At 72.7% G+C, this 57,139-nt stretch carries 46 protein-coding genes, 1 tRNA gene and 1 riboswitch (1 of these 48 running past the window's edge); of the genes, 35 read left to right on the top strand and 12 right to left on the bottom strand.

Features of this window, described 5'->3' with window-relative positions; genetic code table 11:
* Positions 1 to 140 precede the first annotated feature (140 nt).
* The 3 genes from FGE12_RS17330 to FGE12_RS17320 all read left to right on the top strand — a co-directional run bounded on the left by FGE12_RS17330 (position 141) and on the right by FGE12_RS17320 (position 2,879).
* Positions 141 to 216, top strand: a tRNA-Thr gene (locus FGE12_RS17330).
* Between the two features lie 101 nt (positions 217 to 317).
* A riboswitch (TPP riboswitch) is annotated at positions 318 to 430 on the top strand.
* Positions 431 to 483: 53 nt separating this feature from the next.
* A complete protein-coding gene (thiC, locus tag FGE12_RS17325) occupies positions 484 to 2,400 on the top strand; it encodes a phosphomethylpyrimidine synthase ThiC (RefSeq protein WP_153867577.1) in 1,917 nt (638 codons plus the stop codon).
* A gap of 113 nt (positions 2,401 to 2,513) precedes the next feature.
* Positions 2,514 to 2,879, top strand: a complete 366-nt coding sequence (locus tag FGE12_RS17320) for a DUF4870 domain-containing protein (protein WP_194797974.1) — start codon at positions 2,514 to 2,516, stop codon at positions 2,877 to 2,879.
* Positions 2,880 to 2,963: 84 nt separating this feature from the next.
* On the opposite strand, the gene moaA is transcribed toward FGE12_RS17320, so the two are convergent.
* From moaA to thiO, 3 genes are all read right to left on the bottom strand, one after another.
* The gene (gene moaA / locus FGE12_RS17315) at positions 2,964 to 3,980 is read right to left on the bottom strand and encodes a GTP 3',8-cyclase MoaA (protein ID WP_153867576.1); all 1,017 of its coding nucleotides are present in this window, start codon (positions 3,978 to 3,980) and stop codon (positions 2,964 to 2,966) included.
* Positions 3,981 to 4,055: 75 nt separating this feature from the next.
* Positions 4,056 to 5,240, bottom strand: coding sequence for an HD domain-containing phosphohydrolase (locus FGE12_RS17310; protein WP_194797973.1), 1,185 nt, complete (start codon positions 5,238 to 5,240; stop codon positions 4,056 to 4,058).
* 106 nt (positions 5,241 to 5,346) lie between these two features.
* Positions 5,347 to 6,537, bottom strand: coding sequence for a glycine oxidase ThiO (gene thiO / locus FGE12_RS17305; protein ID WP_153867575.1), 1,191 nt, complete (start codon positions 6,535 to 6,537; stop codon positions 5,347 to 5,349).
* A gap of 286 nt (positions 6,538 to 6,823) precedes the next feature.
* On the opposite strand from thiO, the gene hisG reads away from it, so the two are divergent.
* The 9 genes from hisG to hisIE are packed head-to-tail and all read left to right on the top strand — an operon-like array spanning position 6,824 to position 13,985.
* Positions 6,824 to 7,681, top strand: a complete 858-nt coding sequence (gene hisG, locus FGE12_RS17300) for an ATP phosphoribosyltransferase (protein ID WP_153867574.1) — start codon at positions 6,824 to 6,826, stop codon at positions 7,679 to 7,681.
* On the top strand, positions 7,678 to 8,979 hold the full coding sequence (gene hisD, locus FGE12_RS17295; protein WP_194797972.1) for a histidinol dehydrogenase: 1,302 nt from the start codon (positions 7,678 to 7,680) through the stop codon (positions 8,977 to 8,979). Before hisG ends, hisD begins: the two co-directional genes overlap by 4 nt.
* Complete coding sequence (locus FGE12_RS17290) at positions 8,976 to 10,016, top strand: histidinol-phosphate transaminase (RefSeq protein ID WP_153867573.1); 1,041 nt, start codon at positions 8,976 to 8,978, stop codon at positions 10,014 to 10,016. Before hisD ends, FGE12_RS17290 begins: the two co-directional genes overlap by 4 nt.
* Positions 10,013 to 10,603 (top strand): imidazole glycerol phosphate synthase subunit HisH, encoded by a 591-nt coding sequence (gene hisH, locus FGE12_RS17285; RefSeq protein ID WP_153867572.1) that lies wholly within the window; start codon positions 10,013 to 10,015, stop codon positions 10,601 to 10,603. The genes FGE12_RS17290 and hisH overlap by 4 nt, the downstream gene beginning before the upstream one ends.
* A complete protein-coding gene (locus tag FGE12_RS17280; RefSeq protein WP_153867571.1) occupies positions 10,600 to 11,310 on the top strand; it encodes a HisA/HisF-related TIM barrel protein in 711 nt (236 codons plus the stop codon). Before hisH ends, FGE12_RS17280 begins: the two co-directional genes overlap by 4 nt.
* Entirely contained in the window at positions 11,307 to 11,843 is a 537-nt protein-coding gene (locus FGE12_RS17275) for an imidazoleglycerol-phosphate dehydratase (protein ID WP_153867570.1), read from the top strand. Before FGE12_RS17280 ends, FGE12_RS17275 begins: the two co-directional genes overlap by 4 nt.
* Positions 11,840 to 12,604 carry an imidazole glycerol phosphate synthase subunit HisF gene (gene hisF / locus FGE12_RS17270; protein ID WP_370459042.1) on the top strand — a complete coding sequence of 255 codons (765 nt, stop codon included), beginning with the start codon at positions 11,840 to 11,842 and terminating at the stop codon, positions 12,602 to 12,604. The genes FGE12_RS17275 and hisF overlap by 4 nt, the downstream gene beginning before the upstream one ends.
* Positions 12,601 to 13,380, top strand: coding sequence for a histidinol-phosphatase (gene hisN, locus FGE12_RS17265; RefSeq protein WP_153867568.1), 780 nt, complete (start codon positions 12,601 to 12,603; stop codon positions 13,378 to 13,380). The genes hisF and hisN overlap by 4 nt, the downstream gene beginning before the upstream one ends.
* On the top strand, positions 13,380 to 13,985 hold the full coding sequence (hisIE, locus tag FGE12_RS17260; protein ID WP_153867567.1) for a bifunctional phosphoribosyl-AMP cyclohydrolase/phosphoribosyl-ATP diphosphatase HisIE: 606 nt from the start codon (positions 13,380 to 13,382) through the stop codon (positions 13,983 to 13,985). Before hisN ends, hisIE begins: the two co-directional genes overlap by 1 nt.
* A 54-nt stretch (positions 13,986 to 14,039) precedes the next feature.
* Here the strand turns inward: hisIE and FGE12_RS17255 are convergent, their stop codons facing one another.
* Complete coding sequence (locus tag FGE12_RS17255) at positions 14,040 to 15,068, bottom strand: hypothetical protein (protein WP_228530868.1); 1,029 nt, start codon at positions 15,066 to 15,068, stop codon at positions 14,040 to 14,042.
* Between the two features lie 230 nt (positions 15,069 to 15,298).
* Here FGE12_RS17255 and lpdA point away from each other — a divergent pair, with 230 nt between their 5' ends.
* Complete coding sequence (gene lpdA, locus FGE12_RS17250; protein ID WP_194797971.1) at positions 15,299 to 16,696, top strand: dihydrolipoyl dehydrogenase; 1,398 nt, start codon at positions 15,299 to 15,301, stop codon at positions 16,694 to 16,696.
* A gap of 81 nt (positions 16,697 to 16,777) precedes the next feature.
* On the opposite strand, the gene FGE12_RS17245 is transcribed toward lpdA, so the two are convergent.
* Entirely contained in the window at positions 16,778 to 17,545 is a 768-nt protein-coding gene (locus tag FGE12_RS17245) for a DUF72 domain-containing protein (protein ID WP_153867565.1), read from the bottom strand.
* A gap of 196 nt (positions 17,546 to 17,741) precedes the next feature.
* Between FGE12_RS17245 and lipA the strand changes: the two genes are divergently transcribed.
* The 4 genes from lipA (at position 17,742) to lipB (ending at position 22,553) form a co-directional block, all read left to right on the top strand.
* The gene (gene lipA, locus FGE12_RS17240; protein WP_153867564.1) at positions 17,742 to 18,671 is read left to right on the top strand and encodes a lipoyl synthase; all 930 of its coding nucleotides are present in this window, start codon (positions 17,742 to 17,744) and stop codon (positions 18,669 to 18,671) included.
* Positions 18,672 to 18,799: 128 nt separating this feature from the next.
* Positions 18,800 to 20,095, top strand: coding sequence for a dihydrolipoamide acetyltransferase family protein (locus tag FGE12_RS17235; protein WP_153867563.1), 1,296 nt, complete (start codon positions 18,800 to 18,802; stop codon positions 20,093 to 20,095).
* 44 nt (positions 20,096 to 20,139) lie between these two features.
* The gene (locus tag FGE12_RS30370) at positions 20,140 to 21,468 is read left to right on the top strand and encodes a ClpX C4-type zinc finger protein (protein ID WP_228530866.1); all 1,329 of its coding nucleotides are present in this window, start codon (positions 20,140 to 20,142) and stop codon (positions 21,466 to 21,468) included.
* Positions 21,465 to 22,553, top strand: coding sequence for a lipoyl(octanoyl) transferase LipB (gene lipB / locus FGE12_RS17225; protein ID WP_194797970.1), 1,089 nt, complete (start codon positions 21,465 to 21,467; stop codon positions 22,551 to 22,553). Before FGE12_RS30370 ends, lipB begins: the two co-directional genes overlap by 4 nt.
* Here the strand turns inward: lipB and ribA are convergent.
* Together ribA and glp are read right to left on the bottom strand one after the other, a co-directional pair.
* Positions 22,550 to 23,233 carry a GTP cyclohydrolase II gene (gene ribA / locus FGE12_RS17220; protein WP_153867561.1) on the bottom strand — a complete coding sequence of 228 codons (684 nt, stop codon included), beginning with the start codon at positions 23,231 to 23,233 and terminating at the stop codon, positions 22,550 to 22,552. The genes lipB and ribA overlap by 4 nt on opposite strands.
* 132 nt (positions 23,234 to 23,365) lie before the next feature.
* Entirely contained in the window at positions 23,366 to 24,601 is a 1,236-nt protein-coding gene (gene glp, locus FGE12_RS17215) for a gephyrin-like molybdotransferase Glp (RefSeq protein ID WP_153867560.1), read from the bottom strand.
* 240 nt (positions 24,602 to 24,841) lie between these two features.
* On the opposite strand from glp, the gene FGE12_RS17210 reads away from it, so the two are divergent.
* Both FGE12_RS17210 and rnr read left to right on the top strand, forming a co-directional pair.
* On the top strand, positions 24,842 to 26,191 hold the full coding sequence (locus FGE12_RS17210) for a protease inhibitor I42 family protein (RefSeq protein WP_153867559.1): 1,350 nt from the start codon (positions 24,842 to 24,844) through the stop codon (positions 26,189 to 26,191).
* 101 nt (positions 26,192 to 26,292) lie between these two features.
* Positions 26,293 to 29,319, top strand: a complete 3,027-nt coding sequence (rnr, locus tag FGE12_RS17205) for a ribonuclease R (protein WP_194797969.1) — start codon at positions 26,293 to 26,295, stop codon at positions 29,317 to 29,319.
* A 14-nt stretch (positions 29,320 to 29,333) separates the two neighbouring features.
* Here rnr and FGE12_RS17200 read toward each other — a convergent pair whose 3' ends face one another.
* Positions 29,334 to 31,682, bottom strand: a complete 2,349-nt coding sequence (locus FGE12_RS17200; protein ID WP_370459041.1) for an endonuclease MutS2 — start codon at positions 31,680 to 31,682, stop codon at positions 29,334 to 29,336.
* A 171-nt stretch (positions 31,683 to 31,853) separates the two neighbouring features.
* Between FGE12_RS17200 and FGE12_RS17195 the strand changes: the two genes are divergently transcribed.
* The 5 genes from FGE12_RS17195 to nadD all read left to right on the top strand — a co-directional run bounded on the left by FGE12_RS17195 (position 31,854) and on the right by nadD (position 36,360).
* On the top strand, positions 31,854 to 32,564 hold the full coding sequence (locus tag FGE12_RS17195; protein ID WP_153867558.1) for a tetratricopeptide repeat protein: 711 nt from the start codon (positions 31,854 to 31,856) through the stop codon (positions 32,562 to 32,564).
* Between the two features lie 99 nt (positions 32,565 to 32,663).
* The gene (locus FGE12_RS17190; RefSeq protein WP_153867557.1) at positions 32,664 to 33,914 is read left to right on the top strand and encodes an adenylate/guanylate cyclase domain-containing protein; all 1,251 of its coding nucleotides are present in this window, start codon (positions 32,664 to 32,666) and stop codon (positions 33,912 to 33,914) included.
* Between the two features lie 43 nt (positions 33,915 to 33,957).
* Positions 33,958 to 35,136, top strand: a complete 1,179-nt coding sequence (locus FGE12_RS17185; RefSeq protein ID WP_153867556.1) for an exo-beta-N-acetylmuramidase NamZ domain-containing protein — start codon at positions 33,958 to 33,960, stop codon at positions 35,134 to 35,136.
* Positions 35,137 to 35,140: 4 nt separating this feature from the next.
* Positions 35,141 to 35,791: a hypothetical protein gene (locus tag FGE12_RS17180; protein ID WP_194797967.1), complete on the top strand. Its 651-nt coding sequence runs from the start codon at positions 35,141 to 35,143 to the stop codon at positions 35,789 to 35,791.
* A gap of 5 nt (positions 35,792 to 35,796) precedes the next feature.
* On the top strand, positions 35,797 to 36,360 hold the full coding sequence (gene nadD / locus FGE12_RS17175; protein ID WP_194797966.1) for a nicotinate (nicotinamide) nucleotide adenylyltransferase: 564 nt from the start codon (positions 35,797 to 35,799) through the stop codon (positions 36,358 to 36,360).
* 4 nt (positions 36,361 to 36,364) lie between these two features.
* On the opposite strand, the gene FGE12_RS17170 is transcribed toward nadD, so the two are convergent.
* Complete coding sequence (locus tag FGE12_RS17170; protein WP_228530865.1) at positions 36,365 to 39,517, bottom strand: hypothetical protein; 3,153 nt, start codon at positions 39,515 to 39,517, stop codon at positions 36,365 to 36,367.
* 101 nt (positions 39,518 to 39,618) lie between these two features.
* Here FGE12_RS17170 and FGE12_RS17165 point away from each other — a divergent pair, with 101 nt between their 5' ends.
* Positions 39,619 to 40,914 carry a hypothetical protein gene (locus FGE12_RS17165; protein WP_153867555.1) on the top strand — a complete coding sequence of 432 codons (1,296 nt, stop codon included), beginning with the start codon at positions 39,619 to 39,621 and terminating at the stop codon, positions 40,912 to 40,914.
* 53 nt (positions 40,915 to 40,967) lie between these two features.
* Here the strand turns inward: FGE12_RS17165 and FGE12_RS17160 are convergent, their stop codons facing one another.
* Together FGE12_RS17160 and FGE12_RS17155 are read right to left on the bottom strand one after the other, a co-directional pair.
* The gene (locus FGE12_RS17160) at positions 40,968 to 41,837 is read right to left on the bottom strand and encodes a DUF2520 domain-containing protein (RefSeq protein ID WP_194797965.1); all 870 of its coding nucleotides are present in this window, start codon (positions 41,835 to 41,837) and stop codon (positions 40,968 to 40,970) included.
* On the bottom strand, positions 41,834 to 44,335 hold the full coding sequence (locus FGE12_RS17155) for an AAA family ATPase (RefSeq protein ID WP_153867554.1): 2,502 nt from the start codon (positions 44,333 to 44,335) through the stop codon (positions 41,834 to 41,836). The genes FGE12_RS17160 and FGE12_RS17155 overlap by 4 nt, the downstream gene beginning before the upstream one ends.
* 257 nt (positions 44,336 to 44,592) lie before the next feature.
* Between FGE12_RS17155 and FGE12_RS17150 the strand changes: the two genes are divergently transcribed.
* From FGE12_RS17150 to FGE12_RS17110, 9 genes are all read left to right on the top strand, one after another.
* On the top strand, positions 44,593 to 45,267 hold the full coding sequence (locus tag FGE12_RS17150; RefSeq protein ID WP_370459040.1) for a YIP1 family protein: 675 nt from the start codon (positions 44,593 to 44,595) through the stop codon (positions 45,265 to 45,267).
* Positions 45,264 to 46,595, top strand: coding sequence for a TolC family protein (locus FGE12_RS17145; RefSeq protein WP_153867552.1), 1,332 nt, complete (start codon positions 45,264 to 45,266; stop codon positions 46,593 to 46,595). Before FGE12_RS17150 ends, FGE12_RS17145 begins: the two co-directional genes overlap by 4 nt.
* Positions 46,595 to 47,866 (top strand): efflux RND transporter periplasmic adaptor subunit, encoded by a 1,272-nt coding sequence (locus FGE12_RS17140; protein WP_153867551.1) that lies wholly within the window; start codon positions 46,595 to 46,597, stop codon positions 47,864 to 47,866. Before FGE12_RS17145 ends, FGE12_RS17140 begins: the two co-directional genes overlap by 1 nt.
* The gene (locus FGE12_RS17135; protein ID WP_370459039.1) at positions 47,863 to 48,630 is read left to right on the top strand and encodes an ABC transporter ATP-binding protein; all 768 of its coding nucleotides are present in this window, start codon (positions 47,863 to 47,865) and stop codon (positions 48,628 to 48,630) included. Before FGE12_RS17140 ends, FGE12_RS17135 begins: the two co-directional genes overlap by 4 nt.
* Positions 48,627 to 49,853 (top strand): ABC transporter permease, encoded by a 1,227-nt coding sequence (locus FGE12_RS17130; RefSeq protein ID WP_153867550.1) that lies wholly within the window; start codon positions 48,627 to 48,629, stop codon positions 49,851 to 49,853. Before FGE12_RS17135 ends, FGE12_RS17130 begins: the two co-directional genes overlap by 4 nt.
* Positions 49,854 to 49,861: 8 nt before the next feature.
* Positions 49,862 to 51,088, top strand: coding sequence for an ABC transporter permease (locus FGE12_RS17125; RefSeq protein ID WP_153867549.1), 1,227 nt, complete (start codon positions 49,862 to 49,864; stop codon positions 51,086 to 51,088).
* A 41-nt stretch (positions 51,089 to 51,129) separates the two neighbouring features.
* Positions 51,130 to 52,836, top strand: a complete 1,707-nt coding sequence (locus tag FGE12_RS17120; protein WP_228530864.1) for a DUF692 family multinuclear iron-containing protein — start codon at positions 51,130 to 51,132, stop codon at positions 52,834 to 52,836.
* A gap of 11 nt (positions 52,837 to 52,847) precedes the next feature.
* Positions 52,848 to 53,471: a uridine kinase gene (udk, locus tag FGE12_RS17115; protein ID WP_153867547.1), complete on the top strand. Its 624-nt coding sequence runs from the start codon at positions 52,848 to 52,850 to the stop codon at positions 53,469 to 53,471.
* Positions 53,472 to 53,708: 237 nt separating this feature from the next.
* Positions 53,709 to 54,620 (top strand): hypothetical protein, encoded by a 912-nt coding sequence (locus FGE12_RS17110; RefSeq protein WP_194797964.1) that lies wholly within the window; start codon positions 53,709 to 53,711, stop codon positions 54,618 to 54,620.
* Here FGE12_RS17110 and FGE12_RS17105 read toward each other — a convergent pair whose 3' ends face one another.
* Positions 54,621 to 56,804, bottom strand: coding sequence for a PQQ-binding-like beta-propeller repeat protein (locus tag FGE12_RS17105; RefSeq protein WP_153867546.1), 2,184 nt, complete (start codon positions 56,802 to 56,804; stop codon positions 54,621 to 54,623).
* Positions 56,805 to 56,913: 109 nt separating this feature from the next.
* On the opposite strand from FGE12_RS17105, the gene FGE12_RS17100 reads away from it, so the two are divergent.
* On the top strand, positions 56,914 to 57,139 hold the start of the coding sequence (locus tag FGE12_RS17100) for an HTH domain-containing protein (protein WP_153867545.1). The gene runs 1,763 nt beyond the window's last position; 226 of the gene's 1,989 nt are visible here — the first part of the coding sequence; the start codon lies at positions 56,914 to 56,916; the stop codon falls past the right edge of the window.

Genomic DNA, 57,139 nt, shown 5'->3' with positions numbered 1-57,139 from the left:
ACCGCAGAACGACCCTCGCTGAACACTTGCGAGCGGCTGCCCACCCGGCCTGGGGGTGAATCCCCAGTGCCTCTGCGGGTGTGCACACATTCCCTTTGAACAAGCGCGGGCCCTGTGCTACTTCGCGCACGCACTTTTTTGCCGCCCTAGCTCAGTCGGTAGAGCAACTGATTCGTAATCAGTAGGTCGCCGGTTCAATTCCGGCGGGCGGCTCCAGAAGGAAATCGAGGCCGCTGGGGGACACCCCAGCGGCCTTTTCCTTTTCCCCTCTCCACGCGCCGATTGTCGCTCCGGGCCACCTGCGGTATGGCGGGACGCAGTGACGCTAGGGGTGCCCTGCAGGCGAGGGGGCTGAGACGGCCGTGGACGCGGCTGACCCTCTGAACCTGAACCGGGTCATTCCGGCGGAGGGAAGCGGCGCGAGGAAGGGCCCTCAACGCCTCCCTGCGCGCGCTCGCCTCCGGAGCTCGAGGAGAGAGTGCGATGAGTGGAGCGACGGGGAACGCAGGGAACAAAGGCGCGAGCCGCAGTCTGCGGGTGGACGGCAGCGTGCTGGAGGGCATCAGCCGCGGGCCGCTGCCCGGCTCGCGCAAGGTGTACGTGCCGGGCGTGCTGCACCCCGAGGTGCGCGTGCCGCTGCGCGAGATCTCCCAGACGCCCACGCGCCATCACGGCCAGGCGCAGGAGGCGGGGACGCCCAACCCGCCCGTCTACGTCTACGACTCGAGCGGGCCGTACACGGACCCCGCGGCGCCCATCGACCTTCGCGCGGGGCTCCCGGCGCTGCGCGAGCCGTGGATCCTCGCGCGAAAGGACACCGAGGCGCTCGCGGGCGTGAGCAGCGAGTACGGGCGCGCACGCGAGGCGGACCCTCGCCTCAATGGCCTGCGCTTCGCGCACCGCCGCGCGCCGCGGGTGGCGCGCGCGGGGAGCAACGTGAGCCAGATGCACTACGCGCGCAAGGGCATCATCACGCCGGAGATGGAGTTCGTGGCGCTGCGCGAGAACCAGCGCCTGGACGCGAGCCTCGCCGCGCAGCACCCGGGCCACTCCTGGGGCGCGAGCATCCCGCGCACCATCACCCCCGAGTTCGTGCGCGACGAGATCGCGCGCGGCCGCGCCATCATCCCCGCGAACATCAACCACCTGGAGCTCGAGCCGATGATCATCGGCCGCAACTTCCTGGTGAAGATCAACGCGAACATCGGCAACTCCGCCGTGACCTCCTCCATCGAGGAGGAGGTCGAGAAGATGGTGTGGAGCATCCGCTGGGGCGCGGACACGGTCATGGACCTGTCCACCGGCCGCAACATCCACGAGACCCGCGAGTGGATCCTGCGCAACGCGCCCGTGCCCATCGGCACCGTGCCCATCTACCAGGCGCTCGAGAAGGTGGGCGGCAAGGCCGAGGAGCTCACCTGGGACATCTTCCGCGACACGCTCATCGAGCAGGCGGAGCAGGGCGTGGACTACTTCACCATCCACGCCGGCGTGCTGCTGCGCTACGTGCCGTGGACGGCCAAGCGGGTGACGGGCATCGTGAGCCGCGGCGGCAGCATCATGGCCAAGTGGTGCCTCGCGCATCACCAGGAGAACTTCCTGTACACGCACTTCGAGGAGATCTGCGAGATCCTCAAGGCGTACGACGTGAGCTTCAGCCTCGGTGACGGCCTGCGCCCCGGCTCCATCGCGGACGCGAACGACCGCGCGCAGTTCGGCGAGCTGGAGACGCTCGGCGAGCTGACCCAGATCGCCTGGAAGCACGACGTGCAGACGATGATCGAGGGCCCCGGTCACGTCCCCATGCACCTCATCCAGGAGAACATGACGAAGCAGCTGCAGCACTGCGACGAGGCGCCCTTCTACACGCTGGGGCCCCTCACCACGGACATCGCCCCGGGCTACGATCACTTCACCAGCGGCATCGGCGCCGCGATGATCGGCTGGTTCGGCTGCGCGATGCTCTGCTACGTGACCCCCAAGGAGCACCTGGGCCTGCCGGACCGCGACGACGTGAAGGAGGGCGTCATCACGTACAAGATCGCCGCCCACGCCGCGGACCTGGCCAAGGGCCACCCCGGCGCCCAGGCGCGCGACAACGCCCTGTCCAAGGCCCGCTTCGAGTTCCGCTGGGAGGACCAGTTCAACCTCTCGCTGGACCCGGAGCGCGCCCGCGCCTTCCACGACGAGACGCTGCCCGCGGAAGGAGCCAAGGTCGCGCACTTCTGCTCCATGTGCGGCCCCCAGTTCTGCTCCATGAAGATCACCCAGGACGTGCGCGACTACGCGGACGGGCTCGAGGCCCAGGCTGTACGCGAGGCCGAGGCCGGCATGGCCAGGAAGAGCGAGGAGTTCAAGCAGGGAGGAGCCCAGCTCTACCGCTCGGGCGAGGGAAGCTGAGGGGTTGCGCCGTCGTCGGCGTGACTTTTGAGCCGCGCCCGATAAAGATGGCCCGTGACGAGGCGGGCCCTCTGGAGCCTGCCCACACACGCTCGTACCAAGGGGGAAGTGCCATGGAGCAGCAGCCGCCGCAGCCGCAGATGGGGACCTACCTGTCGGGGACTCCCGCGCCGACGCAGGACGAGAAGACCTGGGGGCTGCTCTCGCACCTGAGCGGCATCCTCCTCGGCTTCCTCGGGCCGCTCATCGCCATGCTCGTGAAGGGCAAGGAGAGCGCCTGGATCAACACCCAGGCCAAGGAGGCGCTCAACTTCGAGATCACCGCGCTCCTCGCCTACACGGTCATCGGCGCCATCACCTGCGGCTTCGGCCTGCTGCTGCTGTGGCCCCTGGTCACCGTGTTCCACATCATCGCCGCGATGAAGGCGAACAACGGCGAGACCTACCGCTACCCGGCCACCCTGCGCCTGGTGAAGTAGTCACGCAGCCGTAGCACCGCGTGGGGCGGGATGCCGCAGGCCTCGGGGCCCGGCACTCCCGCCCTTCGCACGTCCGGGGTTCCGCTAGCCGCCGATGCCCATCATCGGCAGGAGCGCCTGCGCCGCTCCGGGCTCGGTGAAGCGGTGCCCGTCGGGCTTCTCGCCCAGCGCCGCGCGCACCGCCCGCGCGAGCTCCGCGTCCGAGGCCCCGCCGCGGATGAGCTGGTGCAGGGGCGCCTGGCTGCGGCCGCCGAGGCAGCTGCGCAGATCCCCATTGGAGGCCACGCGCACGCGGTTGCAGCCGCCGCAGAAGTTCTGGGTCATCGGGCTGATGAAGCCCACGCGCGCGCCGCCGGGCGTGAGGTAGTAGCGCGCGGGCCCCTGCAGCTCCTGCGGCGTCTCCGGCTCCGGCGTGAGCGCGAGCCCCTCGGCGCCGAGCCGCGCGACGAGCTCCGCGGTGGGCACGCCCTCGCCCTTGCCGAAGGGCATCAGCTCGATGAAGCGCGGGGTGATGCCGCGCGCGTGGGCGAAGGCGATGAGGGAAGCCGCCTCGTGGTCGTTCACGCCCCGCAGCACCACCACGTTGAGCTTGAGCGAGCGGAAGCCCGCGCCCACCGCCGCGTCGATGCCGCGCAGGATGCTCTGGAAGTCCCCCTGGCGCGAGAGCTGCCGGAAGGTGTCCGCGGAGAGCGTGTCCAGGCTCAGGTTGAGCTCGGTGACGCCCGCCTCGCGCAGGGGCCGGGCGAGCGCCTCGAGGTGGCTCGCGTTGGTGGTGATGGCCACGCGCTCCACGCCGGGCAGCCGGGCGATGCGCCCCGCCACGTCCAGGATGTCCGGGCGCAGCAGCGGCTCGCCGCCCGTGAGCCGCACCCGGCGGATGCCCATGCGGGCGAACACCGAGGCGATGCGCTCGAACTCCGCCGCCGTGAGCAGGTCCTTCTTGCCGCCCCAGCTCGCCGGCGAGCAGTACTGGCAGCGGAAGTTGCAGCGGTCCGTGACCGAGAGCCGCAGGTAGCTCATGCGGCGCCCCTGCGCGTCGAGCAGCGGCGGGGTGAGCGGGTCTCGCTCGGGCTCGGGGGTGGCGGGGGAGGGCAGGGGCATCGGTGGCGGTCCGGCTACAGGCCTAACAGGTGTGCACGCCCGGCGCACCGGGCACCTGCGGGGACCTGTCCGCCGTCAGCCACGTGCGCGCAGCGGGGGGCCGTCGTCCAGCGTGGAGGGCTCGGCGTCGGCCGCCTCCGCCAGCGAGGCCTCGGCCGCCTGGGCCTGGGCCTCGGCGAGCTCCGGGTTCAGCTTGCGCGCGGCCATCTCCTCCTTGATGGAGATGAGCCCCTGCTCGCCGATGTCCAGGAAGGCCCGCACGACCTCCGGGTCGAACTGGGTGTTCGCGCAGCGGGCGATCTCCGAGATGGCGTTCGCGAAGGAGGTGCCCTTGCGGTACGGGCGGTCGCTCGTCATCGCGTCCAGCGTGTCCGCGACGGAGAAGATGCGCGCGCCCACGTGCAGCTCGTGGCGGGCGAGGTTGCGCGGGTAGCCCGCGCCGTCCCAGCGCTCCTGGTGGCTGAGGACGATCTGCGCGGGCGTGGAGAGGAAGGGGATGGCCTGGATCATCTGGAAGCCGATCTCCGGGTGCTTGCGCATCTCCGTCCACTCGGCCGGGGTGAGCTTGCCCGGCTTGAGCAGCACCGCGTCCGGGACGCCGATCTTCCCGATGTCGTGCAGCAGCGCGCCGCGGCCGATCTCGTCCAGCTCCGCGCCCTGGATGCCCATGCGCTGGGCAATGGCCGTGGTGTAGCTGACCACGCGCTGCGAGTGGTCGCTCGTCTCGTGCTCGCGCGCGTCCAGCGCCGCCACCAGCGCGAGCAGCGTGTTCTGGTACGTGTTCGCGATGTCCTTGAGCGCCGCGCGCAGCTCGGTGGTGCGGTCGCGCACCTTGCGCTCGAGCTTCTTCTGGTAGCGCTTGCGCGCCAGGTCGATGCGGCGCTTGGCCAGCGCGCGCTCGATGGCGCGGATGAGGTCCGTGAGCTTCGGTGGCTTGAGCAGGTAGTCCACCGCGCCGCGGCGCAGGCAGTCCACCGCCGCCTCGGTGTCCCCGAAGCCGGTGAGCATGATCACCGAGGTGTCGGGGTAGCGCTCGCGCAGCGTCTCGAGCAGCCAGAGGCCGTCGCGCCCCGGCATCTTCATGTCGCTGATGACGAGGGGCGTGTCCTCCATGCCCACCAGGTCCAGCGCCATCTCCGCTCCGTTCGCGGACGCGCAGTTGTAGCCCTCCTCGCGCAGCAGCACGGAGATGACGTCGCGCACGGAGTCGTCGTCGTCGACGATGAGGATTCGCGGGGGGACCGGTGGCAGGGCTTCCACGGCCGGGGAGTGTAGCGTTTCCGTACACCTTTGCCACTTGGGGCCCCCGCTTTCCTGCGCACTGTCCGCTGACGCTGGACGGGCAGGCGCCCGGGTCGGGGCCGCCTCAGCCCCCCGCACCCTCGGTCGGGCTCCCCGCAGCGGCCGAGCGGGCAGGCGGGCGCACTGCCGGGCGGTCGTAGCGGAAGGGCGCGAGGTCCACGCTGGTCCGCTCGCCCATCACTGCCTGCGCCACGAGCTTCGCGGTGATGGGGGTGAGGAGGATGCCGTTGCGGAAGTGGCCCGTGGCGAGGAAGAGGCCGGGCAGGGGGCCGGGGCCCAGCAGCGGCAGGTGGTCCTCGGTGTAGGGGCGGAAGCCTGCCCAGCTCGAGTCCACCGCGGCGCTCGCGAGCTGCGGGCACAGGCGCAGCGCCAGCGCGAGGATGCGCGCGAGCCCCTCCGCCGTGACCTGCTTGTCGAAGCCCGCGAACTCCATGGTGCTGCCCGCGATGACGCGCCCGTCGGCGCGCGGCACGAGGTAGCCCTCGGGCGAGACGAGGATGTGGCGCATGAGCGGCAAGCGCGTCTGCAGCTGCAGCATCTGCCCGCGCATGGGGCGCACCGTGCGCGGGTCCAGGGGCAGCCCCTGCACGAGCCCCGACCAGGAGCCCGCGGCCACCACCACCGCGTCCGCGCGCAAGGGCTCGCCGTCCAGGTCCACGCCCACCGCGCGGCCGCCCTCCTCGAGGATGCCGCGCACGTAGCCGCTGCGGAACTGCGCCCCGGCGCGCGCGGCCGCCATCGTCAGCGCGCGCACCAGCAGGCGGTTGTCCACCTGGTGATCGTCGGGGAAGTGCGCTGCGGCGAGCACCTCCGGCGCGAGCGCAGGCTCCAGCGCGCGCGCCTCCTCACCCGTGAGCAGCTCCGCGCGCAGGCCGAGCGCGCGCTGCCAGGCCACCGTCGCCTCCAGGTGGTGCAGGCGCCCCTCGTCGAAGGCCGTGTGCAGCACGCCGCTGGGCAGGTACGCCACGTTCACCCCCGTGAGCTCCAGCAGCTCCTGGGCGAAGGCGGGGTAGAGCGCGCGGCTGCGCAGGCACAGCTCGAGGAAGGGGCCGGGCCCCTCGGACTCCATCTGCGGGGCGAGGATGCCGGCCGCCGCGCTCGAGGCCTCCGCGCCGGGGATGGAGCGCTCGAGCACCGTCACCCGCGCGCCCGCCTGGCACAGGCGCAGCGCGATGCCGCAGCCCATCAGGCCTCCGCCGATGACGATGACGTCTGGGCCCTTGTCTTGTCCCTTGCGCGCGCTGGACTCGCTCATATGACCCGGGCTTCTGCTCCGCTGCCGCGTGCATTTCAAGCGCAGGTTGACGGCGGGCCCTGGGCGGCGTTAGGACTGGCTCCGTGCGTCTCTCCACCGCTCATCACCATCATGCGCATCATCGGCACGGCCCCGACGGGTCCGCTCGCCGCGCGCATGCCATGGGTGACTGACGCCACAGACGCACCACCCGGAAAGCCTGCCGCAGTGACCGAGAGCCCGTCCCCCCAGGACGGGCTCTTTTCGTTTTGGCGTTCTCCCCACCCGCCGCACCCGGAAGCCACCCATGCTGAAGATCGCCCTCCCCAACAAAGGCCGGCTCGCCGAAGAGGTCCGCGAGCTGTTCAACGACGCCGGGCTCGAGGTGCGCGCCCGCGGCGAGCGCGCCCTCACCGCGAGCCTCGGCGGCGAGTTCGAAGCCATCTTCGTGCGAGCCCAGGACATCCCCGAGTTCGTGGCGGACGGCGCCGCGGCGGCAGGCGTCACGGGATGGGATCTGGTGAACGAGGCCGGTCGCGAGCTGGACCTGCTCATGGACCTCGAGTTCGGCCGCTGCCGGCTCGTGGTCGCCGCGCGCGAGGAGAGCGGAGTGGAGCAGCTGGACGACGTGCGCGACGGCGTGCGCGTGGCCACCTGCTTCCCCCGCCTCACCGAGCGCTACTTCGCGGCGCAGGGAAAGCGGGTGGTGGTGGTGCCGGTCTCGGGCGCCGCGGAGATTGCCCCCCACCTGGGCATCGCGGACATCGTGGTGGACCTCACCTCCACCGGCTCCACCCTGAAGATGAACGGCCTGCGCGAGGTGGACACCGTCATCCAGTCCAGCGCGCGGCTCATCGCCCGCCCGGGGCGCGACGCCGAGACGGCCCGCCAGCTCGACGAGCTCACCATGGCGCTGGGCTCCGTGCTGCGCGCGCGCGGCAAGCGCTACCTGATGGCCAACTGCACCCGCGACATGCTGCCGCGCGTGCGCGAGGTGCTGCCCGGCCTCAACGGTCCCACGGTGGTGGACATCCTCAACGGCGGAAACCACGTCGCGGTGCACGCCGTGGTCTCGGCGAGCTCCATCTACCGAACCACCACCGCGCTCAAGGCCATCGGCTGCGAGGGCATCCTCGTCACCCGCATCGAGAGGCTCATCCCGTGAGCGCGCCCGTCCTTCGCTACACCGGGCCGCTCTCGGCCCTCGGAAAGGACGAACGCGCGCGCCTGCTCGAGCGCACGGGCGCCCTGGATACCGGGGTGAGCGCCCGCGCCGCCGCCATCATCGCCCGCGTGCGCGCGGAGGGAGATGCGGGCCTCTTCGCGCTCGCGCTCGAGCTGGACCGCGTGCAGCTGAAGGCGCTCGAGGTCCCGCGCGAGGCGTGCCGCCGCGCGCTCGAGTCGCTCGACCCCGGCGTGCGCAGCGCCCTGGAGCGCGCGGCGCGCAACATCGCCCGCGCCCACGCGGCGCAGCGCCCGCAGCCGGTGGAGGTGGAGACCGAGGACGGCGTGCGTGTGGGCCGCCGCCCGGATCCCCTCGGGCGCGTGGGCGTGTATGCGCCCGGCGGCCGCGCCGTGTACCCGAGCAGCGTGCTCATGGGCGTGGTGCCCGCGAAGGTCGCCGGGGTGGGGGAGGTGGTGGTGTGCTCGCCTCCTGGTCCGGACGGGCTCCCGGCGCAGGGCGTGCTCGCGGCCGCGGCGCTCGCAGGCGCGGACCGCGTGTTCGCGCTCGGCGGCGCGGGGGCGGTGGCCGCGCTCGCGTACGGGACCCAGAGCGTGCCGCGGGTGGACCGCATCGTGGGGCCGGGCAACGCCTACGTGGCCGCCGCGAAGCTGCTCGTGGTGGGGGCGGTGGGGATCGATGCTCCGGCCGGCCCCAGCGAGATCCTCGTCGTGGCGGACGGGAGCGCGGACCCTGAGGCCGTGGCGCGCGAGATGCTCGCCCAGGCGGAGCACGATCCAGACGCGTGCTGCGTGACGCTCGCGGTGGGGGCGGATGCGGCCGCGCGCATCGCTCAGGCGCTCGAGCGCGAGGCGCCCCGTGCGCAGCGCCGGGAGATCGTGGCGAGCAGTCTCTCCGAGCGCGGCGCGGTGCTCAGCGTCGCCTCGCTCGAGGAGGCCTGGCCCTTCGTCGCGGACTTCGCGCCCGAGCACCTGCTCATCGCCACGGCCGACCCTCGCGCGCAGCTCGCGCAGGTGCGCAACGCCGGCACCGTGTTCCTCGGCGAGAGCGCCTCGGTGGCCTTCGGCGACTACATGACCGGGGCGAACCACACCCTGCCCACGGCGGGCCTCGCGCGCAGCTACTCCGGGCTCTCGGTGCTCGACTTCTACCGCTGGACCACCTGGCAGCAGGTGGAGCGCTCTGCGGCGGCGCGGCTCTCGGAGGACGTGGGCCGGCTCGCGGACAGCGAGGGCCTGCCCGCGCACGCCGCGGCCGCCCGCGCCTGGAGGATGTCATGACGCTCGCCCGCCCCTCGTACCGGGACATCCCGCTCTACGCCCCCTCCAAGGGCCCCGAGTGTCCCATCGACCTGAGCGACAACACCAACCTGTTCGGGGTGCCCCCGGCCGCGGAGCGCGCGCTGCGCGAGGCGGTCGCGGGCCGCGTCACCCGCTACCCCTCGCTCTACGGCGGCGCGCTCAAGGCGGCCATCGCTGCGTACGCGGGCTGCGCACCGGAGCAGGTGGTGACCGGCTGCGGCTCGGACGACGTCATCGACTGCACCCTGCGCGCCTTCGTGGGGGAGGGCGAGCGGCTCGCCTTCCCGGACCCCACCTTCGTGATGATGCCCATCTTCGCGAAGGTGAACGGCATCCAGGCGGTCCCGGTGCCGCTCACGCGCGAGGGAGACATCGACGCGGAGGGGCTGCTCGCGACGCGCGCGAAGGTCCTCTACCTGTGCACGCCGAACAACCCCACCGGCACCGTCGCCTCGCGCGCGGCCGTGGAGCGCGTGCTGAACGAGGCGCCCGGGATCGTGCTGCTCGACGAGGCCTACGCGGAGTTCGCGCGCGAGAGCTACCTCGAGGCGGCCCGCACGCGGCGCAACGTGCTCGTCACCCGCACGCTCTCCAAGGCCTTCGGGCTCGCGGGGATGCGGGTGGGCTACGCGGTGGGTGCGCCCGAGCTCGTGAGCGAAGTGGAGAAGGCGCGCGGGCCCTACAAGATCTCCAGCGTCGCCGAGCGCATGGCCGAGGCCGCGCTCACCGAGGACCTCGAGTGGGTGCGCGCGCGGGCGGCCGAGGCCGTGGAGGTGCGCGAGCGGCTCGCGGCAGAGCTCGTGCGCCAGGGGCTGCGGCCGCTGCGCTCCGAGGCGAACTTCGCCTTCGTCCCGCTGCCGGGTGCGCCGGAGGTCGCGCGGCGCATGCGTGAGCGGGGCGTGAACGTGAGGGCTTTCCAGGGACTGACCGGCATCGGCGATGCGCTGCGCATCGGGTGCGGGCCCTGGCCACTGATGGAGGCGGCGCTGAAGGCGCTGCAGGAGGCACGGGGATGAGGGTCACGCTCTTCGACTACGGCGCAGGCAACCTGCACTCACTCGCCAAGGCGCTCTCGGCGGACGGCGTGGAGCTGCGGGTGCAGGAGGATCCGCTGCGCGCGCTGGACACGGACTTGCTCGTGCTGCCCGGCGTGGGCGCCTTCGGCGCGGCGGCGGCGCGACTCGCGCCCGGGCGCGAGGCAATGCGCGAGGCCGTGGCGCAGGGGCTGCCCTGCCTCGGCATCTGCCTCGGCATGCAGCTGATGTTCGAGCGCAGCGACGAGGGAGAGGGAGCAGGCCTGGGCCTGTTTCGCGGGCCCGTGACCCGCCTCACCTCGCGGCGGGTGCCGCACATCGGGTGGAACTCGGTGGAGGCGGCGCAGGGCGCAGCGACCACCGGGCTCGAGAGCGTCTACTACGCGAACAGCTACGCCTGCCGGCCCGACGACGAGGGTGAGGTGAGGGCGTGGACCGAGTACGAGGGAGACCGCTTCCCGGCAGTGGTGCGGCGCGGGAAGCTGCTCGGCGTGCAGTTCCACCCGGAGAAGAGCTCGTCCGCGGGCGTGCGCTTCCTGCAGTCCTTCCTGCGCGAGGTGCGCTCATGATCGCCATCCCTGCCATCGACCTGCGCGACGGCGCCTGCGTGCAGCTCGTGGGCGGCGCCTACGACGCCGAGCGCGTGCGCCTACCCGACCCGCTCGCAGCGCTGCAGCAGTGGCGCGACCTGGGCTTCACCACCTTCCACGTCGTGGACCTGGATGCGGCGACCGGCCGCGGCACGAACGCGGGCGTCGTCGCGCAGCTCCTCTCCCAGCCCGGCCTCACCTTCACCGTGGGCGGCGGCGTGCGCGAGGAGGAGCGCATCGAGGCGCTGCTCGCGCAGGGCGCCGGGCGCGTCGTCGTGGGGACGCGCGCCATCGAGGATGCGGCGTGGCTCGCGGACGTGGCGGACCGCTTCCCCAACAAGCTGGTGGTCGCGGCGGACGTGAAGGGGCGCGAGGTGGTGACGCGCGGCTGGGCCAGCGGCAGCGCGCGCGACATCGCGGACGTGCTCGCGGCCCTGGCGCCCCTGCCCATCGCGGGGCTGCTGGTCACGGCGGTGCACAAGGAGGGGCAGCTCGGTGGGGTGGACCTCGCGCTGATGGAGGAGGTGGTGCGCCGCAGCCAGCACCGGCTCTACGCCTCCGGCGGGGTGACCACGCTGGAGGACCTGCGGGCGCTCGCGCGCGTCGGCGCCTACGGCGCGGTGGTGGGCATGGCGCTGTACACGGGAACGCTGGACGCGCGCGCGGTCGCGCAGGAGTTCGCATGAAGACGGTGGTGCGGGAGACGAAGGAGACCCAGGTTCGCGTGGAGCTCGCGCGCGGGGAGGGCCGGGCGAAGGTGGACACCGGGCTCAAGTTCTTCGATCACATGCTCGCGACCTTCGCGCGCTACGCGGGGTTGGATCTCACGCTGCACGCGCGTGGAGACCTCACCCACCACATCATGGAGGACGTGGCCATCACCCTGGGCACGGCCGTGTACGCGGTCATCCCGCCCACGGCCGCGCGCTTCGGCGAGCGCACCCTGCCCATGGACGACGCGCTGGTGCAGGCGGTGGTGGATACCTGCGGCCGCTTCTACTACCGCGGGCCCCTGAAGAACCGGCTCTACGAGCACTGGATGCGCAGCTTCTGCGAGCACGCGAAGCTCACCTGCCACCTGCGCGTGCTGCGCGGCAAGGACAGCCACCACCTCACCGAGGCCGCCTTCAAGGCGCTCGCGCTCGCGCTGCGCGACGCGATGGTGGACTCGGGCACGGTGTTCAGCACCAAGGGTGCGGTCGCCCTGGAGGTGAAGTGATGCTGACGCGGCGGCTCATCGTCTGCCTCGACGTGAAGGGCGGACGCGTGGTGAAGGGCGTGAAGTTCGAGGGCCTGCGAGACGTGGGTGACCCCGTCGCCCTCGCCGCGCGCTACGAGAAGGAAGGGGCGGACGAGATCACCTTCCTGGACATCTCCGCGAGCGAGGAGGAGCGCAGCACGCTGCTGGACCTGGTGCGCCAGACGGCCGAGCGCCTCTTCATCCCGCTCACCGTGGGCGGCGGCGTGCGCACCGTGGACGACGTGGGGCGCGCGCTGCGGGCAGGGGCGGACAAGGTGAGCATCAACTCGGCCGCGGTGACCAACCCCGCGCTGCTCACGGCCTGCGCCGAGCGCTTCGGAAGCCAGTGCGTGGTGGCGAGCATCGACGCGCGCCGCGAGGGAGACCGCTGGCGCGTCTACACCCGCGGTGGCAAGACGCCCACGGACCTGGACGCGGTGGCGTGGGCGCGCGAGTGCGTGCGGCGCGGGGCGGGGGAGGTGCTGCTCACCAGCATCGACCGCGACGGGGCGCGCTCGGGGTATGACCTCGCCCTGACCCAGGCGGTGGCGGACGCGGTGAGCGTGCCGGTCATCGCCTCGGGGGGAGCGGGCAGCGCCGAGCACGTGCGGGCGGCGCTGCAGGAGGGCAGGGCGGACGCGGCGCTGGTGGCGGGCATCCTCCACGACGCCGTGACCACGGTGGATGACATCAAGGGCCTGCTCGTGAAGAGCGGCCTCGCGGTGAGGAGCGGGACATGACGTCGGCACAGGGACTGATGGAGGCCGCGGCCGAGGTGGCGCGCAAGGCCGGTGACGTGGCGCTCGGCTTCTTCCGCGAGCGCATCGAGGTGGAGTCCAAGGGTGACGGCTCGCCGGTGACGGTGGCGGACCGCACCGCGGAGCAGACGGCGCGCGACTGGATCGAGGCGCGCTTCCCCGACGACGGCATCCTCGGCGAGGAGTTCGGCGAGGTGCGCAAGACGGCGCGCCGCCGGTGGATCCTCGACCCCATCGACGGCACCCGCACCTTCGTGCGCGGCGTGCCGCTGTGGGGCACGCTGGTGGCCGTGGCCGAGGGCGAGCGCATCCTCGCCGGCTGCGCCTACTTCCCCGCGGTGGGCGAGCTGCTGGTGGCGGCGCCCGGGCAGGGCTGCTTCTGGAACGACCGGCCCACGCGCGTATCGTCGGAGGCGGACCTCTCGCGCGCCGTCATCCTCGCCACGGACGAGCGCTTCCTCGCGTACCCCGACCGCGGCCGCGCCTGGCGCGCGCTCAGCGCGAAGGTGGGGATGACCCGCACGTGGGGCGACTGCTACGGCTACCTGCTGCTCGCCACGGGGCGCGCTGAGGTGATGGTGGACGAGATCCTCTCCCCCTGGGACGCGGCCGCGCTGCAGCCCATCGTCGAGGAGGCGGGCGGCGTCTTCACCGACTGGACCGGCACGCGCACCTCCTTCGGCGGCAATGCCATCGCCACCAACGGGGCGCTGGACGTGCCGGTGCGCACGCTGCTCGGCGCGGTGAGGGACACGTGATGCTGGATGTCGCCTCGCTGAACTTCGAGAAGGCCAACGGGCTCGTCACGGTGGTGACCCAGGACGCGCAGTCGGGCGAGCTGCTCATGGTCGCGCACGCGGACCGCGAGGCCCTGGAGCGCACGCTCGCGACGGGCGAGATGCACTACCGCTCGCGCACGCGCGGGCTGTGGCACAAGGGAGCGACCAGCGGCAACACCCAGCGCGTGGTCTCGCTCACCCCGGACTGCGACCGCGATGCGGTGCTCGCCCGCGTAGTAAAGGCCGGGCCTGCGTGCCACACGGGCGCCGTCTCCTGCTTCGATGCAGGCCCCACCGAGGCCCTCGCTGCGCTCGACGCCACGATTGCACAGCGCGCGGCGCAGCCGCCCGCGGCCGGAGAGAAGCCGAGCTACACGCGCAGGCTGCTCGACGACCGGAACCTGCGCCTGAAGAAGATCGGCGAGGAGGCCGCCGAGCTCGTCACGGCCTGCGCGGACGGGGACCGCGAGCGCGCGGCGGAGGAGGCGGCGGATCTGCTCTACCACCTGCTCGTCGCGGTGCGCCCGCTGGGCGTAGACTTGAATGCCATCCGTGGCGTTCTCGCCAAGAGAAGCGCGAAGTAGGCCACCGCGTCCTCCCTCTCCCTCTGGGAAAGGGGCGGGGTGAGGGATGTCCGCTCAGCGCACGCCGAGAATCTCCACCTCGTTCAGCGTGATCCGCTCGCGCTCTGGGAACACGCTTACCGCCTCCACGTTGCTCAAGGGCAAGGGCAGCCGGCACTCCTCCCAGCTTCCGTTGCCCTGGAAGCGGCACACCGTGGGGTTTACGAAGCGCGTCTTGCGCTCCGGGTCCTCGAGCCCCACGTCCGAGAGCCGGACGATCGCCCGCAGCGTGCCCGGTCCGCTCGCCCGCACGCGCACGGCGCCGAGCCACTGCAGCGGCTTCGTGAACTGGGCGCGCAACGCGCCGTCCGCCTCCCAGCGCCCGAAGTGACCGTTGCCCAGGTCCACGCCGCTGCGCTCCTTGCCGTCGAAGGCGTGCGCCCCCGCCTCGGCGCCCTTCACCTGGTCCGGTACGATCTTCGTCAGCGCGGGGGGCGCGCCGCTGGCGAGTGCGCGCTCGAAGAGATCTTCCTTCGGAGGTGCCGCGCCCGGCGTGAGGCGGCGGTTGAGCACTGCCGCGTGCAGGAGCGCGGGAGGGATGACGTCGTGGCGGAGGCACACCGGCACCAGCGTCCCGAAGGCGCGCCGCGCCGCGTCGGAAGGCTTCTCGGACGCGCTCGCCGCGGGGACCACGAGGTCGCGCGCGAGCGCCTCGCAGGCGACGCGGCTCGCGGCCCCCGCGTGCTCGAGGTTCCACCGCGTGGCCGCGGGGTCCGAGTCCTCCAGCTGCTGCAGCCCCTTCAGGAAGAGGCCCGCGCAGGGATGCCCCTCGGCAGGGCAGCGCTCGCACAGGGTGGCCAGCACGTCGCGCAGCGGTCCAGGCTCGGCCCCCGCGTGCAGGGGCTCGCGCGCATCGAGTGCGGGGCCCAGCTCGCAGGCGCGGGGAGAGAGGGTGGGGCAGGTCTGCACCACGCTGCGGGCCTGGGCGAGCGCGGCAGCGTCCTGCGGGGCCTTCAGCGCGGCCTCCAGCGCCTGGTCGGCCGTCCGGCAGGCGGTTGCGGTGGCCGGGCCTGCGTCCGCGCTCCGTCCGGGCGGCGGGGGCATCTCACCGGGTGGACTCGCGGCGGACCCGGAAGAGGGCGGGGAGCGCCGGGTCTCTGCGGGCGAGGTGTCCGGAGAATGGGCGACGCACCACAGGCGGCCGAACACGACCAGGGCAGCGAGCATGAGCAGCAACGTTCGGAGCGGGAAACGCCTCAAGTGCAATCTCCTTGATTCCAATCCGGACAGAGGGTTATCAGCCCGCCGCGAATCTTTCCTCACTGGAGGCACTTGTGGCTGAGACTTTCGACGTCGTGATCATCGGCTCCGGCCCCGCCGGCTACGTGGCGGCCATCCGCGCGGGTCAGCTGGGTCTCAAGACCGCGATCGTCGAGCGCGACAAGCGCCTCGGCGGCACCTGCCTCCACCGCGGCTGCATCCCCACCAAGTCGCTGCTCTGGACGGCGGAGCTGTTCCACCACGTGCTCGAGGCCGCCGACTTCGGCATCGACGTGTCCAAGCCCGTGGTGAACTGGACCAACGCGCTCAAGCACAAGGACAAGGTGGTCACCAAGGGTGCCAACGGCATCGACTACCTGATGAAGAAGAACAAGGTCACGGTGGTGAAGGGCCAGGGCCGCATCGCCGGCAAGGGCAAGGTCGAGGTGACCGGCGAGGGCGGCGCCAAGCAGACCCTCGACACCAAGAACATCATCATCGCGACCGGCTCGGTCGTGCGCGCGCTGCCCAACGTGCCGATCGATCACAAGCGCGTGCTCAGCAGCGACTCCATCCTGGAGATCCAGAAGGTCCCCGAGAGCATCATCGTGCTCGGCGCGGGCGCGGTGGGCTGCGAGTTCGCCTCGGTGTTCAACCACGTGGGCAGCAAGACGGCCATCGTGGAGTACATGCCCAACCTGCTGCCCATCGAGGACATCGACGCCTCGAAGGAGCTGGAGAAGGCCTTCAAGAAGCGCAAGATCGACATCCACACCGGCGCGAAGGTGGAGAAGGTCGAGGACACCGGCAAGGGTGTGCGCGTGACCATGACCGTGGGCTCCGAGACCCGCACGCTGGAGGCCGAGATCCTCCTGTCCGCCGTGGGCCGCGCGCCGGTCACCGAGGACATCGGCCTCGAGAAGACCAACATCAAGACCGAGAAGGGCTTCATCAAGACCGACGCGATGATGCGCACCACCGAGCCGAACGTGTACGCGATCGGCGACGTGGTCCCCAGCCCCATGCTCGCCCACGTGGGCAGCGCCGAGGGCGTGGTGGCGGTGGAGCACATCGCGGGCAAGAACCCGCACCCGGTGAACTACGATCTCACCCCGTCCGCGACCTACTGCTACCCCGAGGTCGCGTCCGTGGGCCTCACCGAGAAGAAGGCGAAGGAGCGCGGCTACGACGTGAAGGCCGCCATCTTCCCCTTCAGCGCCATCACCAAGGCCTCCATCTCCAATGAGGCCGCCGGCATGATCAAGGTCGTGTCCGACAAGAAGTACGACGAGGTGCTCGGCGTGCACCTGGTCGGCCCGCACGCCACGGAGCTGCTCGCCGAGGCCTGCGTCGCGCTGCGCCTCGAGATCACCACCGAGGAGCTCGCCAACACCATGCACGCGCACCCCACGCTCTCCGAGATCATCAAGGAGGGCGCCGAGGCGACCCTGGGTCACCCCATCCACATCTGAGCCCCGCGGCTCGCGTGTGAGGGAGAGGCCGTCTGGAGCGCTGCTCCGGGCGGCCTCTGTCATTTCGCAGGGCGCACGGCCTCAGTGCGGCGCCGCGGGCAGCTCGGCCTCGGGCACGTCCACCGCCTCGCCCATGAGGTCCGCGAGCTCCAGCGCATCGCGCGGGGCATGGCCGCCCAGGTCGTTGTTGAAGTACACCCAGGCCTCGCCGCCCGCGTCGCGCCAGGCGGCGAGGTCTCGCGCGTAGGGCGCGAGCATCCGCCGCCCGTAGCCGCTGCGGTACTTCTCGGTGGCGCCGTGGAAGCGCACGTAGCGAAAGCGCCCGGTGGTGCGGGGCGGGCGGACGTCGAGCAGGTCGTGCTCCACCACCGCGGCGCCGTGCGCGTCCAGCAAGCGCAGGATGTCCTCGCGGTACCAGGCCGCGTGGCGGAACTCGAAGGCGGACGCCAGGTCCGGGGGCAGGTGCGCGAGGAAGTTCTCGAGCCTCCCCGGGTCCGGCTTCGTCATCTGCGGCGGCAGCTGCCAGAGCACGGGCCCCAGCGCGGGGCCCAGCCCGCGCACCAGCCCGTAGAAGCGGGAGAGGCCCTCGCCCGTCTCGAGCAGGCGCTTCATGTGCGTGAGGAAGCGGCTGCCCTTCGCGGCGAAGCGGAAGCCGCGCGGCACCTGGCGGCGCCAGCCCTCCACGGCCTCCGGCGTGGGCAGCCGGTAGAATGTCGCGTTGAGCTCCACCGTGTGGAACACCCGCGCGTAGTAGGGGAGCCACCGCCCGGTCGCCAGGTCGGCCGGGTAGAAGTCCCCCCGCCAGTGCCGGTACACGTAGCCGCTCGTCCCCAGGTGAACCACGCCCATGGCCGGAAGGATGGGGATGAGCCGGCCTTCTTGCCGCCGGGAGCGCCCGGGAAATTCGCACCCCGGCGGGCCTGCCAGGCCGCTCCGGCTGCGTTAAAGGGAGAGGGCTCCCCGGGGGAGGCCCGGAGCTGACGCCTTGCGTCAGGGCTTCTCCCTTGACCCCCGTTCCACCCCGCCCCTAGAAGGCCCGCGACTCATGGCGACCCCCGACCGCTTCCCGCTCCCCCAGGTCAGCGACACCACCCGCAAGCCCGAGTGGCTCAAGGTGCGCCTGCCGCACGGCGAGGGCTACGAACGGGTGAAGGGCATCGTGAAGCGCACGAAGCTCGCCACCGTGTGCGAGGAGGCGCGCTGCCCGAACATCGCCGAGTGCTGGGGCGGCGGCACCGCCACCGTGATGCTGATGGGTGAGGTGTGCACGCGCGCCTGCCGCTTCTGCCACGTGAAGGTGGGCGCGCCCCCGCCGCTGGACCCGATGGAGCCCATCCACCTCGCCGAGGCGGTGAAGGAGATGGACCTCGAGTACATCGTGGTCACCTCGGTGAACCGCGACGACCGCCCGGACGGCGGCGCGAGCCACTTCGCGCTCGCCATCACCGAGCTGCGCCGCCAGAGCCCCAAGACGGTGGTCGAGGTGCTCATCCCGGACTTCAAGGGCGTGGAGAAGGACCTGGACACGGTCGCCCACGCGCGCCCCCACGTGGTGGCGCACAACCTGGAAACCGTGGAGCGCCTCACCCCCACGGTGCGCGACCGCCGCGCCACCTACCGCCAGTCGCTGCGCGTGCTGGACTACCTCAAGAAGCGCCCCGAGGGGCTCTACACCAAGAGCTCCATCATGGTGGGCCTGGGCGAGACGGACGCCGAGCTGGAGCAGGCCTTCAAGGACCTGCGCGAGGTGGGCGTGGACGTGCTCACCCTGGGGCAGTACCTGCAGCCCAGCCAGTACCACCTGCGCGTGCAGCGCTTCGTCACGCCGCAGCAGTTCGAGGACTACAAGAAGCTCGCCGAGTCCTTCGGCTTCCTCTACGTGGCGAGTGGCCCGCTGGTGCGCTCGAGCTACCGCGCCGCCGAGTTCTTCATGAAGGGCCTCATGGACCGCGAGCGCGCCGAGCGCAGCGCCTGAGCCCCGCCGCGCGGCTGCCGTCCATCGGGTGACGCGACGCCACTGCAGGGTTCCCTTTGCGCGCCAGCCGCATTATCTGCGGGCCCCAGAATCCAAACCCGAACCTGCCTCAACGGAAAGACCTGAACATGGCGACCTTTGAATTCAAGCTCCCCGACCTCGGCGAAGGCGTGATGGAGGGCGAGATCGTCAAGTGGAACGTCAAGCCGGGTGACCTGGTGAAGGAGGACGACGTCCTCTGCGAGGTGATGACCGACAAGGCCACCGTCACCGTGCCCAGCCCCACCCGCGGCAAGGTCGTCTCCGTGCACGGCAAGGAGGGTGACATGGCCAAGGTGCACCAGCTGCTCGCGGTCTTCGAGACCGAGGGCGCGGTGCCCGCGCAGGCCGCAGGTCACGGCGCGCATGCGGCCCCCGCCGCGGCCGCCGCTCCTGCCGCTGCCGCCGCTCCGGCCATGGCCGCGAAGGGCGAGGCGGGCAACGGCGCCGCCTCGGACACGAAGGTGCTCGCCACCCCCGTCACCCGCCGCATGGCGCGCGAGCACGGGCTGAACCTCGCCGAGATCTCCGGCTCGGGGCCGCAGGGCCGCGTGACGAAGGCGGACGTGATGGCGGCGCTCGAGGGCGGAGGCGGCGCGAACAAGGTCGCCGCGAACCAGGTGGTGGCGCCGGCCGCCGCGAAGCCCGCGGCCCCTGCGCCGCTGGGCCACACCCAGGGCGATCAGCGCATCCCGCTCAAGGGCCTGCGCAAGAAGATCGCCGAGAAGATGGTGCGCTCGAAGACGCTGATGCCGCACTTCACCTTCGTGGAGGAGACGGACGCGACGGAGCTCGTCGCGATGCGCAAGAAGCTCAACGAGATGCTCGCGGCCTCGGGCGACAAGACGAAGCTGTCCTTCCTGCCCTTCATCACCAAGGCCACCATCGCGGCGCTCAAGAAGTTCCCGCACCTCAACGCGAACTTCGACGAGGCCACGCAGGAGCTGGTGGTGCGCGGCCAGTACAACATCGGCTTCGCGGTGAGCACGCCGGACGGCCTCACCGTGGCGGTGGTGCACGACGCGGACCGCAAGAGCATCCGGGAGCTGGCGCAGGAGATCCAGCGCCTCGCGGACGCAGCGCGCGACCGCAAGCTGAAGATGGAGGAGCTCACCGGCGGCACCTTCACCATCACCTCGCTGGGTCAGACCGGCGGCCTCTTCGCCACCCCCATCATCAACCACCCCGAGGTGGGCATCCTCGGCGTGCACCGCATGCGCAAGCGCCCCATGGTGAAGGACGACCAGGTGGTGGTGCGCGAGATGATGAACCTCTCGGTGTCCTTCGATCACCGCGTCATCGACGGCTCGGTGGGCGCGGAGTTCTGCTACGAGGTCATCAAGTACCTGGAGAAGCCCGAGCTGCTCTTCCTCGAGCTGGCCTGAGCAGGGCGCCAGCGGAGGGCCTCGCGCGGAGGTAGGCTGGCACCATGGCCGAAGACGTTCGCGAGACGATCCGCGCCGCCCAGGCGGCAGAGCTCCGGGGCGACGTCCCCGGAGCCATCGAGCTGTTGCAGCTCGCAGCCCGGCAGTACCGCGAGGCGGGCAACCGCCGGCGCGCCCTGCAGATGCTCCGCCAGGCGCTGCGGCTGGACGGCACGCGTGGCGACGTGGCCGAGGCCCTGGAGCGGCTCGAGGCCGAGCCGGACGGCGAGACCCGATTCGAGCCCGGTGAGCCGCCGCAGGCCCGCGTGCACTCCTTGAGCGAGCTGCAGGAGCAGCGCCGCGCGCGCGAGGCGGAGCTGCTGGCGCAGCAGACCCTCGAGGCGCTCTCGCTCGCGGCCGCCGCGGCCGACGAGACGCTGGACGCCGCAGCGCTGGAGCGCGCGGTGGAGAGCGCTGCCACGCTGCTGCCGGATCCCGAGGCCGAGGAGGCCGTGCCCTCGGGGCGTGCGCGCCGGATGGTGGAGCGCGGGCCCACCCGGGCGGACCCTGCGCTCGAGGCCTGGTGCTCCTTCTGCTGCCGTCCGCACACCGAGGTGGGCGCACTGGTGGCCGGTCCCGCCGGGGCCTTCATCTGCGCGGGCTGCACGGGAGAGTCCTCCGGGATGCTCGGGGGGCCCGCGCCCGCGCCGGGCACCGGGCGCGCGCTGGAGCGCAGCGCGCCCACGCTGCAGCTGGTGGGGCAGGAGGGTGCGCAGGCGCTGCTCGAGCGCGCGCTCGCCGGGCCTCCCTCCTGCACGCTGCTGCTGGGGCCCGAGGGCTCGGGCAAGAGTGTCTGGGTGAGCGCGCTCGTGGCGGACGGGCGCGCAGTGCGTGGAGAGCCGGCGCAGCGCACGCTGCCTCCGCTCGGGCGCGCGCTCGTGCTCGAGGACGTGGACCGGCTGCCCGCCGAGGAGCAGGGGGCGCTGGCCTCGTGGCTCGGGTCGCTCTCCGCGCACAGCGTGCTGCTCTCCGCGCGAGCGGACGCGCCGAAGCCGCTGCTCACCCTGTACGAGGAGGGACTGGCGCTCCCGGTCTTCGCAGCGCCCGCGCTCGCGGAGGCCACGGCGCTGGACCCGCGGTTGCTCGCCGCCGTGGGGCCGGTGGTGTGCCTCGCGCGTCCGGATGCGGCGCTGCTCGCGCAAGTCGCGCGCGCGCAGCTCTCCGCCCGGCCCGAGGTGCAGGTCCCGGACGAGGCCCTGGAGGCGCTCGCGCGCGCAGCCGGGGGCTCGGGCCACGTGCTCTCGTCGCTGCTCTCGCGGCTGTGTGCGGGGACATGGACGCTCGAGGCCGCGCGCCCGCCGAGCGCCAAGCGCCCGAAGAAGGGCAAGGCGTGAACGCCATCACCGTCTACCGCCTGGGCCGCGTGGAGTACGAGGACGGCCTGAACCTGATGGCGCTGTTCGCGCGCGCCCGCGCCCAGGAGCTCGTGGGAGACGTGCTGCTGCTGCTCGAGCATCCGCCGGTGCTCACGCTGGGGCGCGGGGCGAAGCGCGAGAACATCCTCGCCTCGGATGCGCAGCTGCAGGCGGCCGGGGTGGAGGTCTTCGAGACGAACCGCGGCGGCGACGTGACGTACCACGGGCCTGGGCAGGTGGTGGGCTACCCCATCTTCAAGCTCCCGCCGGGGCGCCAGGACGTGCGCCGCTACGTGCGCGACGTGGAGCGCTGCGTGATCGACACGCTCGCGCGCTACGGGCTTCAGGCGGGCACCATCGTGCGCTGGCCGGGCGTGTGGCTCGGCACCGAGGAGGACCCGCGCGCTCGCAAGATCGCCGCGATCGGCGTGCACATCTCCCGCTGGCTCACCACGCACGGCTTCGCGCTCAACGTGAACACGCAGCTCGAGCACTTCCGCCTCATCGTGCCCTGCGGCATCCAGGAGAAGGGCGTCACCTCGCTGCAGCGCGAGCTGGGCCGCGCGGTGGACGTGCCCGAGGTGGAGGAGGTGCTCGCCGAGCAGTTCTGCCGCGTCTTCGAGAGCGAGCGCGCGGCCGCCCCGCCGCCCCTGCGCACGGTGAGCGTGGCGGTGCTGCGCGGGCGGGGCGCTGACGCCGAGGTGCTCGTGCTCCAGCGCACGCCCGAGCGCGGCGGCTTCTGGCAGATCGTCACGGGGTGCCTCGAGGCCGGCGAGTCACCCGCCGAGGCGGCGCTGCGCGAGGTGCACGAGGAGCTGGGCCTCGCGCCCGAGCCCTCGCAGTTGCTCGACCTCGCCTACCGCCACGCCTTCGCGCTGGGTGAGCAGGTGCCGCCGCGGCTCGTGGAGGAGACGGCGTTCTGCGTGCGCTGGCCCGCGGGCGCCGAGGTCCGCACGGGCCCGGAGCACGCGGCGTTCGAGTGGCTGCGGGTGCCCGAGGCGCTGCAGCGCCTGCCCTTCAAGGGCCTGCGCGAGGCGGTGCGGCGCGCCGCGGCGCTCCCCTAGCCGACCTTCTTCTCGGAGCCCTCGCCGCTCGCGTCGTCCGAAGTCACCTCGATGAGGTGGCCGGTGCGCTCGCGCTTCGTGCGCAGGTAGTCCACGTTGTGCGGGTTGTGCACCGTGCGAGAGGGGATGCGGCGGCGCACCGGGATGCCCTCCTCCACCAGGCCCGCGATCTTGAGCGGGTTGTTGGTGATGAGGTCCACCGAGCGCACGTCCAGCAGCCGCAGCATCTCGGCCGCCACGTCGTAGCTGCGCAGGTCGTCCGGGAAGCCCAGCTGGCGGTTCGCCTCGTAGGTGTCCGCGCCCTTCGCCTGCAGCGCGTACGCCTTGATCTTGTTGCCCAGCCCGATGCCGCGCCCCTCCTGGCGGAGGTAGAGCACGATGCCGTGACCGTTCTGCGCGACGAAGTCCATGGCCCGGTCGAACTGCTGGCGGCAGTCGCACTTGAGGCTGCCGAACACCTCGCTGGTGAGGCACTCGGAGTGCACGCGCACCGGCACGCCCTCCTCGCCCTGCACCTGGCCCACGATCAGCGCCACGTGCTCCTTGCCGTTGCGCCGGTCGCGGAACACCACGGTGCGGATGACGCCGCGCTCGGTGGGCACGTCCGCCTCGGAGAACTTCTCCATGAACTGCACCGGCTTGCGGTGGGGGACGACCTGGGGCGTGCGCGAATCGGACATGGAGGGGACCTATATGACAGTACGGGCCAATCGGGTGCGTGGCATGCCTGCCAGGCAGCATGGCGATGCGTCAACCCCGAGCAACTTTCCTCTGCGACCTGGGCATGAGATGCACGAGGCCGCCCGGACGTTTCATCCCGCCGTCCACGAGAGGGGAAGCAGCTCCACCGGCGCCCCCTCGGCGAGGCCCGTGGCTTCGCGGGGAAAGTGCAGCAGGTGGGTGGCGGCCGAGGAGGAGCGCAGCGCCCCCGAGGTCTGGGTGTGGAGGGGGGAGGCCCACAGCGCGCCGTCGCGCCAGGTGGCCTGCACCCGCACGTAGTGCGCGAGCCCTGCGGGCTTCTTCAGCGCACCCCGCAGCCGCCCCGCGACGGGCACCGGTTCCACGGCCTCGAAGCCGAGCAGCCGGCGCAGGGCAGGGCGCACGAAGAGCTCGAAGGACACCAGGGAGGAGGTGGGATTTCCGGGCAGGCCGAAGTAGACGCTCGCGCCCTTGCGGCCCACCGCGAGCGGCTTGCCGGGCTTCACCGCCACCCGCCAGAAGCCCATCTGCACGCCGCGCCGCTCGAGCGCTGCGCGCACGTGATCGTGCGCCCCCACCGAGACGCCTGCGCTGGTGAGCACCACGTCGTAGCCCTCGGCCTCCGAGAGCCCCCGCTCCACGTCCTCGAGCGTGTCGCGGGCAATTCCCAGCAGCGTGGGAAGGCCTCCGGCCCGCGCGACTGCGAGCGCCAGCAGCGGCCCGTTGGTGTCCACGATGCGCTCGCCGGGCGGCTCGTCCGCGCGGCACAGCTCGTCTCCCGTGGAGAGGATGGCGACGCGGGGGCGGCGCGGGACGCTCGCCTCCGTGCGCCCCTGCGCGAGCAGCAGGCCCAGCTCGGGCAGGCCCAGCGGCGTGCCGCGCGCGAGCAGCAGCTCCCCCGCGCGCGCGTCCTCGCTTGCGCTGCGCACGAACTGCCCCGCCGGCGCGGGCGCATCGAAGAGGACGGTGCCGTCGGGCTCCACCGCGACGCGCTCCTGCATCACCACCGCGTCCGTGCCGGGCGGCAGGGGCGCACCGGTCATCAGCCGCGTGCACTCGCCCGGGCCCGGCGTGCGCTGGGCGCGCTGCCCGGCGTAGAGCGTCTCCACGACGCGCAGGCGCACGGGGAAGGGGGCCTGCAGCGCGGAGCTCGCCACCGCGTAGCCGTCCATCGCGGAGTTGTCCCAGGGGGGCAGGGTGCGCGTGGCGACCACGTCCTCGGCGAGGCAGCGCCCCAGGGCCTCGGCCAGGGGGACGCGCTCGGGCGGCAGCGTCGGGAGCAGGGCGAGTGCGCGGGCGCGGGCCTCCTCCACGGAGAGCAGCGCGGCGTCGGGGGGAGCGGGCGTCATGGCGCGGGGCAGCCTAGCCGGGGCGCGGGGAGGGGCGCCCCCGAAGTGATCCTGACCGGTGCTACAGGCATGTATCGACCGGCATTTTTTGCGATCAAACCCCCAAGGAAGTTAAAGACTTAGATTGACAGCCTGACTCATCGTCATTACAAGCACTGATGATCGCACGGCCTGTGTCCCCCCAGGGGACCGAGCGGCCACCCCGTCGCCACGGCGCGGGCTTCCAAGGAGACAGCGTCGATGGCCAAGGCCAAGTCTGGGGCCAAGAAGGCGACTCCCGCTGCGAAGAAGGAGAAGACCGACAAGCTCGGCCTCCTGAAGGCGGCCTCCGCACGGGTCGCCAAGGCAGCAGCGAAGCTCGTGAAGGGAGCGCCCGAGAAGGCGGCTGCCAAGCCCGCACCGGCGCCGGCGCCCAAGCCCGAGAAGGTGGAGAAGCCGAAGCCCGGCTCCGCCCCCGCGATGGAGAAGATCAAGGCCGCCGCCGAGAAGGCGCGCGCGTCCGCCGCGGCCCCCGTCGCTGCGAAGGCAGCGGCCACCAAGGCGCCCGCCGCCAAGGCCGCACCCGAGAAGGGCAAGGCCCGCGCCCCCGCCGTGGAGCGCCCGCGCCCGCGCGCGACGAAGCTTCCGCCCCCGGGCGAGCCGCTCACCAAGCGCGAGATGGAGCAGCTGCTCACCGCCGGCCAGGGGCGCGGCGTGATGGGCGAGGGCAGCCTCAAGGGCCGCCTCGTGCTCACCGACGGCTTCCCCCACCTGGTGGTGACGGGGCGCGACAAGCGCGAGCTCACCTTCCTGCTGCAGGGGCCCGACCAGGAGGTGTTCCCGGCGTACGTGGAGCACCGCGTGTCGGTGAGCGGCCTCATCAAGAAGACCACGAACTACGGCGGCACGGTCGACGTGCGCAAGTACTCGGCGAAGAAGGCCGAGGCCGAGGCCGAGGTCGCGCCGGTGGAGACCGAGGCGAAGCTGCGCTACCTCTCGCCCGGTGAGCTCTCGCAGGTGACCAGCCCCGGCATGGGCGCGGGCACCAAGGGCTTCGGCTCCATGCGCGGCAGCCTGGAGATGACCGGCGACGACTACGTGCTCGTGGTCTCCAACGGCGGCACCCGCCAGCAGGTGTCCTTCCTGCTCGAGGGCAAGGGCGCCAAGGGGATGCGCAAGTTCGTGGGCCACAACATCGTGGCCACCGGGGTCATCGACAAGACCTCCGGCTGGGGCGGGCGCGTGCAGGTGGAGAACTTCGAGCCGCGTCCGGCGGAGTTCCGCGCCGTCTCGCGCGACGAGATGGAGGTCGCGCACGTCGAGGGCGAGACCGAGCAGGCGAGCGCCGAGGCGCGCCTGAACCAGGGCCTCACCGTGCGGCTCGAGGAGAAGCCCGGCTTCACCTGGGCCATCGAGCCCACCACGGCCAAGCGCGTGGGCCTGCGCGAGGCGAACTTCGAGTCCGGCGGCGCCAACGCCCCGGCCTCGCGCGAGTTCTTCTTCACCCCGCGCAACCCGGGCACCTTCGAGGTGGAGTTTTTCCTCGCCAAGGCCTTCAACCCGGGCCAGGTCGACCGTACCTTCAAGCTCAACGTCACCGTCAAGCCGTGACGTCGCGGCGCGGGCCTCCCGAGGCCCGCGGGAACAGACCGCGCGTTCTCTTTCCACGGGGCGCCGGTCAGCATGGGCCGGGCCCCACACCCTGGCCGCCCGTGACCCACCTTCCCGAAACCCTCAAGCGACTGCTGGCCGAGGCGGATCACCCGCTGGGCATCAAGGAGCTGCTGCGGCTGTCCGGCCTGAACCCGGGCGCGCAGACCGAGCTCAAGCGCACGCTGCGCGAGATGGTGCGCAGCGGAGACCTGCTCAAGGAGGGCAAGCGCTACGTGGTGGCCGTGGCGCCTCCGCCGTCGGCCGTGCGCCCTGCACCCGCGCCCGCGCGCGCCGCGAAGAGCGCCGCCAAGCGCGCCGTCCCCTCGCGCGCGCGCGCCGCGCGCGGCACCGAGGCGGAAGCCCGCGAGCCCTTCGTGCGCGACGAGGGCTTCACCCGCGTGCGCCGCGGCCGCAGCGCCGAGCGTGAGCCAAGAGGTCTCGAGCGCGCGGAGCCGCCTGCGCGCCGCTCGCGCGCGGCGCCCCCTTCGCGCGAGGAGCTGCGCCCGGCGCGCGGCGGCCGGCACGGCGCGAACGCGCGGGACGAGGTGCCGGTCATCGAGGGCGTCCTGCACGTGCACCGCGACGGCTTCGGCTTCGTGCACCCGCTCACGAGCGGCGGCGAGAAGGGCCAGAAGGCCGACAACATCTTCATCCCGCCGCAGGAGGCCGCGCGCGCGCTGGACAAGGACCGCGTGCGCGTGGCCGTGCCCGGCTACCCCGCGCGCACCGAGGGGCGCATCCTCGAGGTGACGAGCCGCCAGCGCCAGCTGGTGGCGGGCACCTACTACGAGCGCGGCCGCAACGCGCTGGTGTACCCCAACGACAAGGGCCTGCCCGGCCCCATCCGCGTGCCGCGCACGCAGATGGCGCGCGAGGGGGACGTGGTGAAGGTGCGCCTGGGCGTGGGCGCGGAGCTGCTGGGCGAGGGCGAGGGGCTCTACGGCGAGGTGGCCGGCTCCATCGGCAAGCCCGGTGACCCCTCCGTGGAGGTGCTCTCCATCGCCTTCGCGCAGGGCTTCAACGACGAGTTCCCGTCCGAGGTGATGGACGAGGCGGACCGGGTGCCGCTCAAGGTCTCCGAGGCGGAGGCCCGCGGCGAGGACCGGCGCGACCTGCGCAAGCTGCCGCTCATCACCATCGACGGCGAGGACGCGCGCGACTTCGACGACGCCGTCTACGCCGAGCCCCGCGGCGACGGCTGGCGCCTCGTGGTGGCCATCGCGGACGTGACCCACTACGTGCGCGAGCGCACCCCGCTGGACGTGGAGGCGCTGCACCGCGCCACCAGCGTGTACCTGCCGGACCGCGTGCTGCCCATGCTCCCGGAGCGGCTGAGCAACGGCATCTGCTCGCTGCGCCCGGACGAGGACCGGCTGTGCATGGTGGCCGACATGGTCATCGACCGGCGCGGCCTGCTCAAGTCGAGCGAGCTCTACCCGGCCGTGATGCGCAGCCACGCGCGCTGCACCTACAACGAGGTGCAGGACGTGCTGGACGGCAAGGACGTCCCGCACCGCAACCGCTTCAAGCCCCACTTCGAGCGCCTGATGGCGCTCGCGCGCACGCTCATCCAGATGCGCAAGGAGCGCGGCGCCATCGACTTCGACCTCCCCGAGGTGAAGGTGGTGATGGGGGAGAACGGCTTCCCCGTGCGCATGGAGAAGCGCGAGCGCAAGGAGAGCCACCGCCTGGTGGAGCAGTGCATGCTCGCGGCCAACGAGGCCGTGGCGCAGTACTTCCAGGAGCGCGAGCTGCCCAGCGTGTACCGCTACCACGGCGCTCCGGACGAGGAGAAGCTCGCGGCCTTCGCGCTGCTCGCGCAGGCGCACGGCTTCAAGTTCAGCGCGGGGGACGAGGTGAGCTCGCGCGAGCTCAACGCCTTCATCAGCCAGCTGGAGGGCCACCCCGAGCAGCGCGCGCTGAACCAGCTGCTGCTGCGCTCGATGATGCAGGCCGTGTACTCCTCCTCGCAGGTGGGCCACTACGGCCTCGCCTCCGAGAGCTACCTGCACTTCACCAGCCCCATCCGCCGCTACCCCGACCTGCTCGTGCACCGCCTGCTCAAGGCGCACTGGGCGCGCGAGGGCAAGAAGCGCCCGGCCGCCGCGGTGGAGAAGGAGGAGTCGCGGCTCGAGGAGATGGCGCAGCAGTGCTCGGACCGCGAGCGCGCCGCGATGCTCGCCGAGCGCGAGACGGTGTCCTTCTACGCCGCGCTCCTGATGAAGGACCGCGTGGGCGAGGAGTTCGACGCCACCGTCTCCTCGGTGGTGGACTTCGGCTTCTTCGTGGAGCTGGACAAGGAGTTCGTCGAGGGCCTGGTGAAGGCGGACGCGCTGGGCTTCGGCGCGAAGCTGGACAAGACGGTGCACGCGCTCAGCTACCCCACCGGGCGCAAGGTGCGCGTGGGGCAGAAGCTGCGCGTGCGCCTCGCCTCCGCGAACCTCGAGCGCCGCCAGCTGGACTTCACCCCCATCGCCTTCGAGGGCGAGGCGGAGCTGGTGCTGGACGCGGAGCAGGGCGACGCGCACGAGGACGGCCGGAGACGCCGCGGTGGAGGGCGCTCGCCGCGCCCCCCGGGCCGCAGTCGCCAGGAGCCGCCGCGCTGGGAGTCGCCGCCGCCCGCGCGCGCGCAGAAGCCCTGGGAGAAGCCGCGCGCTTCGCGCAAGCCCGAGGAGGTGGAGGTCGCCGCAGAGGCTCCCGCCAAGCGCCGGCGCCTCGTGCCTCCGGCGAAGCCGGTGGCCTCCGCTCCCCCGGAGGAGCCGGCCGCGCCCGTCTACGCCCGCAGCGCACCGCAGGAGGACCTGGCCGGCCCCGCATGGGAGGAGAAGCCCCGCGAGCAGGAAGCCGTGCCGCTCTGGGAGCTCGCGCAGCAGGGCGAGGCCCCGGCGCCGCGCGGCAGCTCGCCGCACCCGGGCTTCGATCGCATCCGCGCGCTCGCCGCGCAGCGCGGGGGGCAGGCGCGCGGCGGCAATGACTCCGCCGACTGGAAGCGGGGCCCCGAGCGCGGCGGCCCCGGCAAGGGGCCGAAGAAGGGTGGGGGCTCCAAGAAGGGAGCCCCCAAGGGGAAGTCCAAGGGGCGGCGTTAGCGCCGCCGCCGGACCTAGGCGCGCAGGGAGACGACGGTGACGCCGTCTCCGCCCTCGTGGTTCTCGCCCGGCCGGTACATCCGGATGTAGGGCGAGCGCGCGAGGAAGTCGCGGATGGACTGCTTCAGCGCGCCGGTGCCGTGCCCGTGCACGATGAGCGCGCCCTCCTCGCCGCTGCGCATGCCGCGGTCGAGGAAGCTCTCCACCTCGGCGATGGCATCGTCCGCGCGCATGCCGCGCACGTCGCAGCGGTAGTGGGAGGCCTTCACCTCCTCGGGGGCCGCCTGCGTGGCCTTCTTCAACGCCGCCTGCTGCTTGTTGCGCTCGGGGAACTTCGACTGGGGCTTGCCCTTGCGCGAGCCGGACAGCTCGCTGAGGGGCACGCGCATCTTGAGGATGCCCGCCGCCACCAGTGCCTGGTCCCCGTGCAGCTCGAGGATCTCCACGTCCTTCTCGAAGCCGGCGTGGTGGACCCAGGCGCCCACCTTGAGGTTCGCCGGGGCCGGGGCCTCCACCTGGTAGAGCTCGGCGCGCGCGGCGAGCGCCTTCTGCTTCTCCTCCTCGGCGCGCGCCGCGAGCTTCGCGCGCGCTTCGGCCGCGGCCTTCTCGCTGGCCTGCGCACGCATCGCCACCAGCACCTCGCGCACCTCGGCCTCGGCCTTCTGCGCGACCTCCTGCAGGGCCTGGTGGTGGCGCAGCTCCTGCTCGCGGCGCTCGCGCGCGAAGGCCTGGCGCTCGGCGTCCAGGCGCGTGCGCAGCGCCTCGGCCTCGTCGGCGGCCGCGCGGGCGCGCTCCAGCTCCCCGTGCAGCACGCGCCGGTCCTCCTCGGCCGCGGCGAGCGCCTTGGCGAGGGGGCCGCCTGCATTCAGGCTCAGCTCCCGCGCACGCTGGCAGATGCGCTCGGGAAGGCCCGTGCGCGCCGCCACGTCGATGGCGGAGGAGGCGCCGGCCGCGCCCATCTGCAGCTTGTAGGTGGGCGCCATGCGCCGCGCGTCGAAGCCCACGCGCGCATTGAGGAAGCGCGGGTCCATGTGAGCGAGCGCCTTGAGCTCCTCCAGGTGCGTGGTGACGAGCACCACCGCGCCCCGCTCGATGAGCTCCTCCAGCACCGCGATGGCGATGGCCGCGCCCTCGCGCGGATCCGTGTCCGCGGCGATCTCGTCGATGAGCACGAGCGAGTCCCTACCCACCACCGCCACGATGTCGCGCAGCACCGCCACGTGCGCGCTGAAGGTGGACAGGCCCTCGGCGAGGTTCTGCGCATCGCCGATGGTGGAGTGCACGGAGCGATACAGCGGCAGCTTCGAGCCGCTCGCCGCGGGGATGGGCAGGCCCGCGCGCAGCATCAGCGAGCACAGGCCCACGGCGGTGAGCGTCACCGTCTTGCCGCCCGCGTTGGGTCCGCTCACGACGAGCGCGCGCGCCGTCTCGTTGAGCTGCACGTCGTTGGACACCACCTCGCCGCCCTTGAGCACCAGCAGCGGGTGGCGCAGGGACAGCAGGTTCATGCGCCCGTCGGCCGGCAGCTCCGGGACGCTCGCGCGCAGGTCCGCCGCGAGCACCGCGGCGGCCTCCGCCTCGTCCAGCTCGGCCACCGCGTCGATGCCCTCGAGGATGGCCGCCGACTCGCGCCCGAGCTGGTCCGTCAGCTCCTGCAGGAGCCGCCGCTCCTCCTCGGTGACCACGGACTGGGCCACGGTGAGATCGTTGCCCAGGCCCACCAGCGCCTGCGGCTCGATGAACAGCGTCTGTCCCGTCTGGCTCGCGTTGTGGACGATGCCGGGCACCTCGCCGCGGTTGTTCGCCACCACCGGCACCACGTAACGGCCGTTGCGCAGGGTGTAGTAGGTCTCGCGCAGGTTGGGCAGGAAGGTCTCGTCGTGCAGCAGCTTGTCGAGCCGGCCCATGATGCTGCGGTGCAGGCCGCGCGCACGCTCGCGCGCCTCGCGGATCTCCGGGCTCGCGCGGTCGGAGATCTCCCCGTCCGGCTCGAAGCACCGGTCGATGCGCGCCGCGAGCGCCTCGAGGTCCGGCAGCCGCCGGGCGATGGCCGCCAGGGCCGGCACCTGGTGCTCGCGCTCCTCGAGCGCCTCGCGGGCGCGCACGAAGGCGAGCAGCAGCTGCGCGGAGGCGATGAGCTCGCGCGGCTCGAGCAGGCCGCCCTTCTCGGCGCGGCCCAGGGCGTTGCGCAGGTCGCTCACGCCACCGAGCGGGAGGGTGAACTGCTCCTGGCCGAGCCGGCGCGCCTCCTCGACCAGGGTGAGCGCGTCCGCCACCGCCTCGCGCGAGTCGAGGAAGGGACGCGCGAGCGCCCGCTCCTTGCCAGGGGCGGTGCGGCAGCGTTGAGCGAGGGCGCGGAGCACGTCCGCGAAGCCGAGGTCTTCGAGGGTTCTGGGGGAGATCTGCACGGGTAGGCGTTTGAAGCGACAGGGCACTGCCCCGTCAAGGACCGCACGCGGTCGGTTGACGCGGGCCGTTCAGCAGGGGGGCCCGCAGGTTTGGCGGGTGAGATAGCGCTCTGGTATGGCCTGCGCATGGTCGCGCTCCTGCTCGCCTGCATGCTCCTGGCCTCCGTACCCCCCGCCAACCCCTCGGCGGCGCCCAGCGCCCGCCTGGACGCGGCGCTCGCGCGCGAGGCCTCGGGGGACGACGCCGGGGCGCTCGCGGACCTCGAGGCGCTCGCGCTCGCCCAGCCCACCTGGGCGCTTCCCCGCCTGGAGGCCGCCCGCCTGCGCCTGAAGCTGGGGCAGGACACCCCGCGCCTCGGGGCAGACCTGGACGTGGCCGAGGCGCTCGCGCCCACCAACCCCCGCGTCCACTACCTGCGGGGGCTGCTGTGGGAGGAGCGCGGCCAGGCGCGGGCGGCCGTGCAGGCGTACGAGCGGGCGCTGAGCTACCGCGCCGCCTACGACGAGCCGCGCCTGCGCCTCGGGGCGCTCTACGCAGCGCAGGGAGACTGGCTGCACGCGGAGCTCCACTACCGCACGCTCGCGCACGCCCACCCGCAGGCGGTGCCCGTCCGGGTGGAGCTGGCGCGCGTGTTGGAAGCGCAGGGCAGGGTGTCCGATGCGGAGCGGGAGCTGGAGGCGCTGCGCGCGGCCCAGCCCACCCAGCCGCTGGTGCTGCGGCGGCTCGCCGAGCTCTACGAGCGCACCGGGCGGCCCCAGCTCGCCGCACCCCTTCGGGCCCAGCTCGAGCGGCCCGCGGGTCCCCCGAAGCGCGCGCTGCAGCCCTCTCGCCGCTAGCGCGGGGCGCCCGCGCCCGGCGAGCGGGCGGGCAGCAGCGGACGGGTCCGGCAAGCGGCCGTTGCACGGCGAGGCGCGGCGCATAGACTGCGCGCCGCCTTGCGGACCGCCAACCTCGCCATCGTCTTCACCGACATCCAGGGCTTCACGGAGCGCACCAGTCGGCAGACCCTGGAGGAGAACCAGCGGTTGCTGCAGGTGCACGCCGCGCTGCTCACGCCCCTGTTCAAGGCCTTCGGCGGGCGGGTGGTGAAGTCCATCGGCGACGCCTTCCTCGTCACCTTCGAGTCGCCCACGCAGGCGGTGCTCAGCGGTATCGCCATCCAGGACCGGCTCTGGCAGCACAACCGCAGCGCGCCCGAGGCCGAGCGCATGAGCGTGCGGGTGGCCATCAACGTGGGCGAGGTGCGGCTCGAGTCCAACGACGTCTTCGGCGAGCCGGTGAACATCGCCGCGCGCGTGGAGGCGCTCACCGAGGCGGGCGAGGTGTACTTCACCGAGGCGGTATACCTCGCGATGAACAAGGCCGAGGTCCCCTCGCAGGAGGTGGGCGCCTTCGAGCTCAAGGGAATCCCGGGGCGCATCCGCGTCTTCCGCGTGCCGCACGCCCCCTACCGGGTGGAGGCTCCCACCGCGCAGCCGCAGCCCGCGGCGGACGCGCTCCCCCCGTTCGGCAACCTCGGCCTCTCGCGGCTTCCCGAGGGGCGCTCGGTCGCCGCCGCGGAGCTCGCCTCGAGCGTGGGGCAGCACGCGGCGCGGCTCGGCACGCGGGCGGCGAGCGTGGGCGGACAGCTGGTGGCGAGCGCGGGCCAGGCGCTCGCGGCGGCGCGCAACGGCGAGGGCGCCCGCCGGCTGAATCGCCGCCACGTGGCCCTCGCGGTGGGCGGCGCCGTCGCGCTGGGGCTCCTGCTCTTCTTCCTGCTCGGAAGCCCCGCCGAGCGGGCGATTGGCCGCGTGGCGGATGCCTCCGGCGCCGAGCGCGACGCGCGCCGCGACGAGGCGGAGCGGCTCATCGCCGAGGAGCCCGACGCGGCGGAGCGCGCCTACCTCAATGGCCAGCTCGAGGAGGCGCTGGGCTCCGCGGGGCGGGCCGTGGGCGCGTACCGCAACGCGGCCCGCGCAGGGCACGGCAAGGCGGAGCGGCGGCTGGTGCAGCTGCTCGAGCACCGCGAGTGCCGCGTGCGCGCGAGCGCCGCGGGGGCACTGGGGGACCTGCACGCGAAGGGCGCGCGCGGGGCACTGGAAGATCTCGCCGAGGACGGCGGCCCGGACGAAGGCGCGGACATCCCGCTCTTCGGCTGCAACTCCCGGCGCGCGGCGCAGGATGCGCTGCGGCGGCTGGGGCCCTGAGCGCGCGCCGCTGGCGTGCGCGCTCGGAAAGGACGGAACGGACATGAAGGTCAGGACGGGCTTGGATGTGTGGGCGGCGCAGGGCTTCAAGGCGCTCGCGGGCAAGCGGGTGGGGGCGATCGTCAACCCCACCAGCGTGGACTCGGGGTTCCGCCACCTGGCAGATCTCCTGAAGGAGGCGCCGGGCGTCACGCTCGCGGCGCTCTTCGGCCCCGAGCACGGCATCCGCGGCGAGGCGCAGTACATGGTGGCCGTGGACGAGGCGCGCGACCGGCGCACCGGCGTGCCCGTGCACAGCCTCTACGGCTCCACCTTCGAGTCGCTCAGCCCGCGCCCCGAGTGGCTGAAGGGCCTCGATGCGCTCGTCTTCGACATCCAGGACGTGGGCAGCCGCTACTACACCTACGTGTACACGATGGCGCTCGCGATGAAGGCGGCCGCGAAGGCGCGCATCCCGTTCTACGTGCTGGACCGGCCCAATCCCATCGACGGCGTCTCGCTCGAGGGCAACCTCGTGGGCGAGGGCTTCCGCTCCTTCGTCGGCCTCTACGCGCTGCCCAACCGCCACGGCATGACGGCCGGCGAGCTCGCGCGCCTCTTCAACACGCAGGAGGGCTTCGGCTGCGAGCTCACCGTGGTGCCCTGCGAGGGCTGGCGCCGCGCGATGCACTGGAGCGAGACGGGGCTGCCCTTCATCCCGCCCTCGCCCAACATGCCCACCGCGGACACCGCGCTGGTGTACCCGGGCATGTGCCTGGGGGAGGGGACCAACGTCTCCGAGGGCCGCGGCACCTGCCGCCCCTTCGAGCAGTTCGGCGCGCCGTGGGTGGACTCGCAGGCGCTGGTGGAGGGGCTGGAGGCGGCGGGCCTGCCGGGCGTGCGCTTCCGTCCCGTGGGCTTCACCCCCACCTTCGACAAGTTCCGCGGTGAGTCCTGCAGCGGCGCCTTCATCCACGTGACCGACCGCGCCACCTTCCAGCCCCTGCGTACCGGCGTGGCCATCTTCTACGCGCTGCGCTCGCTGTGGCCCGAGCACTTCGCGTGGCGCGCGGACGCGTACGAGTTCGTGGAGGACGTGCCCGCCTTCGACCTGCTGTGCGGCACGGACCAGGTGCGCCGGGGCATGGAGGCGGGCCTTCCGCTCGCGCGCCTCTTCGAGGGCTTCGAGGCGCAGACGCAGGCCTTCGCTCGGCAGCGCCAGCCCTACCTGATGTACGCTTAGGCCCGTGCTCGGGCTCCTCTCGGACAGCCACGGAGACCTCGCCGCGTTCGACGCGGCCTACGAGCTGCTCCGTCGCAAGGGGGCGCGCCGCTTCATCTTCGCGGGCGCCTGCTACGCGGACCTGGACAGCTGGCTGCTGCTGCGCCAGCAGCGCCCGCGCGTACGTCCCTTCCCGGAGGCGGCGCTGGTGCGCGAGGAGGCAGGTCAGCTGCTCGCCCCGCCGCACGAGCCGGACGAGGCTCCGAACCTGCCGGACGAGGAGCCCGCGCGCATCCGCGAGCGCTTCTCCCGCGCTCCCGAGCGCGACTGCCCCGAGTACCTGGACCCCGCGGTGCCCCGCAAGCTGGTGGAGCTGGTGGGCGACACGCTCTGCTGCGTCGTGCACGAGAAGAACGACCTGAGCCGCGACGACCTCGAGAACGCGGCCGTGTTCATCCACGGCAACGCGCCCGAGCCGCGCGCGGTGCAGATCGGCCCCCGGCACTTCGTCACGCCCGGCGCGCTCTCGGGCGCGTCGCTGCGCAGCTGTGCGCTGCTCGAGCGGGTGGACGGGCAGCTGCGCTTCACGGCCTTCGCGCTGGATGGCGCGCCGCTCGGAGAGCCGCAGTGGCTCGCGCTCGAGCGCCGCAGCAAGCTCTCGGTCCGAGGAAGGTGAGCGCCGTGCACGTCGCCCTGCTGGGAGGCTCCTTCAACCCGCCGCACGTGGGACACCTGCTGGCCGCGCAGTACGTGTGGGCCACGCAGGCGCTGGACGAGGTGTGGCTGATGCCCTCGTTCCAGCACCCCTTCCGCAAGGCGCTGGTGGACTTCGAGCACCGCGTGGCGATGTGCGAGCTGCTGTGCCGCGATACCTCGGGATGGCTGAAGACCTCGCGGGTGGAGAGCGAGGTGGGCGGCAGCGGGCGCACCGTGGACACGCTCACCTTCCTCAAGGCGCGCCACCCCGAGCACCAGTACACGCTCGTGATCGGCTCGGACATCCTCAAGGATCTGCCGAACTGGAAGGACTTCGATCGCATCCGCCAGCTCTCGCGCGTGCTGGTGCTGCACCGCGCGGGCTACCCGGCGGCGGAGGCGGTGGGCCCGCCGCTCGCGGAGGTCTCCAGCACCGAGGTGCGCGAGTTGCTGCAGCGCGGCCAGTCTTCGGAGGTCCAGGTGGAGGGCCTGGTGCCGCGCGCCGTGCTCGCCTACGCGCGCAAGGCGGGCCTCTACGCCGCGCCCTGAGCGCTTACTCCACGCCCAGCCCGAAGAAGTGGCGCACGGCGTGGTCGTCGTCGAAGCGCTTGGACACCTGGTAGACGAGGCTCACCGGCGCCACGCCTCCGAAGCTGGTGCGAAGGTACACGGCGGCGCCCGCGCTGCGGTGGTTGTCGCGCAGGTCCGTGCGCGCCATCTCCGCGAAGAGATTGAGCTCCGCCTGGCGCACGAAGAACGAGGGCAGCAGGTAGAGGAAGCTCGCCCAGCCGTGGTCGATGATGAAGCGGTAGCGGTAGCTCGCACTCGCGAGCGCGACGTTGCGCGCGAAGATGGTGAGGTCCTCGTAGCCGCGCAGGGGCTCCACGAAGCTGGTCTCCGGCAGCGGGCGCCCCGGGTTGCCCCGCGCGGAGTCCTCCAGGTTGCCGACCGCGTTGTAGGCACCCGTGCCTCCCACCTCGAGGAGGCCGGCGCTCGCCCCGGGCAGGGTGCGCCCCACCAGCCGGAGCACGAGGTTGTCGCGGCGCAGCCCCGGCAGCCCTCCGAGGAAGCCGTCCGTCTCGGCCCGCACGTCGCCCACCTGCTGGCTGTCGTTGCTCTGGTACGCGCCGCCGCTGAGCGCGAGCGCGAGGCCGCGCTGGGTGCCGCCGTAGGCCGTGGACTCGCCGGCGAACCAGCTCGTCGCAGCCTCCGCGCCCACCAGGCCGTCGCGCGCATCCGCCGCGAACGCCGTGCGCTGGAAGCGCTTCTGCACCGCGCGCAGACCGAACACCACCGGCGTGCTCCAGAAGCTGCGCGACGCCGAGGCCACTCCCTCGATGCGGTTGACCCACTGGTAGACGAAGCGGTCTTCCTCCCCCGGCACCCGCACGCGCAGCGTCCGCTCCGAGCGCTCGCCGTAGCCCACCAGGCGCAGGTTCCACGGCGCGAGCTGCGCGTTGTTGTAGACGACCGAGAGCGCCCGCAGCGCCGTGCCACCGCCAAAAATGGCGTTCACCGCGTAGCCGTGGAAGCCGAGCCGGTCCTGGCCCGTGAGGGACACGCCGCCCAGCACGCGGGTGCCGCCCTGGGGGTCCGACTCGATGCCGAGGATGAAGGGCAGGCGCAGCAGCGGGATCAGCAGCCCCTCGCCCGGGGAGTAGGGCTCGTCCGAGAGCACCGTCGGGCCCCCTGCCGCAGGCGTCTCTGCGGCTGCTGCGACCGTCGTCGGTGCCTGCGTCGCCACCGGAGCGGCCTCTTGCGCGGACGCGCCCGGAGCTTGTGCGGAAGGGGGCACCGTGGGGGCATCGCTCGAGGACGCGGCCACGTCCGGCGCCTGCAGTGAGCCGGTTGCCTGCGCACGGGCGACTGCCTCGGGCAGCTGCGCGGGCGCTGCCGCCGCCGTGACAGTGCCGGGCTCCGCCTGTGCGCCGGCGCTCGGCGCGGCCGCCACGCCGCCCGCGAGCGCCACGCGGTCGACGGAGAAGGTCCCTCCGGAGAGGTTGAGGAAGGCGAGCTGGCCGCCGGGCAGGGGGCTCGCATCGAGCGCCAGGTGCGGCGCATCCGTCACCCGGGTGAGGGTGCCCGCGTCCACGTCCAGCACGTGTACCTGGGCGCGCCCCTCGTGCTCGCGCAGGAAGGCCACGTGCGCGTCGTCCACCCAGCGCGGCGAGTAGTTGAAGAGGCCGTCGTGGGTGAGGTCGCGCAGGCGGCCGTCCGGCTCGAGGAGCGCGAGGTCGAAGCCGTTGCTCGCCCAGCGCGAGACGACGATGCGGCGGCCGTCCGGTGAGACGGCGGGCGCGCCGAGCGAGCTGCGCGCCTCCAGGTGCGTGAGCTGCTCGCGCGCGCCCGTCGCGAGCTCGAGGCGGAACAGGTTGGTGGTGTCCCCCTGCACCTGCGCGAAGACGTAGGCGCGTCCGTCCGGGGTGACGCTGCCGCCCAACCCCTGCAGCCCGTCCCAGATGCGCTTCACAGCGCCCGTGTGCGCGTCCACCTGCCACAGGCGCGAGACGTCGCTGCCCTCGCGGCCCACGTCGGTCATCACGAGGAACAGCGAGGCTCCGTCGGCGCTGAAGGACATCCCGCTCGCGCCGGACACCGAGGCGCTCACCCAGCGGCGGCCGGGCAGCAGCTCCACGAGGCTGCGCGAGAAGCGCACGCGCCCGTCGGGCTCACGCACGGTGAGGCGCAGCGGCTGCTCGCGCCCGGAGTGCAGCAGCGCGAGCGCGCCGTCCGCAGGAGAGCCCGCGAGCCGTGCCTGGTAGCCCACGTCCCCGGCGAGCACCTGCTGCGTGGCGGGCCGCTCGCGCGGGTGCAGCCCCTTGCGAAGGCTCTGCGCGTACTGGTCGAAGAGCGAGCCCACGTCGCGCCCGTACACCTGCTTGAAGCGCAGGGTGACGCCGAAGGGCGAGAAGATGGAGTCGCCCTGCACCTCGACGAGCTTCCAGAGCTTCTCCTCGCCGTAGGTGTCCGCGAGCCAGTCCACGAAGTGCTGCCCGGTGAGGTATGCGCTGCCCAGCGGACTCAGGCGGCGCTGCTCCACCGCGAGGTCGCCCGCGTGCAGCGAGCCCGCGTAGGTCTGCACGTTGTCCTCGAACCAACCGTTCCAGAAGGGGCTGTGGGGCCGGCCCGTGCGCGCGCCCAGCCGGCCCTCGTAGTGGGTGGCGAGCCCCTCGAGGAACCAGGACTCGGTGAAGATGTTCGGTTGCAGCAGGCCGCCGGTCACCGTGTTGAGCGCATTCCACAGGCCGCTCACCTGCTGCATCTGCACGTAGTGCACGGACTCGTGGCAGCTGATGTCTCCCACCTGGCCGAGGCCCAGGTTGAAGTAGTGGAACAGCTCGATGGTCACGTGCTCGGGCAGCACCATCTGCTGCGGCAGGCTCGCCACCTCCGGCTGCACGTACGCGTTGTTGAAGTCCGCGCGCGTGAGGTAGGCGAGCACCCGCTTGCGCTCGCGCTTGTCGCGCGCGTGGCCGCGCAGCTGGTCCACGCAGCCCTCGAGCCGCGCGGCCACCCGCAGCGCCGCGGCGCGCTGGGCGGCCGGGTAGTAGAGCTCGAGCGAGCGCGTGGTGAGCTTGCGCATGTCGTCCTGCGCGAAGGACGTCTGGACCTCCTGCGGGAAGCGCGGGGAGACGGTGGCGCAGCCGAGGACGAGAGAGCAGAGCAGGGCCGCGGCCAGGGGGGCAGCGGACGGGCGGGCAGGCATGTCGGCCATCCTAGGTTCGGCCACGAATCGTCGCCACGACTCCCGACTTTCACGGTAAGGGAGGTCCCTCGACAGCACATTTCACCTCACCAGGAACCGTCATGGCCTTCCCCGTTCCGCCGCACGTCAACGCAGCCCAGGAGCAAGTCGCCGCCGCCCTCCAGCAGGCCGAGGGCAAACCCGTGGACCTCGAGAAGGCGCCCTGGAGCGACATCGAGCAGGCGGCGATCAAGGTCCTGGGCGGCGCGTTCCAGGTGCAGCGGCCCGAGCACCAGATGCTGGCGCTGGGGCTCGCGGGCGCGTTCGCGCTGCGCCTGCACCTCGAGCACCAGGCCTTCTGGTTCCCCAACCGCGACGCGCCCGAGGGCGCCTCCGTGGGCTTCCCGGACGCGCTGATCATGCTCTCGCCCTTCGGCGCGGTGATGGACGCGCTGGGCCAGGGCAAGCTCTCCAAGCTGGAGGAGCTGGCCGGGGAGATCCGCCGCTCGCTGGCCTCGGTGCGCTTCAGCGCGAACCCCGCCGCGCAGCCCCAGGGCAAGATCGCGCCCGAAGACTACCAGCGCCTCTTCGACCCGGGCTTCCTGCAGTTCACCGTGCTGGACGCGGCCAAGGGCAAGAGCACCTTCGAGGCGAAGCCGGAGGCGCTCGCGCGCGACATCCGCGAGGCCCTGGGCCGCACCCAGCCGCCGCTGCCCGCGGAGGCGCGCCAGCAGTTCGAGGGACAGATCGTGGGCTCGCTGCAGCGCCTGGAGCCGGGCAAGCCGCTCTCCGAGCAGATCGAGCGCGCCCCGCGCGTGGTGGAGCTGATGGGCCACCTCTTCGCCACCGTGGGCGGCACGGGCAGCGCCCCCGAGGAGTTCTGGCAGGACCTGGTGCTGCCGCTGCTCTTCATCGGCGCGCCCGCGAGCTTCCCGCCGCTGGACGACGAGGAGGTGGGCGCCTTCAACCAGGGCGCGGACCCGCTCGCGCTCTTCGTGGACGTGGTGCCCTACGCGCAGCCGGCGCCGGAGGAGGGCCTGCTCGGCGCCTTCGACGTGGGTGACCTCGGCCTGCCGCACCCCGCGTTCGCGAAGGTGCCCGCGGTGCGCCTCATCAAGCTCAACACCGCCAAGGTGAAGCCGCTGCTCGAGAAGTTCGACGCGGACAAGACGCGCGACGCGCTCAAGCGCTTCACGGCCTACCTGGAGCAGAAGGCCGGTAAGCCCGCGCAGGCGAGCCCGCAGGGTCAGGAGATGCTCAACGCGGCGCTCACGCTGCTGACGGATCTGCGCCGCTCGGTGGTCAGCACCAACGGCGACCTCTGCCTGCGCCGCCTCACCGAGGCGGAGGCCGCGAGCGAGCAGGCCCTCGCGTTGGTGCGCAAGGCCCTGAGCGCCCCGCGCATCATCCTCACCTAGTCCTCCCTCTCCCTCTGGGAGAGGGTCGGGGTGAGGGAGCTGGGCGAAGCTCTCTAGCCCTCGAGCGCCGCGCTCAACGCCGCCCGCGCCGCAGGAGACAACTGCGGCCCCGCGAGCACCAACGCCCGGCGCGACAGCGGCCGATACACCTCGGCCACGGACGCAGGCAGCGCCGCCAGGTGCGCCGCCACCACGCCCGCATCTCCGCGGCGCACGGGCCCGGTCAGCCCGCCCGCGAGCCCCCGCGCCTCCATGCCCCGCAGCGCGGAGCGCATCAAGGGCAGCAGCGCCGCGAGCGCCGCCCCGGGCTCGAGGCCCGCCGCCCCCAGCGCCTCCACGGCCGCGGAAGCAAGCGACACCACGCCACCGGCACTGAGCACCGCGCCCGCGTGGTACGCCGCGCGGCCTCTCTCCGGCACCTCGATGGGCCGCAGCTCCGCCGCGCGGGCGAGCCGCCGCAACAGGCGCAGCACCGCGGGGCTGCGACTCGCGAGCGCCACCGCGTGCCCCGCGAGGCTGTCGCGCGCATCCGACACTGCGCACAGCGGGTGGAAGGAGCCCACGGGGCGCGCGCCCTGGGGCCCCAGCGCGTCCAGCGTGAGGGCGCCTGCGCAGTGCACCAGCGCAGCGCGCGGCCCCAGCTGCGGAGCCAGGGCCTGCGCGACCTCGGTCACGCTGCCATCCGGCACACACAGCAGGCACACCGAGGCCGAGCGCAGCGCCTCCGCACTCGCGGAAGGGAGCCGCAGCCTGCGTGCCCGTGCCCGCGCCTCGGCGGAGCGCGCCACCACGTGCACGCTCCAGCCCGCAGCCTGCAGCGTGCGCGCGAGCGCCCCGCCGAGCCGCCCTACGCCCACGACCACCACGCTGCCCGCCGCGCGCCGGCGCGCAGGAGCACGGCGGCGCGGGCGACGGGGGCTCACGCGAGCTCGCGGGTGAAGGCGAGCTGGCCTGCGCTCACGGCCACGCGCACGCGGTCGCCGCTGCCGAACTCCCCGGCGAGGATGCGCTCGGCGAGCGGGCCCTCCACGAGCCGCTGCACCACCTGGCGCATGGGACGCGCGCCGAGCTGCGGATCGAAACCGCCGGAGCGCAGCAGGTGGCCGACCACGTCCTGGTCCGCCACGTACGCGATGCCCTTCTCGGTCGCGAGGCGGCGGCTGCTCTCCTCGAGCAGCAGGGTCGCGATGCGCGCCACCTCCACCTCCGCGAGCGGGCGGAAGGGGAGCCGCTCGTCGATGCGGTTCCACAGCTCGGGGGGCAGGCTCTTGCGCGCCACGGCCGCCGCCGAGTCCATGTCGCTGGTGACGGGCGCCTCGGCGGCGCCGAAGCCCACGGGGCGGCCCGCCTTGCTGAAGGCCTCTGCGCCGAGGTTCGTGGTCATCACCACCACGGTGTTGGAGAAGTCGATGTGCCGGCCCTTGCCGTCGGTGAGGCGGCCCTCCTCGAGCACCTGCAGCAGGAGCAGCTGCACCTCGCGGTGGGCCTTCTCGATCTCGTCCAGCACCACCACGCTGGAGGGGCGGCGGCGCACCGGCTCGGTGAGCTGGCCGCCGTCGCCGTAGCCCACGTAGCCCGCGGGGGCGCCGATGAGGCGGCTCACGCCGTGCTGCTCGGAGAGCTCGCTCATGTCCACGCGCACCAGCGCGTCGCGGCTGCCGAAGAGCACCTCGGCGAGCGCGCGCGCGAGCTCCGTCTTGCCCACGCCCGTGGGGCCGAGGAAGAGGAAGGACCCCATGGGCCGGCGCGAGGCGAAGCCCGCGTAGTTGCGGCGGATGACCTTGGCGATGCGCGCCACGGCCTCCTCGTGCCCGATGACGCGCTGGGCGAGGTCGGACTCGAGGCGCAGCAGGCGCGCCGAGTCGTTGAGCAGCAGGCGCTCCTCGGGGAGCCCCGCGAGCTTGGCGACCACGCGCGCGACGTCCGCGGGCTCGACCACGTCCTTGCCCTCACGGCGGCAGCGGCTGCCCGCGAGGTCCGCCACGCTGATCGCCTTGTCCGGCAGGAAGCGGTCGGTCACGTAGCGGCTGGCGAGGCTCGCGGCGGCCTCGAGCGCCTCGGGGCTGTAGCGCAGGCCGTGGTGCTCCTCGTAGCGCCCGATGACGCCGGAGAGGATCTGCACCGTCTCGGGCACGCTGGGCTCGTTCACCACCACGGGGGTGAAGCGGCGCTCGAGCGCGGGATCGTTCGAGATGAACTTGCGGTACTCGTCGTGCGTCGTGGCGCCGATGCAGGGGAACTCGCCGCGCGCCATCGCGCTCTTGAGCTCGTTCGCCGCGTCCTGGGGCCCGTCCCCGGTGGAGCCCGCGCCCACCAGGGTGTGCAGCTCGTCGATGAACACCACCACGCGGCCGCCGGCGAGCTTCACCTCGTCCTTGAGCGCGTTGAGCTTCTCGCTGAAGGAGCCGCGCAGCTGGGTGCCCGCTACCAGCGTGGCCATGTCCAGCTCGAGGACGATCTTCTCCGCGAGCGCGCCCTTGAGCTCGGCGAGCCGCTGCGCGACGCCCTCGACCACCGCCGTCTTGCCCACGCCGGGCTCGCCCAGGAGGCAGGGGTTGTTGGTGCGGCGCTTGCCGAGGATGTCGATGACCTCCTCGATCTCCTTGGCGCGGCCCACCACCGGATCCAGCGCGCCTGCGCGCGCCGCCACGCTGAGGTTGCGGCCCAGCGAGGCGAGGGTGGGGAAGAGCTTGGGGTCCAGCTCGAAGCTCGCGGCCGGCACGGGCGCCGCGACGGCGGGAATGGCCGCAGAGGAGGGGCGGGCCGCGGGGGAGGGCAGGGGAGCGGGTGCCGGGGCGCGCGCGAGCTCGGCCTCGGCGTGGGCCTCCTCCACCTCCTCCACCACCTCGTCGATGAGATCGCGCGGGGAGATGGCCGGCCGCGCCACGCTCACCGCGACGGCGGCGCGCGGGGCCGGGGTGGGGGCCGCGGGCAGCTGCGGCAGGGGCGAGGGGGGCGCGCCCAGCGGCCGCGTGGGAACGGGGCGGGCCAGGGGCGCCGTGCGGCCCACCTGCAGCTTGCGCGGCATGCGCCCGCTCAGGAAGTAGGAGAGCGCGGTGTTGCGCAGGCCGGAGAGGTCCAGGCCCGACTCGGTGAGCAGCTCCGCCGCCGCGCAGCGCACGCGGGTGAAGGCGATGAGCAGGTGCAGGCAGTCGGTCTCCGACGAGCCGCAGTTGCGCGCGATCTCGCGGGCCTTCTCCCGCAGCTCCCGCACCAGGCCCGGGGCCTCGTCCGGCGGGGCGCCCATGGTCTGCAGGAGCCCATCCTCGTCCACGCCGCGCTCCTTCAGCAGCAGCTGGGCGCGGTTCTCCACGGTGAAGAGCGCGAGCAGGACGTGGGCGGAGGTGAGCCGCTGGGCCACGCTCTGCGCAATGTCTTCCGCCTCGTGGAGTACCTGAGCGAGATCCGTCCCGTCGACCATTCGAGCTCCGGCAAGCGTGCGAGCAGGCAAATACACTGTTCGGATCCACGCGGCAAAATTTCGCTACAGGTTGCTACGGGCGGGTTGTAGCCGGGGCGGAATCCAGGAATTTCCGCGCCGCATGTGGGTTGGAGGCCGCGGAAAAATCCGGGCCGTCCGTTCACCTTTCTTCACTGGCCGGGCAATTGCCTTCGGGGCTACGCGTACCCCTCCCCGAGAACCCTTCTATGACCTCACTTGCTCTACCTGCACGCACCGTGGTCGACCCCGTCGAGGGCGTGCGGGCCTCCGTCGAGTCCCGCCGCTGGGTGTGGCCCCTGCTGCTGCTCTGCCTCAGTGTGTCCGTTCATGGGACGGCCTATTCCCTGCGCTGGGATCCCGCCCCCTCCGTCACCCAGCAGCTGCAGATGAGCGGCGAGATGGGCCGCAAGTCCGAGGCGGAGATCGACGAGGAGATCGAGACCGCGAGCCGCAAGGCGCTGGTGGGCGGCATCGCCAAGGGCGCCTTCGTGATGCCCGTGACCGTGCTCGGGCTCGCCGCGCTGCTGTGGTTCTGCGGCTGGCTCTTCGGCGTGAGCGCGCACTTCGCCAAGCTGATGACGGTGGCCGCGGTGGCGATGCTGCCCATCGCGCTCTTCCACTTCATCTACGCGGGCTGCGCCCTCTTCCAGCACACCCTGACAGAGACCCAGGCGCTCAAGCTCGTGCCCTCCAACCTGGGCATGCTCCCGGGGTTGAGCCCGCGCCTGGCGCGCGTGCTCTCGGGCGTGGACTTCTTCAACCTGTGGAGCGCGGGGCTGCTCGGCCTCGGCTTCTCGTACGCCACCGGCATGCGCCGCTCGCGCGCGCTGGGGCTCTCGGCCGTCCTCTACCTCATGTACGTCGGAGTCTTCCTCGTGGGCCTTCCTGCCATGGGCGGAGGTGCGCGATGAGCGCCGCCCTCGTCCTCTCCCTTGTCCTCTCGGCCACCCCCATCAAGCTGGAGGACGTGCGCAAGCAGAGCCGCCAGAACGTGCAGGCGCTGCAGGCCGTCCTCGCGCAGCAGAGCGCGGCCTCGGCCGTGACCGGCTCTCGCGCGGCCTTGCTGCCGCAGCTGGGCGCGAGCGTGGGCGCGAGCCGCAACTTCCAGGGCCAGCAGCTGGGCCTGGTGACCGAGGTGGACCCGGCCAACCCCGGCGGCTTCATCCAGACCGAGAAGCCGGTCTCCGGCAACACCCGCAACGCCTTCGACCTCTCGGCGACCCTCACCCAGCTCCTGTTCGACGGGCGGCGCTGGGCGGAGCTGCGCCAGAGCGGCGCCATCGCCGAGGCGACGAAGGGTGAGGCCGTCGAGCAGCAGGCCACGAGCGAGCTGGAGGCCATCCGCCGCTTCTACGCGCTGTACGGCCAGCAGGCGCGCATCGAGGTGCTGCGCGCCACGGTGAAGCGCAGCGAGGACCAGCTCGAGCGCGCGCGCGCCCTCTTCGAGGCAGGCCGCGCCGCCAAGAGCGAGGCGATCAGCGCCGAGGTGAACCTGGGCAACGACCGCATCACCCTGCTGCAGGCCGAGCGCGACCTGGTCATCGCCCAGGCGGACCTCGCCTCGTGGCTCGCGGCCCCCGGGATCGAGGAGTTCCAGGCAGTGGACCCGGGCATCCTGGGCGTGAAGCCCGAGGCGCCGCCGGACTACACGAAGGCGCTCGAGCTCGCGCGCAGCAACCGCCCGCTGCTCACCGCGCTGCAGAGCCGCGTGCGCGCCGCGAACGCGGGCGTCTCGGCGCAGTGGTGGGGCTACTTCCCCAGCCTCTCGGCCCAGGCGCGCTACAGCCGCGGTGGCTCCACCGTGGATCCGGTGTTCACGGACCCGAAGCTGCAGAACAACCTCAGCGTGGGCGTGGCGCTCAACTGGGACCTGTTCAACGGCTTCGCCACCGGCGCCGCCGTGCGCCAGGCGGAGTACGCGCGCAGCCGCGCCGAGCTGGACTTCGCCCAGGCCGAGCGCGACCTGCAGGCCGAGGTGCGCCGCTCGCTGCAGCAGCTCACCACGCAGATCGCCGCCACCGAGCTGGCCACCGCGAACCGCGCGGCCGCCGTGCAGGGCCTCGCAGTGGAGGAGGAGCGCTTCCGCGCGGGCGCCGGCTCCACCCTCGAGGTGCGCGACGCGCAGCTCAAGCTGACCCAGGCGGAGCTGAGCCTGCTGACCAACCGCATCGACGTAGAGAACGCGCGCTATGCCCTGCAGAGGGCGACGGGCATGCTGAGCTCGGGGGAGACGAAATAATGAAGTGGTGGAAGGCAGTCATCGCAGCAGTGCTGGTGCTCGGCGCGTTGGGGATCACGGCGGGAGGGCTCAAGGAGCGCCCGCCCCCCACCACCGAGGTGCAGATCTCCAAGGCCCACAAGGGCACCATCACCCGCACCATCACCGGCGCGGGCAAGGTGCAGTCGGCCACCACGGTGAAGATCTCCTCGAACCTCTCCGGCGACCTCACCGAGCTGCTGGTGAAGGTGGGGGACAAGGTGGCCAAGGGGCAGGTGCTCGGCCGCATCGACCGCCGTCGCTTCGAGGCCTCGGCGAAGCAGGCCTCGGCCGCCGCTGCCGCCGCGCGCTCGGACGTCCAGGGCGCGCAGGTGGAGGTGGCGCGCGCGGAGCAGGAGCTCGGCCGCATCGAGGGCCTGGTGAAGAAGGGCATGGCCTCCACCGCGGAGATGGAGAAGCTCAAGTCGGACCGCGACGCGGCCGCCGCGCGCGAGGGCAGCGCCCACCAGCGGCTCGCCCAGGCGCAGGCCGCCTACGACGAGGCCTCGAACAACCTCTCCAAGACCACGCTGCTCTCGCCCATCGACGGCAACGTCATCGAGGTGAGCCGCCAGGTCGGTGAGCGCGTGCGCGGCTCGGACTTCAACGAGGACGTGGTGATGATCATCGCCGCGCTCAGCGCCATGGAGGTGAAGATCGAGGTGGGCGAGCACGAGGTGGTGCACCTGCGCGCAGGCCAGACTGCCGAGGTCAGCGTGGACGCGCTCGAGGGGCAGAGCTTCGAGGGCTCGGTGGTGGAGATCGCCCAGAACGCCACCATCAAGAACCCCGGCACCGAGGCCGAGGTCACCAGCTTCCCGGTGAAGGTGGCGCTGCGCACCCGGCCTCCGGGCGTGCTACCCGGCATGAGCGGCGAGGTGAAGATCGCCGCCGAGACCCGCCGCGACACCGTGCTCGTGCCCATCCAGGCCGTCACCGTGCGCGCCGAGAAGAGCCTGCCGGACTACAAGCCGCCGGTGGAGGGTGGGGCGATCACGGCGAAGAAGACCGAGAGCCTCTCCAAGGTGGTGTTCGTGGTGAGCGCGGACAACAAGGCGCAGGTGCGCCGCGTGCGCACCGGCATCGCCTCGGACACCGAGCTGGAGATCCTCGAGGGCCTGCAGGACGGCGACCGCGTGGTCGAGGGGCCCTACCGCACGCTCTCCAAGGAGCTGAAGGACGGGGACGTGGTGCGCGAGCCGGAGATGGGCGGGCCCGGGGGCCCCGGCGGGCGCGGAGGCCGCCGCTCGTGAGCACGACGGATGGCAGCGCAGCCGGGTCGGCTGACGGCCGGCTCATCGGCGTGGAGAACATCACCCGCGTCTACCAGGTGGGCGGCGAGGAGGTGCGCGCGCTGCGCGGCGTGTCCTTCAACGTCGCCAAGGGCGAGTGGGTGGCGATCATCGGCCAGTCCGGCTCGGGCAAGAGCACGCTGATGAACGTGCTCGGGTGCCTGGACACGCCCAGCAGCGGCCGCTACCTGCTCAACGGCAAGGACGTGAGCCGCATGGACGACGACGAGCTCGCGGCCATCCGCAACCAGGAGATCGGCTTCATCTTCCAGACCTTCCAGCTGCTGCCTCGCGAGACGGCGCTCGCCAACGTGGAGCTGCCGCTCGTGTACCGCGGCATGCGCGCGAAGGAGCGGCGCGAGCGCGCGAAGGCGGCGCTGGAGAAGGTGCAGCTCAGTCACCGCATGACCCACCGGCCCAACGAGCTGTCGGGCGGTCAGCGCCAGCGCGTGGCCATCGCCCGCGCGCTGGTGAGCGAGCCCAGCCTGCTGCTCGCGGACGAGCCCACCGGTAACCTGGACTCGGCCACGGGCGAGGAGATCGTGCGGCTCTTCGAGGAGCTGCACCGGGCCGGGCACACGCTGTGCCTCGTCACGCACGAGCCCAAGCTCGCGGCGCGCTGCCCGCGCGCGGTGCGCCTGAGCGACGGCGTGGTGGTGGCGGACGGGCCGGGGCGCGAGGTCGCGATGGCGGGCCTGCCGGGCGCGGTGGCGGCGGCTTCATGAGCTTCCGGGTGGACGTGCTCGAGGGGGCACGCATCGCGCTGTTCAGCCTGCGGGCGAACCGCATGCGCACGCTGCTCACCACGGTGGGCATCGGCATCGGCGTGGCCACGCTGCTGGCCATCGTCGGCATCATCCAGGGGATGAACAAGAGCTTCAGCGAGCAACTCGCCACCATCGGGAGCAACACGCTGTACGTCTCCAAGTTCCCCTGGGTGATGAACGGCGGCTGGTGGGAGTACCGCAATCGCAAGAACTTCGTGCAGGCGGACATCGACGCCATCCGCCAGCAGTCGCCGTACGTGGCGGCCATCGCGCCCAGCGTGGGCCGCCTCTTCGACGTGTCCTACGGCGGCCAGCAGCTCTCGGACGTGCGCATCAACGGCACCACCAGCGAGTACCTGAACATCGGCTCGTTCAAGGTGGTGAGCGGCCGCTTCCTCACGGAGGTGGACGACAGCGTGACGCGGCCGGTGGCGGTGCTCGGCGCGGACGTGGTGGATGCGCTCTTTCCCGGGGTGAGCCCGCTGGGGCAGAGCGTGCGCATCGACGGGCGCGCCTACCAGGTGGTGGGCACGCTCTCGCGCCTCGGCAAGATCATGGGGGACAGCCAGGACAACACGGTCATCATCCCCTTCAAGACCTTCTACGCGAACTTCGGCCGCCAGCGCCCCTTCTCCATCTCCATCGCGCTCAAGAACGCGGAGGACATGAAGGTGGCCGAGGATCAGCTCGTCGGCATCCTGCGCCGCTCGCGCGGCACGCCGGTGGAGAAGCCGGACGACTTCTCCATCAACCGCCCGGAGATGCTCGCCAAGACCTACGAGCAGCTCACCGGCGCGCTGTTCGGCGTGGCGGTGGGCGTGGGCCTCATCACGCTGCTGGTGGGCGGCATCGGCATCATGAACATCATGCTGGTGAGCGTGCGCGAGCGCACCCGGGAGATCGGCGTGCGGCGCGCCCTGGGCGCGAAGAAGCGCACCATCATCCTGCAGTTCCTGCTCGAGGCGAGCACGGTGTCCGCGGTGGGCGGCGCGCTGGGAACGGCCGTGGGCCTGGGCACCGCGAAGGTGCTCAGCCTCGTCACGCCCCTGGCCGCGACCATCCAGCCGGTCACGGTGCTCGCCGGGGTGGGCTTCGCGGGCCTCGTCGGCCTGCTCTTCGGCATCTGGCCCGCCGCGCGCGCCGCCAGCCTCGACCCGGTCGAGGCGCTTCGCTACGAGTGACCCGCCCCATGCGCGCCTTCTTCGACAACCTGCGCCTCTCGCTGGGCACCTTCCTGGGCAACCCGCTGCGCTCGCTGCTCACGCTGCTGGGCATCGTCATCGGGGTGGCCACGGTCATCGCGATGATGGGGCTCATCGAGGGCTTCCGGCTCAAGATGAACCGCGACCTCTCGCAGCTGGGGGCGAGCACCTTCCAGGTGACCAAGTTCCCCAGCGGCTTCGGCCGCTTCAACTGGGCCAAGTACGCGAAGCGCCCCAACCTCACCCTCGAGGACGTGCGCGCCATCTCGCTGGCGCCGTCCGTGGGCATGGTGTCCGCGGTGGACGAGGAGGGGGGCCAGAAGGTGACCACGGCGGCGCGCGAGACGCGGCCCGCCGTCACCGTCACCGGCACCACGCCCGCGTACCTCGAGACCAGCGGCATCACGGTGGAGAGCGGGCGCTTCTTCGGCGAGACGGAGTCCGTGGACGGGCGCAGCGTGGCGGTGCTGGGCGTGGACGTGGCGGACACGCTCTTTCCCAACATGAACCCGCTCGGCTACGAGGTGCGCATCCGCGGCCGCGCCTTCACGGTCATCGGCGTGCTGCAGCGGCGCGGCAGCTTCATGGGCATGGTGAGCCTGGACAACCAGGTCATCGTGCCGCTCGCGCCGTACCAGATGCTCTACGGGAAGAACCACTCGCTGGACATCAACGTCCAGGCGCGCGAGCCGAAGCTGCTGGACAAGGCGCAGGACGAGGTGGGCGTGCTGCTGCGCCGGCGCCGCAACCTCGCGCCGCTCGCGCCCAACGACTTCGAGGTGAACACCAACGAGTCGATGACCAAGACCTTCAACCAGCTGTCCGGCGTGGTCACCGCGGCGAGCTTCGGCGTGTGCCTGCTCGCGCTGGTGGTGGGCGGCATCGGCATCCTCAACATCATGCTGGTGAGCGTGACCGAGCGGACCCGGGAGATCGGCATCCGCAAGGCGCTGGGGGCGCGCAAGGGCCGCATCCTCGGGCAGTTCGCCACCGAGGCCGTCATCCTCGCGCTGGTGGGCGGCGTCATCGGGGTGGCCATCGGCTTCCTCGGCGCCTTCCTCGTCCGCTGGCTGCTGCGCTTCGAGACGGTGGTGCCCACGTGGGCGGTGCTGCTCTCGCTGGGGATGAGCTCGGGCGTCGGCCTGCTCTTCGGCATCTACCCGGCGGCGCGCGCGGCCCGGCTGGATCCCGTGGACGCCATGCGCCACGACTAGCGGCCCGGCAGCCGGCGCGCGCTTTTGTTATGGGTGCGTGTATGCCCTCTCTGCCCTGGCGCGGCCTCGGGCTCAGCAGCAACCTGAGCGAGCGCGATCAACCGCACCCCTACCGCCTGCTCGAGGAGTGCCCCGGCCTCTTCGACTACGTGGAGTACAGCGCGCCGCTCTCGCTCGACGAGGCGCGCAGGGAGGCCTCGCTCTTCCCCGAGATGTGGCGCTCGCGGGACCAGGTGCCGGTGCTCTTCCACCCGGTGCACCTCAACCTCTACGGCCCGGAGCTCGAGAGCGCCGCGGCACTCGCCGCGCTGGACGCGCACGCGCGCGCCGTGGGCAGCCCCTGGGTGGGCAACGACGTGGGCTGGTGGCACGCAGGCGGACAGCCCTTCCCCGGCTATCTCTACTTCACGCCGCCCCTGAGCGCGGCCGGGCTCGCGGACGCTGCCGCCCACGCGCTGCACGTGCAGGCGGGGCTCAGCATGCCGCTCGCGCTGGAGAACCCCGCCGTCTTCGCGCGGCGCGGCGGGCTGCACGTGCTGGACTTCATGGCCGGCCTGCACGCGCGCACGGGGCTGCCGCTGCTGCTGGACCTGGGGCACCTGCTCAGCTTCCAGCTCTCCGCGGGGCTTCCCGCCGAGGCGGGCCTGGACGGCTTCCCCCTCGACAGGGTGATCGAGCTCCACCTCGCGGGTGGCGTGGTCACCCGCCGGGGCAGCGCAGGGCCCCACCACGGCCTCTATGTGGACGATCACACCCAGCCGGTGCGCGAGGAGCTCTTCGCGCTGCTCGAGCGGCTGCTGCCGCGCTGCAGCGCCTTGCGCGCCGTGACCTTCGAGGGGGACGGCCACCCGCCCGAGGTGGCGGCGCTCACGCTGCGCCGCCTGCGCGGGCTGCTGCCCGCAGGAGCGCGCGCCGACCTCTCTTGGGAGACGCCCGTTGCGAGTGCGCCGCAGCCCGGGGCCGCCTTCCAGACGCGGCCCTGGGAGCTGTTCGAGGAGGGCTACAGCACGCGCCCGCCCGCGTCCGCCGAGGACGTCTCCGGTGCGCGCGCCGAGCAGGACTTCCGGCTCGCCGTGGTGGCGGAGGCGCTCGACCGGGACTGGCCGCTCACGCGGCTGCTGCTCGCCGGAGATCGCGCGGGGCTCGCGGCCTTCACCGGCTCGCGCGACTTCCGCGAGCTCTTCGAGGGGCTGGGCCGCTCGCTGGGGCACGCCTTCGCGAGCTACGCGCGCCGGACGCTGCGCGCCCGGCCGGACGAGGGCGCCTCTGCGGCGCTGGCCTTCGAGACCTTCCTGCCCCAGGCCTTCGCCCGCCCGGTGGTGCCTCCGGCCGCAGGTGAGCTCTCGCTCGCCCCGGACGTGCGGGTGGGACACTTCCCGGCGGACCTCACGGAGCTGGTCTTCGCGGCGCGCTCGCTGCGCCGCCACCTCACCGGGCGCGCGTGGGCCTGCGAGGCGCTCGAGCTCAGCGGGCTCGAGGCGCTCGCGCAGGTGGCGGCCCGGCCCGCGCCCGGCCCCTGGACCTTCGCCGTCCGGAGGCGGGCAGGGGGCCTCGAGGTGCTCACCGTGCCCTCGCGCCTCGGCCTGCTCCTGCGCGCGCTCGCGGCGGGTCCGCAGCGACCCGAGGCGCTGGAGCCGGCGCTCGCCGCGCAGGTGGAGGAGGGGCTCGCGCGCGGCTTACTGCGCCGGGGAGTGGGAGAAGGGGCCCGTGCGGGGGCGCCGCTTGCGCCGGGCCCGGCGCTGGGCTAGGTGCGCCGCGCATGTCGTCACCACTCGTCGTTGGAATCGCCGGCGGTACCGCCTCGGGGAAGACCACCGTGGCGCGCAAGGTGCGCGAGGCGCTGCAGGGCTGCCGCGTGGCCTTCATCGACCAGGACTCGTACTACCGGGACCTCACCGGCCTGCCGCTCGCCGAGCGGCGCGAGGTGAACTTCGATCACCCGGACGCCTTCGACACGGAGCTGCTGGTGCAGCACCTGCGCGAGCTGAAGGCGGGCCGCGGCGTGGACAAGCCGGTCTACGACTTCAAGACGAGCACCCGCGAGCAGCGCACCACGCGCGTGGAGCCGGGGGACGTCATCCTCATCGAGGGCATCCTCGTGCTGCACATGCAGCCGGTGCGCGAGGAGCTCGCGGTGCGCATCTACGTGGACGCCGAGGACGACGTGCGGATCATCCGCCGCCTCAGCCGCGACATCAACGAGCGCGGCCGCGACTTCGACCACGTGGTCGCCCAGTACCTGCGCCACGTGCGCCCCATGCACATGGGCTTCGTCGAGCCGAGCAAGCACTACGCGGACATCATCGTCCCGCACGGCGGCGACAACACCATCGCCATCGAGATGCTGGTGGGCGCCATCCGCAGCCGCCTCGGCGCGAGGTAGGACCGCGTCCTCCCTCTCCCTCTGGGAGAGGGTCGGGGTGAGGGAAGTGGAGGAACCTGTCCCACCTCACCCATGCTTCGCGCACCCGTGCGCAAAACTTCCGCCCGAGAAGCGTCCCGCGCCCGCAGGCCGAGCAGAGAGCCGTGCGCCGCGAGGGGTGGGGTGGTCTAGAACGGGCGTGGGAATTCCCGTATCTCTTCGCCCCACCGTACTGGACCCATCAGGAGCCCCGCCCGCGTGAAGCGCACCCTCGGACCCATCGTCGTCGTCGTCGGCCTCATCCTCCTCGGGGTGATCGGCCTCCGCAGCGTGAAGGCGCGCACCGCCGCAGCCGAGCGCGAGGCGGACACCTACCGCCTGCAGCGCGACTACCTCGAGCGCGTCTCCTGGCTGCGCGCGAACCCGGACGAGAAGGCCTACCGCGACGAGGTGGGCGCCTTCCTCAAGGGCTACTTCGCGCGCGTGGACACGCACGTGAAGGAGTTCGGCGGCAACCCGGACTTCGACGACTACCTCGAGGAGCTGCAGAAGCGCCCGAAGGAGGACCGCGCGGCGGACCGCAAGGCCTTCTACGAGTACACGCGCAAGCGCTTCGACCAGATGCGCAGCGGCAAGTACGCCCCGCTCTGGAGCGCCACCGACAAGGGCATGCGCCTGGACGTGGTGTCCTCGGACGTCGTCATGGTGGCGGGCCGCCCGCAGGTGCGCCTGATGCTCGCGCTCTGGGGCGCGCAGCGCGAGATGAAGGAGGACGGCAAGCTCAAGAAGATGGTGACCAGCGCCTCCTTCAACACCTCGTGGCGCCTCACCGACGACAAGGGCAAGCTGCTGGGCGAGATGAACGCGGGTGACCCGTCGATGAAGATCGACTTCCCCGAGCGCTTCATCGCCGAGTTCCCGCCGCAGATGGTGCTCGGCCACTACGATCTGGACCTCGTCCCCGCGGCGGTGACGAAGATGGAGATGGCCTTCGCCGTCACCTCGCACGCCCCGTCCGGCGGCACCGCGAACGCGAGCTACACCTGGAAGCTGGACGTGCCCAGCGAGTGGAAGCTCAAGGACGGCGAGAAGTGGGAGGGCGCGGTGGAGTCCGAGCGCTCCGAGGAGGAGATCGATCCCGCCAAGGCGCAGAGCGCCCGCGGCGAGTAGTCAGCCCCCGTCGCCGCCGGCCACCACCGCGAGGTGGGTCGCGAGCCGGTAGGCGGACAGGGTGCCCGCGTCGTCGAGCAGGTAGAGGTTGAGCTGGGCGTCGGCCTCGAGCGCGACGAGGCCCGCCCCCGCCTCCACCTCGGCGAGCACGTGGCCGCCGCGCGGCTCCACCGCGCGCACCTGCTCTCCGGGAAGGAACACCACGCCGCGCGCCGGCACCGGCCGCAGCGCGCGCGAGAGCGGCTCGCCTGAGGCGCCCACGCGCCAGGCCATCCGCCCGTCCTCACCGAAGCGCGCCGCGCCCCCGTGCGGCGCCGCCACCACCACCGAGCGCGTGAGCCCGGTGAGAGCGTAGGGCCCCGGCCCCAGGTGCAGCCCGCGCTCCCACAAGAGCTGCCCGCGGGTGCCGAGGCACGCGAGCGCGCCCTCGCCCTCCGCCTGCCCCGCGACGTACAGGTGCGCCCCGCGCGGCAGGGGGAGCGTGGGCTGGCCGAAGGGCAGCAGCGCCGTCCACGCGACCTCTCCTGCGTGCGCGTCTGCGACCAGCACCGCTCCCTGCAGCCCCTGTCCCAGGGTGGCGGCGAAGCGGCGGCCCCAGGGCACGGGCGGCGCCACGAAGGGCAGCTCCGCGCGCACCCGGAAGCGCACCTGCCCGTCGGCGAGGTCCAGCCCGTAGAGGTAGCCCAGGTCCGTGGCGAGCAGCGCCCGGTGCGCCTGCACGGACAGGTGCACGCGCTGGGTGCGCGGCGGCGCGAGGCGCCACAGCTCGCGGCCGCTCAGCTCCGCGAAGCCCAGCACCGCGCGGCCCTCGCTGCTCGCCACGAGCACGCCGTCCTTGCGGACGAGAGAGGGGCCCAGGGGCGTCCCGTCGTGGGCGTGCAGCCAGCGCGCGCCCGCCCCGCGCCCCTTGAAGCCGTACACGCGGGAGCCCTCCGCCACCACCGCGTGGCCGTCCGCCGCCGCCGCCACGCCGTGGCTCGCCTCGCGGCGCCAGAGCAGTGCCCCGTCGCGCGCGGCGAAGGCGCAGGCGAGCTCGGGCGCGGAGTAGACGGGCCCCTTGGGATGCAGGAGCAGCTGCCCGCGCTCGGCGCCGGCGAGGCCCCGCTGCTCCCATAGCTTCTCGAAGCGCAGGCGCTTGAGGCGCCCGGGGGTGCGCAGTGGGCGGCTCGCCGCGCGCGGCAGCACCACGCGCTCGCGCGCCTCGCCCTCGGCCTCGGGCGGGCGTACGGCGCCGCGCAGGTGGGAGAGCCCGTCGCGGCAGCGCTCCGAGAGCTCGACGAGGTAGGGGTTCTTCGCCTGGGCGGGGTGGCGCTCGGTCACCGCGAGCACGAAGGCGAGTCCCAGGTCGAGCATCGCCGCCGCCAGCGCGCGCCCCTCGAGCGCGACGCGGGGCCCTCCACGCCCCAGCTGCGCGCGGCCCTCGGCGAGCTCCAGCAGGAGGGCAGGGCGGGTGCCGGCCGGCTCGAGCGCGTGCTCGGCCTCGCCCAGCTCCAGCGCCCGCACCAGCTCGCTGCCCTGGCGCGAGAGCTCCAGCACCGCGAGGAAGGGCGCGCCGCGGCTCCTCCAGGCCTGCGGCCGCCCCGCGAGCTCCAGCCACACCTCGCCCTCACACAGCAGCGACCCCAGCGCCGGGCCCCCCTGCCGTCCGAAGCGGCGCAGCACGTCCGCACCGTCCTCCAGGAGCAGCCCGAAGCCGGGCGTGGCGGGGGGCGCCACGCGGCGGGTGTAGGGCGCCGGGGGCTCCGCGGGCGCGGGGTCGGGCGCGCGCCGCAGCAGGGCGAGGCTTCCCTCCAGGAGGCGCCGGCGGGCGGCCGGCAGCGCCTCGGGGGGCAGCGCCTCGCCGCCCGCGCGCACTGCGGCGGCCAGCTCCTCCAGGTCCACCCGGACGGGGGGGCGCAGCCTCCGGGCGGGCCGGTCCAGCGCCGCCACCTGCAGGAGCACCTCGCCCCCGTCGCGCTGCAGCACCAGCTCCAGGTGCGCCTCGGGCAGGGACACCTGGGCGAGCGGCGCGCGGCCCCCGTGCAGTGCGGCCACCGCCGCGCTCAGCGCGGGCACGACCTCCGCGAGCGGCTCCTCCACCGCGCCCGGCAGCAGGTTCACGCCGTCCAGCTCGAGACCCACCGAGTCCATGGGGGGCTCGCCGGGCTCGCGGCGCCAGTGCTGTCCGATGCGAATGCGGATCATCCGTCCCTTGGTTTTTCCCTTTTGACAAGCCAGAACCCGGATGCCTAGCATCCGCCACTTATACGGCCCTACATTTTTGTAACCGTTCGTTATTCTTGGGGAATAGCTGATGACATTTTACGAGGCCGCGCTCCGGATCCTGGAGAGCGAGGGTCGTCCCCTGCACTTTCTGGAAATCACCGAGAAGTCCATCGCGCAGAACCTGCTGAGCCACGTGGGCAAGACGCCCGAGCAGACCATGCTCTCCCGGCTCGCCGCGATGGCCCGGCGGACCCGCGAGCGCAAGGTGGTGGTGACCGCAAAGGACACGTTCGCGCTGGTGGAGTGGTCGCTTC

Source organism: Aggregicoccus sp. 17bor-14, assembly GCF_009659535.1.
GTDB lineage: Bacteria > Myxococcota > Myxococcia > Myxococcales > Myxococcaceae > Aggregicoccus.
Note: the sequence above shows the minus strand (reverse complement) of the source record. Positions and strands in the feature narration are given on the sequence as shown.

Coding starts and splice junctions, on each gene's coding strand:
- lipA (WP_153867564.1), top strand. CDS start 17,742: ATGGCGACCCCCGACCGCTTCCCGCTCCCCCAGGTCAGCGACACCACC.
- FGE12_RS17290 (WP_153867573.1), top strand. CDS start 8,976: ATGACGCTCGCCCGCCCCTCGTACCGGGACATCCCGCTCTACGCCCCC.
- ribA (WP_153867561.1), bottom strand. CDS start 23,233: ATGTCCGATTCGCGCACGCCCCAGGTCGTCCCCCACCGCAAGCCGGTG.
- FGE12_RS17255 (WP_228530868.1), bottom strand. CDS start 15,068: ATGCCCCCGCCGCCCGGACGGAGCGCGGACGCAGGCCCGGCCACCGCA.
- FGE12_RS30370 (WP_228530866.1), top strand. CDS start 20,140: ATGGCCGAAGACGTTCGCGAGACGATCCGCGCCGCCCAGGCGGCAGAG.
- moaA (WP_153867576.1), bottom strand. CDS start 3,980: ATGCCCCTGCCCTCCCCCGCCACCCCCGAGCCCGAGCGAGACCCGCTC.
- FGE12_RS17130 (WP_153867550.1), top strand. CDS start 48,627: ATGAGCTTCCGGGTGGACGTGCTCGAGGGGGCACGCATCGCGCTGTTC.
- FGE12_RS17320 (WP_194797974.1), top strand. CDS start 2,514: ATGGAGCAGCAGCCGCCGCAGCCGCAGATGGGGACCTACCTGTCGGGG.
- hisH (WP_153867572.1), top strand. CDS start 10,013: ATGAGGGTCACGCTCTTCGACTACGGCGCAGGCAACCTGCACTCACTC.
- FGE12_RS17145 (WP_153867552.1), top strand. CDS start 45,264: ATGAGCGCCGCCCTCGTCCTCTCCCTTGTCCTCTCGGCCACCCCCATC.
- hisG (WP_153867574.1), top strand. CDS start 6,824: ATGCTGAAGATCGCCCTCCCCAACAAAGGCCGGCTCGCCGAAGAGGTC.
- FGE12_RS17275 (WP_153867570.1), top strand. CDS start 11,307: ATGAAGACGGTGGTGCGGGAGACGAAGGAGACCCAGGTTCGCGTGGAG.
- FGE12_RS17195 (WP_153867558.1), top strand. CDS start 31,854: ATGGTCGCGCTCCTGCTCGCCTGCATGCTCCTGGCCTCCGTACCCCCC.
- udk (WP_153867547.1), top strand. CDS start 52,848: ATGTCGTCACCACTCGTCGTTGGAATCGCCGGCGGTACCGCCTCGGGG.
- thiO (WP_153867575.1), bottom strand. CDS start 6,537: ATGAGCGAGTCCAGCGCGCGCAAGGGACAAGACAAGGGCCCAGACGTC.
- FGE12_RS17120 (WP_228530864.1), top strand. CDS start 51,130: ATGCCCTCTCTGCCCTGGCGCGGCCTCGGGCTCAGCAGCAACCTGAGC.
- glp (WP_153867560.1), bottom strand. CDS start 24,601: ATGACGCCCGCTCCCCCCGACGCCGCGCTGCTCTCCGTGGAGGAGGCC.
- FGE12_RS17140 (WP_153867551.1), top strand. CDS start 46,595: ATGAAGTGGTGGAAGGCAGTCATCGCAGCAGTGCTGGTGCTCGGCGCG.
- FGE12_RS17105 (WP_153867546.1), bottom strand. CDS start 56,804: ATGATCCGCATTCGCATCGGACAGCACTGGCGCCGCGAGCCCGGCGAG.
- thiC (WP_153867577.1), top strand. CDS start 484: ATGAGTGGAGCGACGGGGAACGCAGGGAACAAAGGCGCGAGCCGCAGT.
- FGE12_RS17235 (WP_153867563.1), top strand. CDS start 18,800: ATGGCGACCTTTGAATTCAAGCTCCCCGACCTCGGCGAAGGCGTGATG.
- FGE12_RS17280 (WP_153867571.1), top strand. CDS start 10,600: ATGATCGCCATCCCTGCCATCGACCTGCGCGACGGCGCCTGCGTGCAG.
- FGE12_RS17165 (WP_153867555.1), top strand. CDS start 39,619: ATGGCCTTCCCCGTTCCGCCGCACGTCAACGCAGCCCAGGAGCAAGTC.
- hisN (WP_153867568.1), top strand. CDS start 12,601: ATGACGTCGGCACAGGGACTGATGGAGGCCGCGGCCGAGGTGGCGCGC.
- hisIE (WP_153867567.1), top strand. CDS start 13,380: ATGCTGGATGTCGCCTCGCTGAACTTCGAGAAGGCCAACGGGCTCGTC.
- FGE12_RS17245 (WP_153867565.1), bottom strand. CDS start 17,545: ATGGGCGTGGTTCACCTGGGGACGAGCGGCTACGTGTACCGGCACTGG.
- FGE12_RS17125 (WP_153867549.1), top strand. CDS start 49,862: ATGCGCGCCTTCTTCGACAACCTGCGCCTCTCGCTGGGCACCTTCCTG.
- FGE12_RS17185 (WP_153867556.1), top strand. CDS start 33,958: ATGAAGGTCAGGACGGGCTTGGATGTGTGGGCGGCGCAGGGCTTCAAG.
- FGE12_RS17155 (WP_153867554.1), bottom strand. CDS start 44,335: ATGGTCGACGGGACGGATCTCGCTCAGGTACTCCACGAGGCGGAAGAC.
- FGE12_RS17210 (WP_153867559.1), top strand. CDS start 24,842: ATGGCCAAGGCCAAGTCTGGGGCCAAGAAGGCGACTCCCGCTGCGAAG.
- FGE12_RS17170 (WP_228530865.1), bottom strand. CDS start 39,517: ATGCCTGCCCGCCCGTCCGCTGCCCCCCTGGCCGCGGCCCTGCTCTGC.